63 protein-coding genes (1 of these 63 only partly in view) are annotated in these 53883 nt (G+C 65.3%); 31 read left to right on the top strand and 32 right to left on the bottom strand.

The annotated features are described in order from the left end of the window. Window positions 1–116, top strand: partial view of an enolase C-terminal domain-like protein gene (locus VW23_RS10420; protein ID WP_069909497.1) — the 3' end only. Its footprint begins 1099 nt before the window's first position; 116 of the gene's 1215 nt are visible here — the last part of the coding sequence; its start codon lies off the left edge, out of view; its stop codon occupies window positions 114–116. A 207-nt stretch (window positions 117–323) separates the two neighbouring features. After that, window positions 324–1259 (top strand): S41 family peptidase, encoded by a 936-nt coding sequence (locus VW23_RS10415; RefSeq protein WP_069909496.1) that lies wholly within the window; start codon window positions 324–326, stop codon window positions 1257–1259. Here the strand turns inward: VW23_RS10415 and VW23_RS10410 are convergent. Continuing rightward, window positions 1256–1723, bottom strand: coding sequence for a VOC family protein (locus VW23_RS10410; protein WP_069909495.1), 468 nt, complete (start codon window positions 1721–1723; stop codon window positions 1256–1258). The two genes, VW23_RS10415 and VW23_RS10410, sit on opposite strands and share 4 nt — an antisense overlap. Before the next feature lie 142 nt (window positions 1724–1865). Here VW23_RS10410 and VW23_RS10405 point away from each other — a divergent pair, with 142 nt between their 5' ends. After that, complete coding sequence (locus VW23_RS10405; RefSeq protein WP_069909494.1) at window positions 1866–2636, top strand: SDR family NAD(P)-dependent oxidoreductase; 771 nt, start codon at window positions 1866–1868, stop codon at window positions 2634–2636. Window positions 2637–2680: 44 nt separating this feature from the next. Here the strand turns inward: VW23_RS10405 and VW23_RS10400 are convergent, their stop codons facing one another. The 7 genes from VW23_RS10400 to VW23_RS10370 form a co-directional block, all read right to left on the bottom strand. Then, window positions 2681–3223, bottom strand: coding sequence for a YidB family protein (locus tag VW23_RS10400; RefSeq protein WP_069909493.1), 543 nt, complete (start codon window positions 3221–3223; stop codon window positions 2681–2683). A 36-nt stretch (window positions 3224–3259) separates the two neighbouring features. Further along, window positions 3260–3514 carry a GlsB/YeaQ/YmgE family stress response membrane protein gene (locus VW23_RS10395; RefSeq protein WP_069909492.1) on the bottom strand — a complete coding sequence of 85 codons (255 nt, stop codon included), beginning with the start codon at window positions 3512–3514 and terminating at the stop codon, window positions 3260–3262. 100 nt (window positions 3515–3614) lie between these two features. Further along, window positions 3615–4109 (bottom strand): P-loop NTPase family protein, encoded by a 495-nt coding sequence (locus VW23_RS10390; RefSeq protein WP_069909491.1) that lies wholly within the window; start codon window positions 4107–4109, stop codon window positions 3615–3617. Continuing rightward, on the bottom strand, window positions 4102–4473 hold the full coding sequence (locus VW23_RS10385) for a hypothetical protein (RefSeq protein ID WP_069909490.1): 372 nt from the start codon (window positions 4471–4473) through the stop codon (window positions 4102–4104). The genes VW23_RS10390 and VW23_RS10385 overlap by 8 nt, the downstream gene beginning before the upstream one ends. Before the next feature lie 171 nt (window positions 4474–4644). Then, window positions 4645–5781 (bottom strand): alanine racemase, encoded by a 1137-nt coding sequence (alr, locus tag VW23_RS10380; protein ID WP_069909489.1) that lies wholly within the window; start codon window positions 5779–5781, stop codon window positions 4645–4647. Window positions 5782–5783: 2 nt separating this feature from the next. Then, window positions 5784–7274, bottom strand: coding sequence for a replicative DNA helicase (locus VW23_RS10375; RefSeq protein WP_069909488.1), 1491 nt, complete (start codon window positions 7272–7274; stop codon window positions 5784–5786). Between the two features lie 195 nt (window positions 7275–7469). After that, entirely contained in the window at window positions 7470–7907 is a 438-nt protein-coding gene (locus VW23_RS10370; RefSeq protein ID WP_069909487.1) for a MarR family winged helix-turn-helix transcriptional regulator, read from the bottom strand. 73 nt (window positions 7908–7980) lie between these two features. Here VW23_RS10370 and VW23_RS10365 point away from each other — a divergent pair, with 73 nt between their 5' ends. Next, window positions 7981–8514 carry a cytochrome b gene (locus VW23_RS10365; RefSeq protein WP_069909486.1) on the top strand — a complete coding sequence of 178 codons (534 nt, stop codon included), beginning with the start codon at window positions 7981–7983 and terminating at the stop codon, window positions 8512–8514. Here VW23_RS10365 and VW23_RS10360 read toward each other — a convergent pair. After that, window positions 8511–9293: a TetR/AcrR family transcriptional regulator gene (locus VW23_RS10360; protein ID WP_084645891.1), complete on the bottom strand. Its 783-nt coding sequence runs from the start codon at window positions 9291–9293 to the stop codon at window positions 8511–8513. The two genes, VW23_RS10365 and VW23_RS10360, sit on opposite strands and share 4 nt — an antisense overlap. A 93-nt stretch (window positions 9294–9386) precedes the next feature. Between VW23_RS10360 and VW23_RS10355 the strand changes: the two genes are divergently transcribed. Continuing rightward, window positions 9387–9863, top strand: a complete 477-nt coding sequence (locus VW23_RS10355; protein WP_176730373.1) for an SRPBCC family protein — start codon at window positions 9387–9389, stop codon at window positions 9861–9863. Between the two features lie 54 nt (window positions 9864–9917). On the opposite strand, the gene VW23_RS10350 is transcribed toward VW23_RS10355, so the two are convergent. From VW23_RS10350 to rpsF, 4 genes are all read right to left on the bottom strand, one after another. After that, on the bottom strand, window positions 9918–10613 hold the full coding sequence (locus tag VW23_RS10350; protein WP_069909484.1) for an outer membrane protein: 696 nt from the start codon (window positions 10611–10613) through the stop codon (window positions 9918–9920). A gap of 318 nt (window positions 10614–10931) precedes the next feature. Continuing rightward, window positions 10932–11510, bottom strand: a complete 579-nt coding sequence (gene rplI, locus VW23_RS10345; RefSeq protein WP_069909483.1) for a 50S ribosomal protein L9 — start codon at window positions 11508–11510, stop codon at window positions 10932–10934. Between the two features lie 128 nt (window positions 11511–11638). Further along, a complete protein-coding gene (gene rpsR / locus VW23_RS10340; protein WP_055048535.1) occupies window positions 11639–11893 on the bottom strand; it encodes a 30S ribosomal protein S18 in 255 nt (84 codons plus the stop codon). Window positions 11894–11968: 75 nt separating this feature from the next. Further along, window positions 11969–12382 (bottom strand): 30S ribosomal protein S6, encoded by a 414-nt coding sequence (gene rpsF / locus VW23_RS10335; RefSeq protein WP_069909482.1) that lies wholly within the window; start codon window positions 12380–12382, stop codon window positions 11969–11971. A 293-nt stretch (window positions 12383–12675) separates the two neighbouring features. Here rpsF and VW23_RS10330 point away from each other — a divergent pair, with 293 nt between their 5' ends. Continuing rightward, on the top strand, window positions 12676–12864 hold the full coding sequence (locus VW23_RS10330; protein ID WP_069909481.1) for a hypothetical protein: 189 nt from the start codon (window positions 12676–12678) through the stop codon (window positions 12862–12864). A 5-nt stretch (window positions 12865–12869) separates the two neighbouring features. On the opposite strand, the gene VW23_RS10325 is transcribed toward VW23_RS10330, so the two are convergent. Then, on the bottom strand, window positions 12870–13067 hold the full coding sequence (locus VW23_RS10325) for a hypothetical protein (protein WP_069909480.1): 198 nt from the start codon (window positions 13065–13067) through the stop codon (window positions 12870–12872). Window positions 13068–13148: 81 nt separating this feature from the next. Here VW23_RS10325 and VW23_RS10320 point away from each other — a divergent pair, with 81 nt between their 5' ends. From VW23_RS10320 to VW23_RS10280, 9 genes are all read left to right on the top strand, one after another. Further along, the gene (locus VW23_RS10320) at window positions 13149–14105 is read left to right on the top strand and encodes a threonine/serine dehydratase (RefSeq protein WP_069909479.1); all 957 of its coding nucleotides are present in this window, start codon (window positions 13149–13151) and stop codon (window positions 14103–14105) included. A 114-nt stretch (window positions 14106–14219) separates the two neighbouring features. Beyond that, complete coding sequence (gene fabD / locus VW23_RS10315) at window positions 14220–15170, top strand: ACP S-malonyltransferase (RefSeq protein ID WP_084645889.1); 951 nt, start codon at window positions 14220–14222, stop codon at window positions 15168–15170. Window positions 15171–15196: 26 nt separating this feature from the next. Next, the gene (fabG, locus tag VW23_RS10310; protein ID WP_055879302.1) at window positions 15197–15937 is read left to right on the top strand and encodes a 3-oxoacyl-[acyl-carrier-protein] reductase; all 741 of its coding nucleotides are present in this window, start codon (window positions 15197–15199) and stop codon (window positions 15935–15937) included. 310 nt (window positions 15938–16247) lie between these two features. Continuing rightward, window positions 16248–16484, top strand: coding sequence for an acyl carrier protein (locus VW23_RS10305; RefSeq protein WP_055048542.1), 237 nt, complete (start codon window positions 16248–16250; stop codon window positions 16482–16484). Window positions 16485–16517: 33 nt separating this feature from the next. Next, on the top strand, window positions 16518–17780 hold the full coding sequence (gene fabF / locus VW23_RS10300) for a beta-ketoacyl-ACP synthase II (RefSeq protein WP_069909506.1): 1263 nt from the start codon (window positions 16518–16520) through the stop codon (window positions 17778–17780). A 91-nt stretch (window positions 17781–17871) separates the two neighbouring features. Next, the gene (mltG, locus tag VW23_RS10295) at window positions 17872–19014 is read left to right on the top strand and encodes an endolytic transglycosylase MltG (protein WP_069909478.1); all 1143 of its coding nucleotides are present in this window, start codon (window positions 17872–17874) and stop codon (window positions 19012–19014) included. Further along, complete coding sequence (locus VW23_RS10290; protein WP_342029922.1) at window positions 19014–19907, top strand: YicC/YloC family endoribonuclease; 894 nt, start codon at window positions 19014–19016, stop codon at window positions 19905–19907. Before mltG ends, VW23_RS10290 begins: the two co-directional genes overlap by 1 nt. Window positions 19908–19965: 58 nt before the next feature. Continuing rightward, complete coding sequence (gene gmk / locus VW23_RS10285) at window positions 19966–20604, top strand: guanylate kinase (protein ID WP_055879293.1); 639 nt, start codon at window positions 19966–19968, stop codon at window positions 20602–20604. A gap of 182 nt (window positions 20605–20786) precedes the next feature. Then, window positions 20787–21080, top strand: a complete 294-nt coding sequence (locus tag VW23_RS10280; protein ID WP_069909477.1) for a hypothetical protein — start codon at window positions 20787–20789, stop codon at window positions 21078–21080. Window positions 21081–21223: 143 nt separating this feature from the next. On the opposite strand, the gene VW23_RS10275 is transcribed toward VW23_RS10280, so the two are convergent. Both VW23_RS10275 and rsmA read right to left on the bottom strand, forming a co-directional pair. Next, a complete protein-coding gene (locus tag VW23_RS10275) occupies window positions 21224–21481 on the bottom strand; it encodes a hypothetical protein (RefSeq protein WP_069909476.1) in 258 nt (85 codons plus the stop codon). After that, complete coding sequence (rsmA, locus tag VW23_RS10270; RefSeq protein ID WP_069909475.1) at window positions 21481–22311, bottom strand: 16S rRNA (adenine(1518)-N(6)/adenine(1519)-N(6))-dimethyltransferase RsmA; 831 nt, start codon at window positions 22309–22311, stop codon at window positions 21481–21483. The genes VW23_RS10275 and rsmA overlap by 1 nt, the downstream gene beginning before the upstream one ends. A gap of 131 nt (window positions 22312–22442) precedes the next feature. Between rsmA and copM the strand changes: the two genes are divergently transcribed. Further along, window positions 22443–22874, top strand: coding sequence for a CopM family metallochaperone (gene copM / locus VW23_RS10265; RefSeq protein WP_069909474.1), 432 nt, complete (start codon window positions 22443–22445; stop codon window positions 22872–22874). A 178-nt stretch (window positions 22875–23052) separates the two neighbouring features. Here the strand turns inward: copM and pdxA are convergent, their stop codons facing one another. The 5 genes from pdxA to VW23_RS10240 form a co-directional block, all read right to left on the bottom strand. After that, window positions 23053–24081 carry a 4-hydroxythreonine-4-phosphate dehydrogenase PdxA gene (pdxA, locus tag VW23_RS10260; RefSeq protein ID WP_084645885.1) on the bottom strand — a complete coding sequence of 343 codons (1029 nt, stop codon included), beginning with the start codon at window positions 24079–24081 and terminating at the stop codon, window positions 23053–23055. A 150-nt stretch (window positions 24082–24231) separates the two neighbouring features. Next, complete coding sequence (locus VW23_RS10255; RefSeq protein WP_069909473.1) at window positions 24232–25107, bottom strand: SurA N-terminal domain-containing protein; 876 nt, start codon at window positions 25105–25107, stop codon at window positions 24232–24234. 129 nt (window positions 25108–25236) lie between these two features. Further along, window positions 25237–27546: an LPS-assembly protein LptD gene (locus tag VW23_RS10250; RefSeq protein WP_069909472.1), complete on the bottom strand. Its 2310-nt coding sequence runs from the start codon at window positions 27544–27546 to the stop codon at window positions 25237–25239. A 2-nt stretch (window positions 27547–27548) separates the two neighbouring features. Next, window positions 27549–28613, bottom strand: a complete 1065-nt coding sequence (locus tag VW23_RS10245) for an LptF/LptG family permease (RefSeq protein WP_069909471.1) — start codon at window positions 28611–28613, stop codon at window positions 27549–27551. Continuing rightward, window positions 28610–29719: an LptF/LptG family permease gene (locus tag VW23_RS10240; protein ID WP_069909470.1), complete on the bottom strand. Its 1110-nt coding sequence runs from the start codon at window positions 29717–29719 to the stop codon at window positions 28610–28612. The genes VW23_RS10245 and VW23_RS10240 overlap by 4 nt, the downstream gene beginning before the upstream one ends. A gap of 229 nt (window positions 29720–29948) precedes the next feature. Between VW23_RS10240 and VW23_RS10235 the strand changes: the two genes are divergently transcribed. Genes VW23_RS10235 through VW23_RS10225 form a run of 3 tightly spaced genes read left to right on the top strand, consistent with a single transcriptional unit; the run spans window position 29949 to window position 32448 of the window. Then, a complete protein-coding gene (locus VW23_RS10235; RefSeq protein ID WP_069909469.1) occupies window positions 29949–31445 on the top strand; it encodes a leucyl aminopeptidase in 1497 nt (498 codons plus the stop codon). Beyond that, window positions 31442–32005, top strand: a complete 564-nt coding sequence (locus VW23_RS10230; protein ID WP_069909468.1) for a hypothetical protein — start codon at window positions 31442–31444, stop codon at window positions 32003–32005. Before VW23_RS10235 ends, VW23_RS10230 begins: the two co-directional genes overlap by 4 nt. Beyond that, window positions 32002–32448 carry a DNA polymerase III subunit chi gene (locus VW23_RS10225; protein WP_069909467.1) on the top strand — a complete coding sequence of 149 codons (447 nt, stop codon included), beginning with the start codon at window positions 32002–32004 and terminating at the stop codon, window positions 32446–32448. The genes VW23_RS10230 and VW23_RS10225 overlap by 4 nt, the downstream gene beginning before the upstream one ends. 221 nt (window positions 32449–32669) lie before the next feature. Here the strand turns inward: VW23_RS10225 and VW23_RS10220 are convergent, their stop codons facing one another. Further along, window positions 32670–33089, bottom strand: a complete 420-nt coding sequence (locus VW23_RS10220) for a cupin domain-containing protein (RefSeq protein WP_069909503.1) — start codon at window positions 33087–33089, stop codon at window positions 32670–32672. Between the two features lie 5 nt (window positions 33090–33094). Further along, the gene (locus tag VW23_RS10215) at window positions 33095–34981 is read right to left on the bottom strand and encodes an ABC-F family ATP-binding cassette domain-containing protein (protein WP_069909466.1); all 1887 of its coding nucleotides are present in this window, start codon (window positions 34979–34981) and stop codon (window positions 33095–33097) included. A 96-nt stretch (window positions 34982–35077) separates the two neighbouring features. Here VW23_RS10215 and VW23_RS10210 point away from each other — a divergent pair, with 96 nt between their 5' ends. Continuing rightward, window positions 35078–35326, top strand: coding sequence for a hypothetical protein (locus tag VW23_RS10210; RefSeq protein WP_069909465.1), 249 nt, complete (start codon window positions 35078–35080; stop codon window positions 35324–35326). Continuing rightward, complete coding sequence (locus VW23_RS28935; protein ID WP_176730372.1) at window positions 35314–35478, top strand: hypothetical protein; 165 nt, start codon at window positions 35314–35316, stop codon at window positions 35476–35478. Before VW23_RS10210 ends, VW23_RS28935 begins: the two co-directional genes overlap by 13 nt. 36 nt (window positions 35479–35514) lie before the next feature. Here the strand turns inward: VW23_RS28935 and VW23_RS10205 are convergent, their stop codons facing one another. Continuing rightward, entirely contained in the window at window positions 35515–36417 is a 903-nt protein-coding gene (locus VW23_RS10205; RefSeq protein WP_069909464.1) for a hypothetical protein, read from the bottom strand. Between the two features lie 105 nt (window positions 36418–36522). Beyond that, a complete protein-coding gene (locus tag VW23_RS10200; RefSeq protein WP_069909463.1) occupies window positions 36523–36987 on the bottom strand; it encodes a GNAT family N-acetyltransferase in 465 nt (154 codons plus the stop codon). Between the two features lie 306 nt (window positions 36988–37293). On the opposite strand from VW23_RS10200, the gene VW23_RS10195 reads away from it, so the two are divergent. From VW23_RS10195 to VW23_RS10175, 5 genes are all read left to right on the top strand, one after another. Beyond that, window positions 37294–37617, top strand: coding sequence for a hypothetical protein (locus tag VW23_RS10195; protein WP_069909462.1), 324 nt, complete (start codon window positions 37294–37296; stop codon window positions 37615–37617). Between the two features lie 83 nt (window positions 37618–37700). Then, complete coding sequence (ndk, locus tag VW23_RS10190) at window positions 37701–38123, top strand: nucleoside-diphosphate kinase (RefSeq protein WP_069909461.1); 423 nt, start codon at window positions 37701–37703, stop codon at window positions 38121–38123. 203 nt (window positions 38124–38326) lie between these two features. Then, complete coding sequence (locus VW23_RS10185; RefSeq protein ID WP_069909460.1) at window positions 38327–40342, top strand: DEAD/DEAH box helicase; 2016 nt, start codon at window positions 38327–38329, stop codon at window positions 40340–40342. A 50-nt stretch (window positions 40343–40392) separates the two neighbouring features. Next, window positions 40393–40674: a tautomerase family protein gene (locus VW23_RS29655; protein WP_069909459.1), complete on the top strand. Its 282-nt coding sequence runs from the start codon at window positions 40393–40395 to the stop codon at window positions 40672–40674. 1 nt (window position 40675) lies between these two features. Beyond that, entirely contained in the window at window positions 40676–40861 is a 186-nt protein-coding gene (locus VW23_RS10175; protein WP_069909458.1) for a tautomerase family protein, read from the top strand. A 2-nt stretch (window positions 40862–40863) separates the two neighbouring features. Here VW23_RS10175 and VW23_RS10170 read toward each other — a convergent pair whose 3' ends face one another. The 4 genes from VW23_RS10170 to VW23_RS10155 all read right to left on the bottom strand — a co-directional run bounded on the left by VW23_RS10170 (window position 40864) and on the right by VW23_RS10155 (window position 45083). Then, entirely contained in the window at window positions 40864–41652 is a 789-nt protein-coding gene (locus tag VW23_RS10170; RefSeq protein WP_069909457.1) for an ion channel, read from the bottom strand. 47 nt (window positions 41653–41699) lie between these two features. Further along, window positions 41700–42902: a sugar efflux transporter gene (locus VW23_RS10165; protein WP_069909456.1), complete on the bottom strand. Its 1203-nt coding sequence runs from the start codon at window positions 42900–42902 to the stop codon at window positions 41700–41702. Window positions 42903–42959: 57 nt separating this feature from the next. Further along, window positions 42960–44165 carry an MFS transporter gene (locus VW23_RS10160; RefSeq protein ID WP_084645879.1) on the bottom strand — a complete coding sequence of 402 codons (1206 nt, stop codon included), beginning with the start codon at window positions 44163–44165 and terminating at the stop codon, window positions 42960–42962. A 117-nt stretch (window positions 44166–44282) separates the two neighbouring features. Further along, window positions 44283–45083, bottom strand: coding sequence for a FecR family protein (locus VW23_RS10155; protein ID WP_069909454.1), 801 nt, complete (start codon window positions 45081–45083; stop codon window positions 44283–44285). 302 nt (window positions 45084–45385) lie between these two features. On the opposite strand from VW23_RS10155, the gene sugE reads away from it, so the two are divergent. Further along, window positions 45386–45700 (top strand): quaternary ammonium compound efflux SMR transporter SugE, encoded by a 315-nt coding sequence (sugE, locus tag VW23_RS10150; RefSeq protein WP_069909453.1) that lies wholly within the window; start codon window positions 45386–45388, stop codon window positions 45698–45700. 216 nt (window positions 45701–45916) lie between these two features. Further along, window positions 45917–46072 carry a hypothetical protein gene (locus VW23_RS28930; RefSeq protein ID WP_176730371.1) on the top strand — a complete coding sequence of 52 codons (156 nt, stop codon included), beginning with the start codon at window positions 45917–45919 and terminating at the stop codon, window positions 46070–46072. 56 nt (window positions 46073–46128) lie between these two features. Here VW23_RS28930 and VW23_RS10140 read toward each other — a convergent pair whose 3' ends face one another. Both VW23_RS10140 and VW23_RS10135 read right to left on the bottom strand, forming a co-directional pair. Next, complete coding sequence (locus VW23_RS10140; protein WP_069909451.1) at window positions 46129–46923, bottom strand: calcium-binding protein; 795 nt, start codon at window positions 46921–46923, stop codon at window positions 46129–46131. A gap of 114 nt (window positions 46924–47037) precedes the next feature. After that, a complete protein-coding gene (locus VW23_RS10135) occupies window positions 47038–49173 on the bottom strand; it encodes an FG-GAP-like repeat-containing protein (RefSeq protein WP_069909450.1) in 2136 nt (711 codons plus the stop codon). Between the two features lie 247 nt (window positions 49174–49420). Here VW23_RS10135 and VW23_RS10130 point away from each other — a divergent pair, with 247 nt between their 5' ends. Further along, a complete protein-coding gene (locus VW23_RS10130; RefSeq protein ID WP_069909449.1) occupies window positions 49421–51508 on the top strand; it encodes a molybdopterin-containing oxidoreductase family protein in 2088 nt (695 codons plus the stop codon). A 6-nt stretch (window positions 51509–51514) separates the two neighbouring features. On the opposite strand, the gene VW23_RS10125 is transcribed toward VW23_RS10130, so the two are convergent. After that, window positions 51515–52282, bottom strand: coding sequence for a sulfite exporter TauE/SafE family protein (locus VW23_RS10125; protein WP_069909448.1), 768 nt, complete (start codon window positions 52280–52282; stop codon window positions 51515–51517). 268 nt (window positions 52283–52550) lie between these two features. Between VW23_RS10125 and VW23_RS10120 the strand changes: the two genes are divergently transcribed. Both VW23_RS10120 and VW23_RS10115 read left to right on the top strand, forming a co-directional pair. Beyond that, complete coding sequence (locus VW23_RS10120; protein WP_055879224.1) at window positions 52551–52994, top strand: glyoxalase superfamily protein; 444 nt, start codon at window positions 52551–52553, stop codon at window positions 52992–52994. A gap of 147 nt (window positions 52995–53141) precedes the next feature. Beyond that, on the top strand, window positions 53142–53858 hold the full coding sequence (locus tag VW23_RS10115) for a glutathione S-transferase N-terminal domain-containing protein (RefSeq protein WP_069909447.1): 717 nt from the start codon (window positions 53142–53144) through the stop codon (window positions 53856–53858). Window positions 53859–53883: the final 25 nt, after the last annotated feature.

The raw sequence follows: 53883 nt of genomic DNA, 5'->3' as shown, positions 1-53883 counted from the left end.
TCGGCATCGACATCGACGTGAAGAAGGCCGAAGCGCTGCTCGATCCGGATAAGGCGGCAAAGTCGCATTACATGGCTGAAGACCGCCGCCGCGATGGCGGTATCGTGCGGCCCTAACGGTGGTTGCCGACAGGCGGTTCGTGAGGGAGGCGGATCATCGCAAGGTCCATTGACTGGCAGGCCGACCTCGCTCACCTCGCCGAGGGGATCGTCACGCGGCATCGACAGCCGTTTCATCTGATCTCGCAGGCGACGTTCGAGGCGAAAGTCGCCGAGCTGTCCGCCCGGCTGCCATCGCTCTCCGATGCAGCGGCGATCGTCGCCTTGCGCGGCATCGCGGCCGGCATCGGCGATGGCCACACCTTCGTCGCCGCGCCGCCCCGACCGAGATTCCCGGTCGAGTTCTGCTGGTTCGGCGATGATCTGACGGTGGTGCGCGCCGCGGCCGCAGAGCGCAAGCTGATCGGCGCGCGGCTGCTGGCGATCGGCGAGCAGCCGGTCGCGGTCGTCCAGAGCCGACTGAACTGGTTGATCCCGCAAGGTGAGAACGACGGCTATGTGCTGGCGCGAAGCGTCGAGCTGCTGCGCGAGCCTGAGGTCCTCACGGCTTTGGGCATCGAGCCCGTGTTCCGGTTCCTTGATGCCGCTGAAACTGAGATCGTCGTCACTCTTGGGCCGGGCGAGGAGCCGCTGCTGATCGCCGAGCATGCTCCGCTCTCGATGCACCGGATGGACGAACCGTTCTGGTTTTCGCACGTGGCCGAACACGATGCGGTCTACGTGCAGTTCCGTTCCTATGGCGGGCTCGAGGCCAATGCCATCAGGCTGTTCGAGGCTCTGAGGCAACGGCCGGCGCGTCGGCTCATCATCGACCTTAGGCAGAACGGTGGCGGCAACTTCCTCGCCGGCCGGCAGTGGCTGCTGGTCCCCATCGAGCTGCTGGGGCTGGTCGCCGGCCAGCTGTTCGTGCTGGTCGGTCGTCGCACCTTCTCGGCCAGCATGGTCAACGCCATCGACTTCCGCCGCGAAACCGAAGCGATCCTCGTCGGCGAGCCGATCGGCGCCCGGCCATATGGCTATCAGGAGAATGGCTGGTTCACGCTCCCCGGTTCGGGGTTGCAGGTTTCCGCCGCGACCCGGCTCTACCGTTTCGGCTCGGAGGGCGCGGACAGCTTTCATCCCGACCAGCGCATCGATACCAGCCATGCCGACTTTGTCGCCGGCCGCGATCCGGTGCTCGAGTGGGCGCTGGGCGCCTAAAGCTCCGGCATGCCGCTGAACACTTCGAGGATCACCCCGATATCAGGGGCGCTGTCGAGATAGTGCACTTCGATGCCGGTGAAGCTGCCGCTGAGGGTGGATTGCCCGCCGCGTGCCTGCTGGTCGGCCAGCGTCTGCCGGAAGTCTGGCGTCTGCACCGCGATATGGTGCACGCCGCCGACGCCGCCGCGTTGGGCGAGAAACTTGCCGAACATGTCGTTCTCGTCCTGCGGCTCGATCAGCTCCCACATCACGTCGCCGATCATCGTCATGGCGATGCGCGAACGCCATTCGGCCGGCTTGCCGTCGACCAGCACGTTCTCGGCATTCTCCGGCCCGATCTCCATGAACTCCCATGGCCCGATGCCATACTGCTCCTCATAGGCGCGAACCGCCGCATCGAGGTTGGGCACCACGATGCCGAGCTGCATGGTCTTGGTGAAGGTTGGCTGCTTCTTCGGCATGTCGGGCTCCTCTTAATTCAACAATATTGTTGATCAACATATGTGTTGAATACGAACAGACGCCTTCTGTCAAGCCGGTGGTTGGTCGACCGCGGCACAGCCGCTAGGGTACCCACCCACGTGAACACCCAGGGAGTACGGCATGCGGTTCGAGGGCCAGGCGATTTATGTCACCGGGGCAGGGCATGGCATCGGCCGCGCCACCGCGCTGCGTCTGGCGGCAGAAGGTGGCTCGATTGCCGTCTCGGATATCGATGGGCCTGCTGCGGAGGCGGTCGCCGCCGAAATCGTTGCCAGCGGCGGTCGGGCCTTCGGCACCACTTGTGACGTCACCAGCCGCGACGCCGTTGATGCCTCGATCGCCGATGCGGTCGGCCGTCTGGGCCAGCTCAACGTCCTCGTCAATACCGCGGGCGGTGATTGGAACGAGCCGGCGCTCGGCGAAATCCCGGACGAGCTGTTCGACCGCAAGATCGACGTCAACCTGACCGGTGTGTTCCGCTGCGTCCGCGCCGCGCTGCCGGCGCTGATCGCCGCGGGCCCGGGCAGCAGCGTCGTCACCATTGGCTCGATCAACGGCAACTGGGCTTTTGGCGGCTACGCCTATTCGGCGGCCAAGGCCGGGCTCGAGATCCTCACCAAGAACCTCGCCGCCCGATACGGCAGCCAAGGCGTCCGCTTCAACCTGATCAGCCCCGGCACCATCCGCACCCGCAACTGGACGGTGCGCGAGGACGATGGCGGCAAGCGGGCCAGAAAGTACCCGCTCGGTCGCATCGGCGAGCCCGAAGACATCGCCGCCGCCGTGGCCTTCCTCGCCTCGGCCGATGCCTCATGGATCACTGGCATCAACCTCCCCGTCGAGGGCGGCATCATGACCGGCGGCCTGCATGACCTGATCATGGAGGGCTGATCGGTCGCGGCCGGTGCGGAGGGCGCCTGCCGCGACCGATGACGTTACGCCGTTCCGGTCAATCGGTCCCGGATCTCGGTGTCGGATTGCGGAATGTTGCCACCCGGGGTCAGCCGGTCAACCGACTCTGGAATTGCAGTAGCGAGACGCTTCAACAGATCCTCGCGTGACAGGCCGGTGCGCTGCGACAGCTCGGCCAGGTTCTCGGCGCCCACCGCCTGCTCGACCTGCTCCGGCGACAGCCCCTTGGTGGGAACGCCCACCGTCACCCAGGAATCGGCGGTTTCCGACTGGCCCGAATGGCGGAAGCTATCCATCAGGTCGCCGAGCCCGCCGGTGAGCACGTTGCCGTTGCCGCCACCAGCGGGCCGGCTCGCGTCTGTGCCATTGCCGCCGCCACCGAACAGGTCGCCGAGGCTGCCCAGAATGCTCGAAAGCCCATCCTGGGCCGGAGCGCCGTCGGGGCCGGTGCTCGATCGGTTCTGAAAGCCCTTCAGCGCTTCAGCAATCTTGTCACGGTTCTGGTAGCCCGCCACGGCGAGCAAACCGAGCAGGGCGACCATTGAGGGCATTGCGTTCTTGGCCATGTCATTGGTCCTTTCAAAGGGATGGGGTTCGGGTGGTCAGGTCCGACGGCGCATGAAGGCGCCCCAGGCGAACAGCACGATCACCGCACCGACGACGGCGCCGATCAGTCCGGCGCCTTCGCCGGGCGCGTACAAACCAAGGGCCTGCCCGAGGAAGGAGGCGACGAACGCTCCGACGATGCCGAGCACAGCCGTCATCACGAAGCCTGAGGGTCCGCCGCTGTTTGGCAGGATCAGCTTTGCGACAATGCCAGCGATCAGGCCGATGATAAGGGTCCACAGAATGCCCATAGGCGAAGTCCCCTACGTCCTCGCGCCAAATGCGCGGGTCTCGGACAACGCGGCGCTACCACCAGCGTTCCAGGAGCGGATGCTATCGCCGAAGTGCCCGTCAACGGCGACCGACGTATTGCTCCGCCTCCTCACGGTTTCGCAGCACGCACTTCGTCCCCTCGAAGCCATCCCACAGCCGCTGATGCGCCTGCCGGGAGTTGGCGTTGCTCCTCGTCGGATACTCGGCGACCCAGGCCAGCAGTGCCGCAAAGGACGCTTCGTTGCCGCCGCCCTGGTTGCCGCGTCGGCGCACATTGTCGAGACACGCTTCGACCGGCAGATCGAGGAAGATGAACTCGGTGACGCGGGGCAGGGCGGCCGGCAGCAGCCAGCCATAGACGCCCTCCATTACCCACGAGCCTTCCTTGGCGTGTTCGGCCACCTCGTCGAACACCACCCGCTTGTCACGCTCCTTGCCGCCATAGGCGCCGTCCCAATAGAGGTCGTCGAGGCGTAGCAGCCGCACCGCAAGGCGCTGCGCCAGCCGCTCGCCCAGCCAGGTCTTGCCGGAGCCGCCATTCCCGGTGATCAACAGGCGAACACCCTCAGCCATCGTTTGCTGCCTTGGGAGAGAGCAGCGATCGAGCGCGTTCTGCGCGCTCCGTTGCCATGACGGACATGGCGAACTCCATCGGCAGGCTCCAGAGGAAAGCGCTTAGCGGCTTCATTTCTGTGAGGTCGTATCCGAGATCGCTCAGCCGCACGAGGAACCAGTCGGGTTTCGCCACCGCCGACATGTCGCCGGACTTCTCGGCCAGTTCGATCACCGGGAGCATCGCGGCATACGTATCGAAGCCCAGGGCATAGGCCATCGCCTCGTCGAAATGCCCCGACTTGATCTGTGGGTAGCGGTCGCGAACCGCGTGCTTGATCGACAGCAGTCCTGCCCGCGTGAAGGGCGCAATTCCAAACGGCATGCCAGACCTCATCTCGGGTCGACGTCCGCCGATTACGCATCGACCGGGGATTGAGGTCGGTCGCAAGCTGTCTGGAGTGAGCCCCCTTCAACCCGGCGGCAGGTTTGGCTGGAGCAGCCTTGGCGTGAAACTAGCGCTGGCCTTTCCGCAAAGCAACAAGGCGCACCTGGCTCACGCCGTCGGCGCGGCGCTTTCCATGTAGTTGCGCGAGTAGCGGCCCTTGAGGCTGGTCAGCACTTCGTAGCCGATAGTGTTGGCGATGTCGGCATGGTCATCGATGGTGATCTGCTTGCCGATGATCTCGGCCATCTCGCCGGGCGCCGGGGGCCGCGGCAGGTCAGTGACATCCACCCCGATCATGTCCATCGACACCCGCCCGACCACCGGGCAGGGCTGGCCGTTGATCGCCACATGCGTGCCGCGGTGGTTGTTCGACGAACTCAATGAGCGGAAGAACCCGTCGGCATAGCCGATGGCGACGATGGCGAGGCGGCTGTCGCGCGACATCGTCTGCAGCGCGCCGTAGCCGACGGTTTCACCGGTCTTCACGTCCTTGGTCATCAGCACCGGCGCTTCGAGCGTCACCACCGGCGCCATCGGGTTGCGCCGGCCGGCGACAGCCCGGCCGCCATAGAGCGCGATACCCGGACGCACCATCTGGAAATGGTTGTCGCGGTTGCTCATCAGACCGGCCGAGTTGCTGAGCGACGCCGGAATCCCCGGGAACTGCGCCATCACCGAGGTGAACAGCGCCAGCTGGGTGCGGTTCTTCTCGTGCGCCGGGGTATCGGCGCAGGCGAGGTGGCTCATGATCATCTGCGGCGCATAGCCGATCGAGTCGATCAGCCGCTTGACGATCGAGGTCTCGTTGAGCCGGAAGCCGAGGCGGTTGATGCCGGTGTCGAAATGCAGCGCCGCCGGCAGCGCCTGGTTGGAAGCGGCGCAGGCTTGCAGCCATTCCTCCAGCATCGGGATCGAAGCGAGGCACGGCATCAGCCGCTCGCCGACATAGAGCGGCGCCGAGCCCGGATAGAGCCCGGAGAGAATGAAGATGTGGCTGTCCTCGGGCAGCGCTGCGCGCACCGCGATGCCTTCGTCGGGCGTTGCCGCAAAGAAGAACCGGGCGCCTGCCTCGTAGAAGGCGCGCGACGCCTGGGCGATGCCGGTGCCATAGGCGTCGGCCTTTACCACCGCGCCGGTCAGCGCGCCGCGGCTCACCTTGTCGAGGGCCTGCCAGTTGCGCTTCAAGGCGCCCAGGTCGACCGTCAGCCGCCCGCCGTAACCGGTCGCAATGGCCGGTGCCGCCATCACTACTCCATCCTTTCGGGCAGGTACTCGGAGCGCGCCAGGTTGCCGAAGCGCGTGAACTGCGCCTCAAAGCTCACCTGCACGGTCCCCGTCGGGCCGTGACGCTGCTTGCCGATGATGACTTCAGCCTTGCCGTGCACCTGTTCCATCTCGCCCTGCCACGCCATGTGTTCCGGCGTGCCCTCCTTGGGCTCCTTGTTCTTGAGGTAGTACTCCTCGCGGTAGACGAACAGCACCACGTCGGCGTCCTGCTCGATAGAGCCGGATTCGCGCAGATCCGAAAGCTGCGGATGCTTGTCGTCGCGGTTTTCCACCTGTCGGCTAAGCTGGCTGAGCGCGATGATCGGCACTTCCAGCTCCTTGGCCAGTGCCTTGAGCGTGGTGGTGATTTCGGTCAGTTCCTGCACGCGGTTCTCGCTCGACTTCTTCGACGAGCCACTCAGCAGCTGCAGGTAGTCGACGATCAACAGGTCGAGACCCTTCTGGCGCTTCAGGCGGCGGGCCCGCGCGGCCAGCTGCGCCACCGAGATGCCGCCGGTATCGTCGATATAGAGCGGCACCTGCGCCATCAGGTTCGAGGTGTCGACGAGCTTGGAAAACTGGCTCTCGTGGATATTGCCGCGCCGGATGTCGGACGAGGAGATCTCGGCCTGTTCGGCGAGAATACGCGTCGCCAGCTGCTCGGCGCTCATTTCGAGGCTGAAGAAACCGACATGCCCGCCATCGATGGTCTTCGAATGCCCATCCGCCTGCACTTCGCCGCGAAAGCTCTTGGCCACATGGAAGGCGATGTTGGTGGCGAGCGAGGTCTTGCCCATGGCAGGACGCGCCGCGAGGATGATCAGGTCGGAGCGCTGCAGCCCGCCCATCAGCCGGTCGAGATCGGTGAGTCCGGTCGAGGTGCCGCTGAGCGTGCCGTCGCGGCCATAGGCTTCGCCGGCCATCTTGATGGCTTCGGTCAGCGCCGCCGAAAAACTCTGGAAGCCGCCATCGTAGCGGCCCTTTTCCGCCAGATCGAACAGCGCCTTTTCGGCCTCCTCGATCTGCTTGTTGGCCGTCGCCTCGACATCGGAGTCGTAGGCGATCTGCACCATCTCCTCGCCGATCTGGATCAGGTTGCGGCGGATCGCCAGGTCGTAGATCGATTGGCCGTAATCGGCCGCGTTCAGCACGGTCGTCGCTTCCGCTGCCAGCCGCGCCAGGTATTGCGGCATGGTCATTTCGGCGGTCAGTGCGTCGGCGAGGTAGGTCTTGGCGGTGATCGGCGTCGCCGTCTTGCCGGCGCGGATGATCTTGGCCAGCACCTCATAGATGGTGCGATGGATCGGCTCGTAGAAATGCTCGGGTATGAGGAAGTCGCTGACCCGGTAGAACGCCTCGTTGTTGACGAGGACCGCTCCGAGCAAAGCCTGCTCCGCCTCCACATTGTGGGGCGCAAGGCGGAAGCCCTTTTCGTCTTCCGGACGCAGGCGATGCACGTTGTTGTCGGCCATGGCGACTCGAAGTCTCCTCCCAAAGTGTAAGGATTGGTTTACCAGCGGCGCCAGCCCGAACGACTACAAAATGTGACGCTGCGGTGGCCGAATCGGGTCACTGCGACGACGCCTGTGCGTAGTGTTGAAAGCGGGGGAAACCAAGGCGGCACGTTTACATTCGCTGTGCCCGGCTGATCGCCGATTCGCTCCCCGTCACTGCGCGCCCGCGTCGCGCTCCAATGCCGCGATGATCCGGCGCAGCATGCCGTAGAACTGCTCGCGCTCCTCGGGCTGCAGCGCATCGGTAGCGATGCCGTTGACCTCGATCGCCGAAACGAAGGCGGCCCTGGCGCGCTCCAGCCCGAGCGGGGTCAGCGACACCCGGGCACTGCGCCGGTCATTCGGGTCGGGCGTTCTCTGCACCAGTCCGTCGCGTTCCATCCGGTTGAGGGTGTTCGCCATGGTCGGCTGCTCCACCGCCGCCAGCAGCGCCAGCTCCTTCTGCGTCATCGCCCCACCGTCCTGCAGCGCGAAGAACACCGGCATCGGACCCGAGTTGCCGCCTGCCAGCCGCCGCTCGATGGCGCGCGCAAACAGCCGCGCCGCCCAATTGGTGAGGTAGCCGGCCGAGGTTTCGCGAACATAACTCATGTGCATAGCTTGCTATCTAAATCCATAGTGTGCTATGTAACCGCCATTGGCTACGAACCGCAAGGAGGCTTCGATGTCCGCAACAAGTAGTTCGACCCGCTACGGCAGCGTCGCCATCGCCATCCACTGGCTCACCGTGCTGCTAATTGTTGAGCTGTTCGCCACGGGCCTCTTCGCCGCGGCGCAGGTCGATCCGGCTGCCAAGGTGGCATTGCTGCGCGCGCACATTCCGTTCGGGGCAGGGGTGTTGCTGCTGACGCTGCTGCGCATCGTCTGGTGGCTCGCCATCGATCGGCGCCCCGCGCTCCCTGCCGATCAGCCCGGCTGGCAGAAGCTTACGGCCAAAGCCGTGCACTTCGCCCTCTATGCGGTAGTCTTCGTCACCGCCTCTAGCGGTATTGCCACCATCGTCCTGTCGGGTGCGCTTCCCGCCATCATCGGCTCGGCCACGCTCCCCAACCTCGAGACCGTCTTGCCGCGCGCCGTCCACGGCATCGCCTCGCGCGTTATGCTGGGCCTGCTCGCCCTCCACATCGGCGCCGCTCTCTACCACCAGTTCATCCGTCGCGACCGCCTGCTCGCCCGCATGGGTATTGGGGCCGCCTAGCGCCTGGCGATCAGCGCTTCGACCCCATCGAGCAGCCGCTCGAGCCCGAAGCGGAAGGCCTTCTCGCCCCAGAACTCGCCCTGCCGTGCCGCTGTCGCGGCCTGTCCCACCCGCGCCGTAAGGGGAAAGCGGCGCGGATCGACGAACCGCTCGAGCTGCGGCATGGCCTCGCGCCACCATTCCGGGTCACCCAGTCCCGTTTTCTCCCGTTCCGCCAGCAGCCCCGACTGCAGCGCGGCAGTGTGGGCCGCGTGATTGAGCACCGCCGCCAGCGCCTGGTCCATCTCGAAATCCGTGAGGCCGATGCCATCGAGCACCGCGAGTTCGACCTCGTTCTTCTCGATCTCGTGCGGCCCCATCGGCGAGCGCGCCGGGCGCGCTGCGGCCAGCCACGCATTGGCAAGGAACAGCCGATGATTCGCCTCGGCGACCAGGCTCAATCCCTGCCGCCAATTGCCGCCATGTGGCAGGGCTCCATCCGGGTAGAGGCCGCCATAGGCCCGGTCGACCATCAGCGCCAGCAGCGCCGCTTTGCCTGGCGCGAAGCTGTAGGTTGCCATGGTCCGCACGCCAAGCCGAGCGGCAATGGTGCGCATTGACAGCGCTTCGAGCCCCTCGGCCCGCACCAGTTCGGTGGCCGCCGCGACGAAATCGTTGATGGTGCGACCGCTCCGCCCGACCGGGCGCGCATGGTCGCTCCATAGCAGCGCAATGGTATCGGCAAGGGAGCTGTCGGGTTCGTTGCCGGCCAACGCGGCCTCCGGGATGATGACGTCCATTCCTTAGCACTGCCCCCTCGTTCGACCATAGGTTTGACGATCTGACGATGTATCGATACAGTGTATCGATACATCGTAGCGAAAGGAATGATCATGACCACGGGCGATATGGTTCGCCTCGAGCACACCGAGGCCTGGAGGTTCGCGCAAGAGGGGAGACTCGATCCCTCGGCGCCGGTCGCAGCATCGGGGAGCATTGCCATCGCCCGCGCTCCGGAAGCCGTGTGGCGGTTGCTGCGTGACGTCACCAACTGGCCGGAGATCCGCGCCGATGTTCAGGATGTAATCGCCCTGGATGGCGGCGCCTTCACCTGGTCCGCCGGACCGATCCCGGTCCGCTCGCGCTTCGCCATGGCCGAGCCGGGCCGTATGCTGACCTGGTGCACGCTGGCGGCCGGTCTTGAGGCGGTGCATGTCTATCGCTTTGACGCGATCGGTTCGACCACCCGGCTCACCGCAGCGGAATCGATGCGTGGCCCGCTGGCCGAACAGGCCATCAGCAGCCCGCAACTCGAAACCCAGATCGCCTCCTGGCTCGAAGGCATCAAGGTGCTCGCCGAGCCGCGCTGAAAGCACAAAGGCCGGGATCGCTCCCGGCCTTTGCAGAACTTCGATCGGATCGCCTTAGAAGCCGAAGGTCACGCCAACCTGCACGACGTGCGAGCCGGCATGGGCAACCACGTCTTCGGTACCGTCGCCGCTGATCTCGGCGCTCACGCCTTTCCAGCGGTAGCCAAGATCGAGCGCGATATTGTCGGCGACGTCAACCTTGACGCCCGCGCCGAGCTGGTAGGCGAGGCCAACGCCGTCAGCGTCGAGCGGATCGACCGCCGGCAGCAGGCCCGGCGACTCGGCATGGATGTAACCGACACCCAAACCACCACCGATATAGGGGGTGAAGCCCGAGCCGGTGTCGAAATCGACCCACAGATTGCCGAGCAGCGCGGCAGTGGTGACGCTGCCATCGAGGTCAAGGGAAGCCGGACCTTCCGAAGCGCCGTTCACATCGCGACGAGCGCCGTAGACTTCGACTTCGGCCCGCAGGCTGTCGAACACGTGCGTACCAACGGCGGCGCCGAGCAGCCAGCCCGCATCGGTGCTGATTTCGACGTCAAAGGTATCCGGGTCGACAGCATCGTCCTCACCGGTGACAAAACCATCCCACACGCCGCCGGCGAACACGCTGAAGTACCAGCCCGTGTCGGCCACGGTCACGGGCTGGTCGACCGGAACGTCGACGATCAGGTCCGCTGCGAGGGCAGGGGTGCCGACGATCAGGGCCACGGCAGCAGCGCCGCTGAGCAGTTTGAATAGGTTCATGGATGGAGCCTCCCGCAAAATGAGCTGCCACAATGCTTTGCAGATGACTTGTATTGGCGGAAGTGGGGAAAGCAGCTTTCAGCACATCAATTTCAGCCGTGGCACATAATGGCAACACCAGGCTGAAAGTGAGGCAAGCAACCGCGTCGCGCCGTTGCTGATACGTTCCGGATCGGAAGAAATCTAAGCTGGCCAAAGCTGGGCGCTGGCCGTCCCACCAAGCTCTGGCGGAGGTCGGCGGCCGCCGGCTAGCCGGAGCGGGCAAACGAAAGGGCCGGGATCGCTCCCGGCCCTTTGTCGTATCGATGCGATACGGTCTTACTCTTCGTCGCCAAAGGCCTCGGTAGCGGCGGAGCCGACTTCGGCCTGACCGGCGGCGAACTGTTCAGCCGCTTCGTCGTCGTAGTTGATCGCGGTGAGGTCTTCACCGGAGGCCTGGCGGGCCGCCTCGTCTTCCGAGCGCGCCACGTTGACGGTGATCGACACGGCGACTTCGGCATGCAGGTGCAGCGGCACCGGGTGGACGCCGACGGTCTTGATCGGGTTGGCGAGGTCGACCTGCGAGCGCGAGACGGTGAAGCCGTCCGAGATCAGCGCGTCGGCCACGTCACGCGACGACACCGAGCCGTAGAGCTGGCCGGTTTCGCCGGCCTGGCGGATGATGACGACCGACTTGCCGTTGAGGCCCGACGCGATACCGGCGGCGGCCTCGCGGCGCTCCTGGTTGCGCTGCTCGATGTCGGAGCGATCGCGCTCGAACTTCTTGCGGTTGGCTTCGGTGGCGCGCAGCGCCTTCTGCTGCGGGAGCAGGAAGTTACGGGCGAAACCGTCCTTCACCGACACTTCGTCGCCGATGTGACCGTGCTTGCCGATACGCTCGAGGAGAATGACTTTCATGGTACTTTCCTTGTGCTGTCCCGTTCACGAATGAACGGTTAGGAGCCACCGACCATCGGTCGCCCCAACCAATCCATCGGCGAGTTGGCGCGCTCTATAGCGCCAACCGCCAACTCAAACGCCGGTTCTTACTGAACGGCGTAGGGCATGATGCCGATGAAGCGGGCGCGCTTGATGGCCTTGGCCAGTTCACGCTGCTTCAGGGCGGAGACCGCAGTGATGCGGGAGGGAACGATCTTGCCGCGCTCCGACACGTAGCGCTGCAGCAGGCGAACGTCCTTGTAGTCGATCTTGGGCGCGTTCGGGCCCGAGAACGGGCAGGTCTTGCGGCGGCGCTGGAACGGACGGCGGGCCGTGGTCGTGGTCAGGTCTTTGATGGCCATTTGGCGTATCCTCTTGGGTGGGTCGCATTCCCTCGAAAGTCGCTAGCGACTTTCCTGGAATACTCCCGGGCGTTCTTAGAAGCGGCGCGGGCGACGGTCGCCGCGGTCGAAACCACCACGGTCGCCACGCGGGCCACCCGGACGGTCGCCACGGTCGTCATCGCGATCGCGCTTCTGCATCATGGCCGACGGGCCTTCTTCGAGCTCGTCAACGCGGATGGTCATGAAGCGCAGGATGTCTTCATTGATGCCCATCTGGCGCTCCATCTCGGCCACCGCGGTGTGCGGAGCATCGATGTTGAGCAGGGTGTAGTGCGCCTTGCGGTTCTTCTTGATGCGGTACGAGAGCGACTTCAGGCCCCAGTACTCGTTCTTGGTGACCTTGCCGCCGCCGTTCGAGAGCACTTCGGTCAGGGCCGCAGTCAGCTCTTCCACCTGCGTCGGGGAAACGTCCTGGCGAGCCAGGAAAATGTGTTCGTAAAGGGCCATAAGCGCCTTCCTTCAAGTTGGTTCACAACACTTCCACTCGGCGCGGAGCCCCTTTGAAGCCGGAAAGGCGATCAAAGCAGTCTTCTAAAGAGCGGGAACACGGGAGGACGGGCGAACCCTATTCATGCAAATGCACAAACCCTCCGTTCAGCCCCCGGCCGAACGAATGCGAGGCGGGCTATAGGGGAAAACGTCGGCAATGGCAAGCGGCGCGGGCGGTGACGTCCAGTGCGCGCCGGCCCGGCGGAACGATATCGCCCGGCCGAACCTTTCCCTTACATAAGGAGAAGGTCATGACCAATCGCAAAACTCCGGTGCCGCCGGCTGCCCAGCCCGACGCGATCCCTTCGGACATTCCCGATGCCGAGCAGACCGAAAAGGAACTGCCGGAAGGACAACTGCCGGGACTGCCGGTATGGCGCGATCCGTTGTTGAACCCCGGGCCGACGCCCTCGGAACGGGAGACGCCGCCGCTCGATTGATGCGGTCAGCCCGATGCGGATGCTTCGCCGATGCGCTTCGGGATTTGATACCCCTCGGACACCAGCAGCGAGGTGATTGACGGCGTCAGCGCGCGGCAGCCGCAATGCTGGGCGTGCTCGTAATGCCAGGCGGCGCGCTGCTTCCTCGTCGCATTGGCCGGCATCCTGTGCTCGCGGTGCCACTCAGAGTTGATCTTACCCATTGTCGCAGCCTCTTTCTTCGTCCCGACACTTGCGCTAGGCAGGCCGGGCGGCTCCACTATGTTAACCTTGTCGAGACCGCCATGACCACCACCGAAGCTGTCGCGTCTGCTCCGCCCGATCGCAACGCGATCCGCGCTGCCGAGGCGGTGATCCGTCCGCACGTCAGGCGCACTCCGGTGGTCGAGGTGGCGGCAGCCGATTTCGGGCTCGATGGCGCGCCGTTCTCCTTCAAGCTCGAATTCATGCAGCACTCGGGCACCTTCAAGGCCCGCGGCGCCTTTGCCAACCTCCTGATCCGGCCGGGCGCCGCACGCGGTGTGGTGGCGGCTTCGGGTGGCAACCATGGTGCCGCCGTCGCCTATGCGGCGCATAAGCTCGGTATCAAGGCGCATATCTATGTGCCGCGTATCTCCTCGCAGGCCAAGATCAACCGGATCCTGCAATATGGCGCCGAGATCGTCATCGGCGGTGACAGCTATATCGACGCTTACAATGCCAGCCATGCCTTCGCCGCCGAGCACGGACTGCTCGAGGTCCACGCCTACGACATGTTCGAAACGCTGTGCGGGCAGGGCACCGTGGGGCTCGAATGGCTGGAGCAGGCGCCCGGGCTCGATACGCTGCTGGTGGCGGTCGGTGGTGGCGGGCTGATCGGCGGCATCGCCGCGGCGGCCGCTGGCCGGGTCCGGCTGATCGGCGTCGAACCCGAGAATGCGCCGACGCTGCACAACGCCATCGAGGCGGGGCGTCCGGTCGACGTGCCGGTCAGCGGTGTCGCGGCTGACAGCCTCGGCGCCCGCCGCATCGGCAGCCTCAGCTTTTCGCTGTCCGGCTTCATCGACCGTTCGGTGCTGGTCACCGATGAAGCGATCATCGCGGCGCAGAAGACGATCTGGGACGTACTGCGCGTGGCGGTAGAGCCGGGCGGCGCCGCCGCCCTGGCCGCCGTTCTCTCGGGCCGCTATGTGCCGGCGCCGGGCGAGAAGGTCGGGGTGTTGCTCTGCGGTGCCAATACGACGGCGGTGAAGTTCGACTAGCCCGCCTTGACTTTGCCATCCCCCTCCTGCAAACGCCGCCGCCAACTGGACGCCTGTCCGGGCGGGGCTTAGGCTCGGCCTCAACGACCAAGAACAACGGCGGAGGCCACCACCTTGACCAAGCGCGCATTCACCTTTCCGGGGCAGGGCAGCCAGACTGTCGGCATGGGCAAGGATCTCGCCGACGCTTACCAGGAAGCCCGCAACGTCTTCGCCGAAGTCGACGACGCGCTGGGCCAGAAACTCTCCGCCATCATGTTCGAGGGACCGGATGAGACGCTGCGCCTCACCGAAAACGCCCAGCCGGCGCTGATGGCCGTCTCCGTCGCGGTGACGCGGGTGCTCGAAAGCCGCGGCTTCTCGCTCAAGGATAATGCCGCGTACGTGGCTGGCCACTCGCTCGGCGAATACTCGGCGCTGGCCGCGGCCGGCGCCTTCAGCCTCGCCGATGCGGCGCGGCTGTTGAAAATCCGCGGCCAGGCCATGCAGCAGGCGGTGCCGGTCGGGCAGGGTGCCATGGCGGCCATCCTCGGACTCGATCTCGAAACCGTGCTGCGCGCCGCCAATGACGCCGAGGATGGCGAGATTTGCGGCGTCGCCAATGACAATGCCCCCGGCCAGGTGGTGATCTCCGGCCATGTCGGCGCGGTCAACCGCGCCATCGAGCTGCTGAAGGCGGCCGGCGCCAAACGCGCCCTGCCGCTGCCGGTCAGCGCCCCGTTCCACTGCGCGTTGATGCGCCCCGCCGCCGACGCGATGGAGCACGCGCTCAACCAGGTGGCGGTGAAATCCCCGGTCGTGCCGGTGGTCGCCAACGTGCTGGCCAAGCCCATCACTGATCCCGAAGAGATCAAGAAGCGTCTCGTCGAGCAGGTCACCGGCATGGTCCGCTGGACCGAATGCGTCGGATGGCTGGTGAAAGACGGCGGCGTGACCCAACTGGTCGAGCTCGGTTCGGGCAAGGTGCTCTCGGGCCTCGCCAAGCGTATCGCGCCGGAAACGGCGACGGTGTCGATCGGCGCCCCAGCCGACGTCGATGCCTTCCTCGCCGAACTCGGCGCTTGAATCAGTTTCTCCTGAGGAGTCCGTAAATGTTTGATCTCACGGGCAAACGCGCCCTCGTCACCGGCGCTTCGGGCGGCATCGGGCGCGAAATCGCCAAGGCGCTGGCGGCGTCCGGCGCGCGCGTCGCTTTGAGTGGCACCCGCGTCGGGGCGCTCGAGGAGACCCGCGACCTGCTCGGCGGGGGCGATCACCCGATCCTGCCGACCAACCTGTCGGACCTCGATGCGGTGGATAAGCTGATCCCCTCGGCCGAGGCGGCGCTGGGTGGCATCGATATCCTCGTCAACAATGCCGGCGTCACCCGCGACAACCTCTTCATGCGCATGAAGAACGAGGAGTGGGACGAAGTGCTGGCGGTGAACCTCACTTCGGCCTTCCATCTCACCCGCGCCGTGCTGCGCGGAATGATGAAGCAGCGCTTCGGCCGTATCATCGGCATCACCTCGGTGGTCGGCGTCGTCGGCAACCCGGGGCAGGGCAACTATGCGGCGTCGAAGGCCGGCCTCATCGGCATGAGCAAGGCGCTGGCCTATGAGGTCGCCTCGCGCAACATCACGGTCAACACCGTGGCTCCGGGCTTCATCGGCTCGGCCATGACCGACGAATTGAACGATAAGCAGCGTGAAAGCATTCTGGGTAAGGTGCCGGCTGGCCGGCTCGGTGCCGCCGACGAGGTTGCTGCCGCGGTGGTGTTCCTCGCCAGCAACGAAGCCGGCTACATCACCGGCCACACGTTGAACGTCAATGGCGGCATGGTGATGCTGTAGGTCACTTCCAGCCCTTCCCTCCCGGGGGACGAGGTAGCTCCCCGAAGGGGGAGAGGAGCGGAGACCACGGTATCCGCAAGTGGACTGCAAGCGCGAAGGCTGGGGAAACCGGGCCTTGCGCAATATGGCAATGGCGGGGGAAGTATGTTACCTCCGCCGCTGATTTCGGGTTCGGCCCGTACTTGCGAGGGTACGAAGCCGCGCCTACAGTCTGTCGCGAACGGCGGCAAAGGTCGGTGGGCCCGGGCAATTCCGGTGTCTGGGGCCGCGTACGAACGAACAACCTGTTTGGTAACAAGGGAAGTCAAATATGAGCGATATCGCTGATCGCGTCCGCAAGATCGTGGTCGAACACCTCAACGTCGATGCGGAGAAGGTCGTCGATAAGGCCAGCTTCATTGACGATCTGGGCGCGGACTCGCTCGATCAGGTCGAGCTGGTCATGGCTTTCGAGGAAGAGTTCAACGTCGAGATCCCGGACGATGCCGCGGAATCGATCCAGACCTTCGGTGACGCCGTCGCCTATCTGACCAAGGCCGTCGGCTGATCGCCGACCGCTAACGGCTCTTCTTCGATGGAACTGCGCCGCGTCGTCGTCACCGGGATGGGGATCGTCAGCCCTTTGGGCTGCGGGATCGAACCAACCTGGGCCAACATCCTCGCATCCAAGAGCGGTGCCAAGCGCATCGACGACTTCCAGGTCGACGATATCGCTTGCCAGATCGCACACCGGATCCCGTTGGGCGATTACGCCGACGGCAAGTTCAATCCCGACGAATGGATGGACGTGAAGGATCAACGTAAGGTTGATCCCTTCATCATCTACGCCATGGCGGCGGCCACCCAGGCGATCGAAGATGCCGGGGTGGAACCCAAGACCGAAGAAGAAAAGCACCGCATCGGCACGCTGATCGGCTCGGGCATCGGCGGTATCGGGGGCATCTACGAGACCTCGATCATCCTGCATGAGAAGGGCCCGCGCCGCGTCAGCCCGTTCTTCATCCCGGGCCGCATCATCAACATGGCATCGGGCAACGTCTCGATCCGCTTCGGCCTGAAGGGCCCGAACCACTCGGTGGTGACGGCTTGTTCGACCGGCGCGCATGCCATCGGCGATGCTGCCCGGCTGATCATGCTCGGCGATGCCGACGTGATGGTGGCCGGCGGCGCGGAATCGCCGGTCAACCGGATCTCGATCGCCGGCTTCGCCGCCTGCCGTGCGCTCTCCACCGCCTTCAACGATCGCCCGGAAATGGCCTCGCGTCCCTACGACAAGGATCGCGACGGCTTCGTCATGGGCGAGGGCGCCGGCATCGTCGTGCTCGAGGAATACGAGCGCGCCAAAGCCCGCGGCGCCAAGATCTATGGCGAAGTCATTGGCTACGGCCTGTCGGGCGACGCCTACCACATCACCGCGCCGTCCGAGGATGGTGATGGCGGTTTCCGCTGCATGCAGATGGCGGTCAAGCGCGCCGGCATCGATCCCTCGGAGATCGACTACATCAACGCCCACGGCACCTCGACGCCGCTCGGCGATGAGATCGAACTCGGCTCGGTCACCCGCATGCTGGGTGACGCTGCTCCCAAGGCGGCGATGAGCTCCACCAAGTCGGCGATCGGGCACCTGCTCGGCGCCGCCGGTTCGGTCGAAGCGATCTTCTGCCTGCTCGCTATGCGCGACTCGATCGTGCCGCCGACCATCAACCTCGACAATCCCTCGATCGCCTCGGTGATCGACCTGGTGCCCCATAAGCCCAAGAAGAAGGAGGTCAACATTGCCCTCTCGAACTCCTTCGGCTTCGGCGGCACCAATGCCTCGCTGATCTTCCGCAAGGCGAGCTAGAGCAACCGGACCCGGGCGCCGTCATGGCGCCGGGTTCGTATTGATGTCACTTTTTCAGCGACTATTGCCCGCGTTTGTGGAGGTTCGACCGATGGCCAACGAGCGCAGCGACAAGCGGGCCCGCAAAAGACGGCGGGGCGGCGGCTTGCTCAGCGTGATCAACGCGCTGCTGACCCTCGTCGTCATCGGCATTCTGGTCGCCGTCGGCATTTTCCTCTACGGCGCCAGCCAGTTCTACGCCCCCGGCGCAGTCAAGACCGAGGCCAGCTTCACGGTCGAAAAGGGCTCGTCGGTGATGACCACGGCCCGCCGGCTCGAAGAACAGGGGCTGATCCCGCAGGGCCAGTTGTTGCCGTCCGAATGGTTGTTCTGGGGCGGTGCCCGGGCGTTGAAGAAAGAGGGCGACCTCAAGGCCGGCGTCTATGCGCTGAAGCCGAACTCCTCGATGGCCGACATTCTCACCGAGCTGACCGAGGGCAAGCCGCTCGATTTCTTCGTCAACGTCATTCCGGGCGATACCTCGTTCCAGGTCGCCGAGCGGCTGAACGCCGTGGGTCCGAACCTCACCGGTGAGCCGGTGCCGGTGCCGCCCGAAGGCACGCTGCTCGCCGTGCGCTACGACTTCTTCCCCGGCGATACCCGCATCTCGGTGCTCGAAAAGATGCAGGCCGAGATGAAGAAGACGGTCGACGAGATCTGGGCCGGCCGCGACCCCGCCATCGACTCGGTGATCAAGTCGCCGGCCGAACTGGTGACCATGGCCTCGATCGTCGAGAAGGAAACCGGCGTCGCCTCCGAGCGTCCGCAGGTGGCTGCGGTGTTCATCAACCGGCTGAAAAAGTCGATGCGCCTGCAGACCGACCCGACGGTGCTCTATGGCGTCACCGAGGGTAAGGCGGTGCTGAGCCGCGGCCCGACCTCGTCGGAGCTGAAGGCCAAGACGGCCTACAACACCTACCAGATCGACGGCCTGCCGCCCGGCCCGATCGCCAACCCGGGCGAAGACGCGCTGCGCGCCGTCGCGCATCCGGCGGCGATCAAGGACCTCTACTTCGTCGCCAAGAGCGCCAACCCCGCTGACGGGCACTTGTTCGCCGAGACCTATGCCCAGCATCGCAAGAACGTGTCGCTCTATCGCAAGGCCGCCGCCGAGGCTGACTCGGAAGCCGCCAAGGAAGCGCTGGAGGCCGAGCAGGCCGAAGACGCCGGCGAGACCGTCGAGCCCGCCACCTGATGGCTCTGTCGCTTGCCAGCATGACCGGCTACGCTCGCGCCGGCGGCACGCTGCCGGGTGTCGGCTTCACCATCGAGATCAAGTCGGTCAATGGGCGCGGCCTCGATTTGCGGATGCGCCTCGCCTCCGGCTTCGATGCGCTGGAGACCGAGATCCGCCGGCTGATCGGCAAGTCGATCAGCCGCGGCTCGCTGACCGTATCGCTGAACGTCGACCGCGAGGGCGAGGGCGGCCGCGTCGTCGTCAACCACCAGGCGCTGGAAGCGGTGCTCGAAGGCTTCAAGTGGCTCGAGGGCCGCGTCGAGGCCGGCAGGCCCCGCCTCGATGGCATCCTGGCGCTGCGCGGCGTGCTCGAGCAGCACGAGACGGCGCTGTCGGCCGACGAAGAGGAAGCGCTCAACGCCGCCATCCTCGGCGCCGTCGCTGAGGCCGTGGCCGGTCTGGTCGCGGCACGGCGCGAGGAGGGCGCCCGCATCGCCGCCATCCTCTCCGAGCGCATCGACGAGATTGCTGCCCTCACCAAAGCTGCCGAGATCCACCCCGGCCGCAGCCGCGATGCCATCCTCGCCAGGCTGCGCCAGCAGGTCGCCGAGCTCAGCGAGGCGAGCCCGACGCTCTCCGACGAGCGGCTGGCGCAGGAAGCCATGCTGCTCGCCACCAAGGCCGATATCCGCGAGGAGCTCGACCGGCTCGGGGCGCACATCGCCGCGGCGCGTCAGTTGATCGTGGGTGGCGGCCCGGTCGGTCGGAAGCTCGACTTCCTGTCACAGGAATTTAACCGCGAAGCGAATACGCTTTGTTCGAAATCCAACGACGTGGCCCTGACTGCCATCGGCCTCGACCTGAAGGCCGTGATCGATCAGCTCCGCGAGCAGGTCCAGAATATCGAGTAATCCGGCGAGCCGTGACGCCGCCGAGAACTCTGTGCAGGGGCATAAGGACGAAGCACGAATGGAATTCACCCGACGCGGCGTGATGCTGGTTCTCGCCTCGCCGTCCGGCGCAGGCAAATCCTCGATCTCTCGGGCCCTGTTTGAGGATGATCCGAACATCGCGCTGTCGGTGTCGGTGACCACGCGCGCCCGCCGCACCGACGAGATCGACGGCAAGCACTACCACTTCATCGACGTGCCGACGTTCAAGAAGATGCGCGAGGATGGCGAGCTCTTGGAGAGCGCCGAGGTGCACGGCAATTTCTATGGCACGCCGCGCTCGCGTGTCGAAGAGCGGCTCTCGGCCGGTCGTGACATCCTGTTCGACATCGATTTCCAGGGCACGCTGCAGCTCTACGAGAAGTGCCGCAGCGACATGGTGACCATTTTCATCCTGCCGCCCTCGATCAAGGAACTGCGCAAGCGCCTCGAGCGGCGGGCCCAGGACAGCGCCGGCACCATCGAGAAGCGGCTGAAGAACGCCCGCATCGAGATGGAGCATTACGGCGAGTACGACTATGTGCTCGTCAACGAAGATCTCGAGGATTCCACCTCGCGTGTTCGTACGATCCTCGCCGCCGCCCGGCTCGCTCGGCCCCGCTTTATCCAATTGGATAAGTTCGTCAAAGACTTGCAGGATCAGATCGACTCTCTTTAGCAAGATGGGAGAGGGTCGCGAGCTTCAGAGCGTCATCAAGGCGCAATAAAATCGTTAAGGTAACACCTTAACTCTTCCGACAGCTGCCTGTGGATAAGCCATGGGCATCTGTGGATGGTTCGCTGGCTGCAGTTCCGAAACCTCGGAATTGGGCGGAACCTACCCTCGCGGGGGACTTGAGCATGCCGTTCGAAGTGAAAGCGTGCAGCATCGACGAAATGCAGCGGCATCCGACCTTTGCCGATCGGACCCAGGCAAAGGTGAAGGTGCTGCTGCGCGAGGTCCGCTCGCTCGAAACCTTCGACCACAACCTCACCCTGCGCGTCTGGGCCAACACCAACGACAAGATGAGCCCGTCGGAAATCAAGACCGCACTTCTGGTCAAGGCCGCCGCCATCCTCAAGCGCACCGTCTCGGTCGCCGAGATCGAAATCGGCGGCGACGGCGCTGTGACCCGGCCGACGGTCAGCGGCTGATCGTACCACTGCTCTGCTATCGAGTTCACCACCGGGTCATCCCCGCGAAAGCGGGGACCTCCGTTTGCGGTGGTGCGGATGGAAACAGAGGTTCCCGCTTTCGCGGGAATGACCCGGTGGCGTAACCGCAAGTCCGATCTCGCCTACCGCCGCGACAGCAGCATCACGAACTTTGCAATCACCCCGGCGGCGAAGCCGAACAGCATGAGGCCGAAGGTGAACGGCCCGAGGGTCTGGGTAATGCCGTCGGGTGCGGCGAGGTCGAGGGTGACCCAGCCGAAGAACAGCACTCCGAGCCCCAGCAGGATCGCCAGCGTCCGCCAGCGCTGGGCGAACAGCGGCACGGCGATCGGAATACCGAACGCCAAGAGCGCGGTGACGATGGCGATGACGCCGCCCATCAGCGGCGCGCCTTCGCCAGCTTGAGGAACGTCTCGACCGGCAGCACTTCGGCGCGCTCGTCGCCCCGGAGTTCCGCCGCGGCCAGCAGCGGCTCCATCGGTACGCCGAGCGACTTGAGGCTCTGCCGCACCATCTTGCGGCGCTGTCCGAAGGCAGCGCGGGTCACCGCTTCGAGGTCGCGCACTTCGACGCCGTCATTGGTCACCCTGGGCTTCAGGTGCACCACGCTGGAGGTGACCTTGGGCGGCGGTGTGAACGCCTCGCGCCCCACGTTGAAGGCGATCCGCGCCTCGGTACGCCAGCCGCACAAGACGCCCAGCCGGCCGTAGTGATTGTCTCCGGCCTTGGCGACGATCCGCTCGGCCACCTCGCGCTGGAACATCAGCGTCAGGCTCTCGAAGAAGGGCGGCCAGCGCTCGACGGTGAGCCAGCGCGTCAGCAACTCCGTGCCGATATTGTAGGGCAGGTTGGAGACGATGCGCGTCGGGCCGTCGGCCAGCGCGGCGTAATCGACCTCCAGCGCATCGCCGGCGATCACCTCGAGCCGTCCGGGATAGGCCTCGGCGATCTGAGCAAGCGCAGGTAGAGTGCGCTCGTCGCGCTCGATGGCGATGACTTTCCTCGCGCCCTCGGCGAGCAGTGCCCGCGTCAGCCCGCCCGGACCGGGGCCCACTTCGATCACCGTCGCCGCCTCCAGCGGACCGGCGACGCGGGCGATCCGTGCCGTCAGGTTGAGATCGAGCAGAAAGTTCTGCCCGAGTTCCTTTTTGGCCCTCAGGTCGTGGGTGGCGATGACCTCGCGAAGCGGCGGGAGATTGTCGATCTGCATGGCAGCGGGGATAGCGGATTTATCGGCGAAGGCAAATGGGCACTGCAGGACCCACTTGACCTTGCCATGATGGGAAGGTGCAGGAAGAGGGTACGGCCACTGAATCAGGCCCGATCTGGAAGGAGATAGATATGCATAAGTTCACCCTCGCCGCGGCCCTGCTGCTGGCATCCGCTTTCCCCGCACTGGCGCAGCAGGATCATGGCGGCCACGGCGCCGCGCCGGCCACAACCCTTCCGGCCATCTGCCTCGCCAATGCACCTCAGGCGGCCGCACCCATGGCCATGCCGCACGGGGCAGGGGCCTCCGAGGCCCATACCGAGCTGATGGCGGGCATGGACGCGATGAACGCCGACATGATGGCCGGCGGTACCGCCACCGATATCGACGTCGCCTTCGTCTGCTCGATGATCCCGCACCACCGCGGCGCCATCGATATGGCCAAGGCCGAACTCAAGCACGGCGACGATCCGTGGGCCCGCGAGATGGCTCAGGCAGTGATCACTGCGCAGGAGAAGGAGATCGCCGACATGCTGGCCTGGCTGGAAAAGCAGCCGCAGTAGCAGCCGTACTGAAGCAGACGGCCCCCTCCCGGCCTCCCCCATAAAAGGGGGAGGTGAAGAGTCGAGGCTGTAGCTTCGATCGTGCCCAGTGAACCGGCGGGGCACCTCCCCCTTCAAGGCCATGAGAGCTACGCTCGAATGGCAAAGGAGGGGGCCGTCGCTCGCTGTTGTGGCGCCTCTACTGCGCCGCTGCCCGCTGCGCCGCGCCGCCGGTCAGTTCATCCGCCAGCCGGATCGCATTGAGGAAGCTTGCATCCGACCCATTGCCCGTCCCGGCGAGGTCGAACGCCGTGCCATGGTCGGGTGAGGTGCGGACGATCGGCAGGCCGAGGGTGACGTTCACCGCCTGGTCGAACGCCACGGTCTTGATCGGGATCAGCGCCTGGTCGTGGTACATCGCGATCACCGCGTCATACTTCCGCCAGTGCGGCAGGTGGAACAGCGTGTCCGCCGGCATCGGGCCCTCGGCAAGGATGCCCTCGTGCTGCAGCTGCGCGATCGCCGGGCCGACAGTGTCATAGTCCTCGGTACCGATATTGCCGCCCTCGCTGGCATGCGGGTTGAGCCCGGCAAAACCGATGCGCGGCTCGGCGATACCGAAGCGGGTGCGCAGGCTATGCGCGACGATCCGCCCGGTGCTCACGACCAGCTCGAAGGTGATCAGCGACGGCACGGCGCTGATCGGCACGTGGATTGTCGCCGGGATCACCCGCAGCGCCTCATGCGCCAGCATCATCACCGGCATCGGCGCCGCGCCGCCCTGCGCGCAAAGCGCTGCCAGGTACTCGGTATGCCCGGGATACTTGAAGCCGGCGGCGTAGAGTGCCGCCTTGTGGATCGGTGCAGTCACGATGGCGCGGCAGGCCCCAGTGAGGCTGTCGTCCACTGCGCGGCTGATTGCCTCGATCACCACCTTGCCCGAGAGCGCCGTCGGGTCACCCGGCTTGTCGGGCACGAGGCCGTCGACATGCACCACCGGCAGCGCCTCGGCGAACCGGGCGGCGGCCTCGGGCGGCGTGCACTCGAGCATCGCCACCGGCAGCCGCAACCGGGCGGCGCGGGCCCGCAGGAAATCGATATGGCCATAGACGATGAACGGCGGCAGGCCCAGCTCGACGCGGTTGGCATAGAGCCTGAGGATCAGGTCCGGCCCGATCCCCGCCGGTTCGCCCATGCTTACGGCCAGCGGCGCTTGATTGTCGGCCAAGGTGTCCTCACGTGTCCAAACGCAAACCTGCGCGCTCACCAAAGCGCATTGGCGCAGCCGGTCGCCGCGCCAATACTGCCACTAGCATGGACTCGCTAAGCCAAACGGCCGCGATTGCGGTCGATTTGCCTGAGGGCCGGCAAGAGTCCGTTAGTTGTAGACGATCTTGGCTTTGGTCCGAAGCTCGGTCTTGAACTTCTCGGCTTCCGCCTTCATCTGCTCGCCGCCCTGCTCGCTGCGCAGCTTGTTCTTGAGGAAGGTGGTGTCACGCGCTTCGTTCTTGGCGCAGATCGCCAGCATCGACACGCCCGACTCGGTCACCCGCGGCTTGGTGATACCGCCGACGTTGAGTTTGGCGAGTTCGGCGGCCAGCGGCTCGGGCAGCTGGGTGGCGTGGCGGCGGCCCATGTCGCGCACTGCGGCGTCGGTGAAATTCAGCGATACCTGCACGGCACTGTCGCAGCCCTTGAAGGCCTGGCGGTACTGGTTGGCCTGGCCGGTGCGCGCCGAAGCATTGCCGGTCGAGCTGATGAACAGCACTTCCTTGAGGATGTAGTCATAGCTCGAAGCCTGGTCGAGCTTGGCCTCGGCGGCCTTCTCGAGGTCGAGGTCCGACACCTTGACGCGCGAGGCGACCACCATGCCGCTCACCTGCTGCCAGGCGATCGCGGCGCGGAGGCGGGCCCGCATGGTTTCATTGTTGACGCCGGCCTGCTGCAGGATCTGGCGCAGCTTGTCGCTCGACACCTTGATGTTGCGCGCCACCTGCTGGAACGCGTCATCGACCTGCTGGTCGGAGATGACGATGTTCATCCGCTTGGCTTCCTGGATCTGCAGCTGCTCGTCGATCAGCTGTTCCATCGCCTTCTTGCTGCCGCCGCCGCCTTCCAGCGCCAGCAGCTTGGTGCGCTGCGCGATTTCGATGTCCGAGATCGGCACGCCGTTGACCGTGACCTTGGTCGCGGCGAAAGCCGGCATGACGCTCAGAGTAAGGCCGATCAGCGTTGCAGCGATGAGGCGGAGCATTGTCGTCACCATTTTCAGTTCTTTGGGAAGGCCGCCGGATCGCCCCCGGCTCGGCCATCTCAATGTTGGAAGAATACGGCCAAAATCGGTTGGCCGGGGTCGTTGCATCGGTCGATCGCGCCAACCGGACTAGTAGTTGAGAATATCGAACTGCGCGCCGGGCGCCTTCAGCTTGAACTGCACGCCGAACGTCACCGAGTTCGGCGTTTCGTGCGTCGCGCCATTGGCCTGCGCAAAACCGCCGGCGAGGAAGTAGCCGTCGTCATAAATCAGCTCGCCGCGGGCTTCCAGCCACTCGCTGGCGGCGATGTCCCACGACACGCTGCCGATGGCGCGCCAGTAGTCGAGCGGCAGCGGCGTGCTGCCGCGCAGCGTCACTTCATGTTGATCCGCCAGCACGCCGGTCGCTGCGTCGGCCGGCAGGTAGACGTAGTCGCTGCCCACCGAGTAGGGGCCAAAGGCATAGTTGCCGCCGAGGCCGGCACGCGCCACGCGCGGGCCATCGGGGTCGACCTGCAGCTTGGCGCCCAGCGTCAGCCCGGCATAGGGCGAGCCGCGCGCCCCCAGCACCACGTAGGACGCGGTGTCCTCGAGCCCGCTGCTCACCCCGGTATTGACCGGATCGTCGACGGCGAAGGCGTTGACCCCGGCAAGGTGGAAGCTCTGTCCGCCGACGATCTCCAACCACTGGCCGCCAGAGAAATTAGCGAGATAGCGCGCCCCGACATTGGCGCGGAGCCCGGTTTCCTGCCGGTCGGTGCCGGTGAAGCGGTCGTAGGAGAAGATGTTGGTGTCATCGAGCACGAAGCTGTGCGCGTTGTCGTTGGTGATGCCCACCAGCGAGGTGTCGCTACCGCGATAGACCAGTTGCGCGATCGGCTCGAGCAGGTGCGTATCGAGCCCGTTGGCGGCGAACAGCGGCCAGCGGAAATCGACTGCGGCGATCGGAGTTGCGGCGAACAGGAACTGCTCGGCGGGTTCGGGGTCGCCAACGACCGGGTTGCCGAGGTCGCCGCTGTCATAGTTGGTGATGTCGGCGCGCAGCCCGAGATAGGGCGTCACCACCACGCCGCCCGGCGCGATGATCTGGTTCTGCCAGCTCAGCTCGCCCGAGGCATGGGTCTTGGCGCCTTCGTAGCCGAAGACATAGGGGATGCCGCCATAGAGCGCCGAAGAATTCTCGGCCCGATACACTCCAAGCAGGTTGCCATTGGCCCGCACCTGGCCCCAGTCGCCAAAGTCGAAATAGCCATTCCCCCGCGCATTCGGCAGCGTCGCCGCCTGCTGCGATTGCGCCAGGTCGGCGGCAGCGATCGTGCCGTACTGCCCCAGCTTCAGGAACTCCTGAACCCTCAGATCGGCGTAAAAGTCAGTGCTGAGATGCGTCGCGTAGACCTCGTTAGTCACCCAGTCGGCGGTGCTGAAGTCGTAGTCGTCGAAATACGCGGCATCGGTGAAGGCGCTGTACGACCAGCCGACGGTCCAGTCGGCAATCGGCTGGAACCGGCCGGAACTCTGGATCGCGCCGCGCCATTCGCGGTTGCCGAGCTCGCTGAACGCACCCGGATCGAGCTGGTAGAGGCCCGACGCCTTGACCGTGAACGAGCCGTAGTCGAACTGCTGTTGCCACTCGGCCGCCATCAGAAAACCCTGGCGCGACATCAGCGAGGGCGCGAGCAGGATTTCCGTGTCCTCGCCGATATTGATGAAGTAGGGCGCCGTGATCCGGCCGCCATAGACCTGCTTGTAGTTGACCCGGGGAAGCATGAAGCCGTTGCTCTGCTTCGCGCTCGGATCCGGCAGCGACAGCCACGGCAGCCATGCCACCGGAATGCCGAGCACCTCCAGCGACGGCTGCTCGAAATAGATCGTCCTGGTCTCGGCGTTCTGGATCAGCTTGGCGGCTTTCACCTTCCAGCCGACGCGGTTGCCTTTGGCGTCGATGCACTCCCCGCACGGGGTGTAGGTCGCCTGGTTGAGTACGGTTTCGAGCGTGCTGGAATACCGCACGTCGCTGGCCGTGATCCGCGCGCCGTCGGTGGTGGTGAGGGTGAGCGACTGCAGGAACGCCTGCTTCATCCCGCCGGTGACCTCGATCGTCTCGGCGGTGTATTTGGTGCCCGCCGGGTCGACCAGCTGCACGTTGCCGATGCAGTTGAGGTTGCCGGTCTGCTGCTCATAACGCAGGTCGTCGCAGGCGATCGAATAGCCTTCGTACTGCATCAGCACGCGGCCCTGCGCGCTGATCACGTCGCTGCTCTTGTCGTAGGAGAGGACGTTGGCCTCGACTTTTGCCGGGGCGCCGGGCTCGGGCAGCGTGGCAAAGAAACCTTCGGGCAGGAACTGCGCAGCGGCAGGCGACGCGGCCACCAAGGCGAGCACAAGCGCCACGCCAAACTGGCGCAGGCACATTCCCAGCCCCCGGTCGCGGCGCATCATGCTCACGTCCGCCCGTCTTCCCTGTTGAGCAGCACCGTCACTCCAATGACGATGGCTACTACCGCCGGCCCTGCAACTGCGATGACCGGATGCATCACACCGGCACCCCCGGCGCGTCCAGCCATCTCGGTCACCACATAAACCAAGACGCCAAGGACGATACCATAAAGCACCGCCCCACCATACTTATTGGTCCTTCGATAACCGGCCGTAAACGCGAAGGCAATGACCAGCGAGCCACACAGCGTAAGTGGCAGTGCAAGGAGCCTGAGGAACCGCGTTTCCGTCTCGGCCCGTTCCCGGGAATCGGTGAGCCGGGCCGCCAGCGAACCTGCCAGTTCCCAGACCGTCATATCTTTGATCGACGCGATCCGGGCTCGCATGTCGCCAGCCGTTCGAGCCGTTGGCAGCCGGAAATCGGTCATCGCCTCAGGCATTTCGTTGGAACGATAGCGCGTCGCCTGGGCCATCACCCACTCATTGCCCACAAGCTCGGCGGTTGCCGCTTCGATGCGGTCGCGCGGCGCCTCCATCAGGAAGACGTTGACGCTGCCCAGCGCCGTGCCCGATGGGTTCACGTAGCCGGCTTCGAGGATGTAATGGACATCGCCCTGTTGCTCGTCGAGCCACAGCGTGCCGGAGCGGCCCACTTCGCCACTCGTGGTCGAGCTCGGCGACAGCGTGCGGTTGAACTGGATCACCGCCGTGTCGACCAGCAGCGTCACCAGCACCCCGCCGGCGAGGGTAACCGCCAGCGGCACGATCATCACCCGCCAGACCGACCGGCCCGAGGCCTTGATCACCGTCATCTCGCGCGTTGCCTGCAGGTTCAGCAGCCCCGCGACGGTGCCGACGAGGAAGGTCAGCGGCAGCGTATCGATGATCCAGCGTGCCGCGGCCAGCGCCACGGCGGTCAGCGCCAGCGGCGCGCCGCCGGTTGCCGACAGGGCGGCAAAGCGGGTCGTATTGAGCGACTCGACCAGCAGCACGATGCCGAACAGCACCACCAGCGTCAGTCCGACATTGCTGGCCAGCCGCCGAACGATGATCCAGTCGATCCGGTTCATCGGCCAAGCGCCTCCCGGGGCAGGCTATGCGCCTCTCGGGGCAGCGGCGCGAACACCCGCAACCGGTAGACGAGGATGGCCACAGCGATGACGATCAGCACGATGACCCCGCTGGTCTCGCGCGCCCAGCCGGCAACCGGTGCGTATGAGGTGACCGCGCGTTCGAACAGCACCGCGCCAAGCACGGTGATCTCCACCGGCAGCGCCGGCTCCTTGCGCCGACCCGAGGGGAAAACGCTGATCGCGGCGACGAACAGGCAGAGCGCCAGCACCCGGAAGCCGTCAGACGTGCGCTCGGCGATGCGGCGCAGCGACTCGGCCGGCCACTCCCCTTCGGTCAGCCCGCGCATGATCATGCCGTAGGTGCTCTGGTCGCCGCGGCGCTCGCCGGTATCTTCATCGCCAGTCAGGCGCTCCAGCGCGATGTCGTAGCGCTCGAACGAGATCTCCGAGAACTGCCCATCGGCGGTGCGGTACTGGATCGTCCCGTCCTCGAGCTGCAGCACGTAACCGAGTTCGTCGGCCGTGATCAGGGCAGAGTCGGCGATGTAGGTGCGCCGGGTATCCGCGTCGCGCCGGTCGTCGGCGAAAAACGAGGTGATCTCGCCATCCGCCCCGCGACCACCGACGGTGATTGTCACGCCATCACCCAGTTCGGCGAAACGGTTGGGCACCAGCGAGCGCCCGACCAGGTCCGCCGCCGCCTGGGCTTTGATCTGGTTGTTCTCGCGGCTCGCCAGTGGCTCGATTACGTGCGCCAGCAGCAGGACCATCAGTGTGCCGATCGCGGCGTAGCCGAGGATCGTCCCGATCAGTGCCGGCAGGCGCTGCGAGACATGGATGATGTGCAGCTCCCGTGACGCCTGCATGGCGCGCAGCGCCCGTGCCAGCCCGATGGCGAGGCACACATAGAGGAAGGCGATGGAGAGTGGCGGCAGGCCGAGGATGGTCTGCCAGAACAGCGTGCCCAGCCCGCGATCGCGGACCGCCCCGACCTCGACGATTCTGAGCAGTTGCACGAGGTACAGAATCGTCAGCGCGACCCCGAAAAGCGCAGCGGCCTCGGCGGCAAAAAGCCTGAAAAGATAAGTGCCTAGCCGAGTCATATAGACAATCTGGTTCCGACGCGCGCTCACCTCCGGTCTGCCCCCGGCAGGTGAACCGGGCGGACATTGCCCGCCCCCGACATGGCTTGGCAAGCCAATCGGGCAGGGGCATGGCGGTCGGTCTCCGAGGTGTTGCGGGATTGACGCGACGGGCGTAGCCACTATCAGTCGTGAGCCTGCCGTTTCCCGGACCACGCGTCCGTCCCATTGCCATAAGGTATTTTCGCCCATGCCGAACCGGATCGAGATCAAGACCGCTGCCCTGCCGCTGAAGGCGACTGGAACGCTGGTCGTCTACGTCGCCGAAGGCGCTGCGCCCACCGGGGGCGCCGCCGAGGTCTGGAAGGCCACCGGGCTCGACTGGCAGAAGGTCTCCGCCGCCGCCGGCTTCAAGGGCAAGCAGGGGCAGGTGATCGACCTGCTGGCGCCGGCCGGTGTCGCGGCCGACCGTTTGCTGCTGCTCGGCAGCGGCAAGGCGGGGCAGGGCGACAGCCTGTCGGCCTGGACCGACCGCGGCGGGTCGCTCGCCGGCAAGCTGGCGGCGGTCAAGGCAACCAAGGTTGCCGTGCTGCTGGACGATCCTGAAGCGACCCCCGAGCGCATCGGCGAACTCGCTGCCGGCCTCCGCCTCCGCCACTACAAGTTCGACCGCTACAAGCCGGCGAAGTCGGACGACAACGGCGACAGCACGCTCACCGTCACGCTGCATGTCGACGGCCGGTCCGCCGTCGACAAGGCCATCGCCGACCGCCAGGCCACCGCCGAAGGCACGCTCCTCGCCCGCGACCTGATCCACCTGCCGCCCAACGTCCTCGGCACGCTCGAGTTCGCCGCCGAGGCCGCCAAGCTTGCCGAGCTCGGCGTCGAGATCGAACAGCTCGACGAGAAGGCCATGCGCAAACTCGGCATGAACGCCCTGCTCGGCGTGGCGCAGGGTTCCGTTCGCCCGCCACGTCTTGTCATCATGCGCTGGAACGGTGGCAAGGCGAAGGAGCAGCCGATCGCCTTCATCGGCAAGGGCGTGGTGTTCGATTCCGGCGGCATCTCGCTGAAGCCTGGTCTCGGCATGGAGGATATGAAGGGCGACATGGGCGGGGCGGCCGCCGTCACCGGCCTGATGCAGGCGCTCGCCAGCCGCAAGGCCAAGGTCAACGCCATCGGCGTCATCGGGCTGGTCGAGAACATGCCCTCGGGCACGGCTTATCGCCCGGGTGATATCCTCACTGCCATGAGCGGCACCACCATCGAGATCGTCAACACCGACGCCGAGGGCCGCCTGGTTCTCGCCGATGCGCTCTGGTACACGCAGGACCGCTTCAAGCCGAAGTTCATGATCAACCTCGCGACCCTCACCGGCGCCATCGGAGTAGCGCTCGGCAGCGATCACGCCGGGCTGTTCTCCAACAACGACGATCTCTCGGCCAAGCTGCTGGCTGCCGGCCTCGCCACCGGCGAAAAGCTCTGGCGCCTGCCGATGGGGGCTGCTTACGACAAGCAGATCGACAGCCGCTTCGCCGACATCAAGAACTCGGGCGGCCGCCCGGCCGGCTCGATCACCGCCGCGCAGTTCCTCGCCCGCTTCGTCAACGACGTGCCGTGGGCGCATCTCGATATCGCCGCCGTGGCCTTGGCGTCTCCCTCGAGCGAAACCAACACCGCCTGGGCTTCGGGCTTCGGCGTAGCGCTGCTTGATCGGCTGGTGCGCGACAACTACGAGGCCAAATGACCGGCGTGTTGCCTGATCTGCCGCTCGTCGCCAATCCGTCGCGCCTGTGGCTGTCGCCGATCGCGGCGATCGCGCTGTTCGCCGGACTGGTGGCGCTGCTGCCGACCCTCCTGCTGCTGGCGAGCCTCGTTGGCCTGCTCGGCATGCACCCGAGCGTCGAATTGACGCTGCTGGCACTGCCGACACTGGCGGTCGGGGTGTTCTTCCTCGCTGTCGGCAGCGTGGTGATCGGTGACCTGCGCCTCAGGCGACCGGTGCTGACCATCGACGAGCACGGCGTCTTCGACCGCCGCGTCACCGATGCGCCGATCGCTTGGACTGACGTCGTGGAAGTCGCCCCAGCCCCTGGGGGCGGCGGCATCCTCCTGGCGCTGAAGACCCCGCTCGAAACCCGCCTCAGCCCCTATCGCGCCGGCACTGCCGGGTTTCGCCAGCCGGCCGCCGGCCTCGCCAACATCCCGGTACGGGGCATGGACCGCCCGGCCAAGCTGCTTGCCGAGACACTGACGGTACTGGCGCTGCGCAATGGCGCCGTGCCGCCGGCGGAGGAGGCCGCGTGACCGAGATCCTGTTCTATCACCTTGAAAGCCAGCCGCTCGAACGGGTGCTGCCGGTGCTGCTGGTAAAGTCGCTGGAGCGCGGCTGGAGCGCCGTTGTCGAGACCAGCAGCGACGAGCGGGCGCAGGAACTCGACTACATACTCTGGACCTACCGTGACGACAGCTTTTTGCCGCACTCGCTCGCCGGCGGCGATGCCGACCACCTGCAGCCGGTGCTGATCACCACCCGCCCGCACAACCCCAACAAGGCCGAAGTGCGCTTCTTCGTCGACCGCGCCGTGCCGCAGTCCGGCGAAGGCTACCAGCGCATCGTCTTCATGTTCTCCGGCCACGACCCGGATGCGGTGACCGAAGCCCGCGCCGCATGGAAGGCGCTGCGCGACGGCAATGAGGTGACCTACTGGCAGCAGGACGGCAACGGCAAGTGGGCGAAGAAGGGGTAGGGCGCAATCGCTCGTCGCTTCGCTCCGATCGCGCAACCTGCGGTTGCGATACCCCTCATCCGCCCTTCGGGCACCTTCTCCCTCAAGGGGAGAAGGCACCAGACTGAGATGCCTGAGGTTGGCGTCCTTCTCCCCATGAGGGAGAAGGTGGCCGCAGGCCGGATGAGGGGTATGCGATGCGTAGCATCGCCGATCTGAGCGTCAGCGAGGAGCGACGGGCCTCAGCCCGGCTCCCAGCCCGGCTCCGCCTGCTCGAACTTCGAGAACTGAAACCCCGGCGCTACGGTGCAGCCGACCAGCGTCCAGTCGCCGAGGCACGCCGCGCGCTGCCAGGCATTGCCGGGGATCACCAGTTGCGGCCGTTCGCCGGCGGCGAGGTCATTGCCCAGCGCATGCTCGGTGACGCTCTTGCCATCGCGCGAGATGTCGAGCCGCATCGGCGCGCCGGCATACCAGTGCCACACCTCGGCCGAATCCACCCGGTGCCAGGCGCCGGTCTGGTGGTTGCTCAGCAGGTAGTAGATCAGCGTCGAGTGCGGCCGGCCGGTGCCGTTGAGCGTGTCGGCGAAGGTCTGCCGGTAGAAGCCGCCCTCCGGGTGCGGCTCGAGGCCGAGCAGCGCCACCACGTCGCTTGCGGTCATCTGCGTCATCCCATCGCCCTCTCGGCCTGCTCCAGCTCTTCGCTGAGCGTCAGCCAGCTTTCTTCGATCCGGGCGATCTCGCCTTCGAACCGCGCCTTGTCCTTGCCGAGCAGGATGACCCGCTCGGGCGCCCCGTCATAGGTCTTGGGATCGGCGAGGAAGCCATCCACCCGCGCCAGTTCGGTCTTGAGCCGCCCGAGCTTCTGCTCGAGGTCCTTGATCGATTTGCGCAGCGGCGCCACTTCGGCGCGCTTGGCCGCGGCGTCCTGGCGGGCCGCCTTGCGGTCCTCGACCACTGGCGCCGTCGCTTCTTTCTTGCCCTTGCCGCTGCTGTTGGAGGTCAACAGGCGCTGGTAAGTATCGAGATCCTCGTCGAATTCCTCGATCGTGCCATTCTGCGCGATCCACAGCTTGTCGACCGTGGCGTCGATCAGGTGGCGATCATGGCTGATGATCAGCACGGCGCCCGAATAGTCGTTGAGCGCCGCCACCAGCGCGTCGCGGCTATCGATATCGAGGTGGTTGGTCGGCTCGTCGAGGATCAGCATCCCTGGCCCGCCAAAGGTGATGAGCCCGAGCAACAGGCGGGCGCGCTCGCCACCCGAGAGGTTCTTCACCTTGGTGTCCATGCGCGAGGTGGTGAGCCCCATCTGCGCCACGCGCGAGCGGCGCTTGGCCTCGCTGTCATACGGCATCAGGTCGATGACATGCTCGAACGGCGTCTGCTCCGGCTTCAGCTTGTCCAGCTGATGCTGGGCGAAATAGGCGATCTCCAGCCCCTTGCCCTTGCGCATCTCGCCGCCCATCGGCTTCAGGTCGCCAGACAGCAGTTTGGCGAAGGTCGACTTGCCGTTGCCGTTGACGCCGATCAGCGCGATCCGGTGGTCCGGGTCGATCCGGTTGGTGATGTGACGCAGGATCACCTTGTCGCCATAGCCCACCGACACGTTGTCGAAGGTCATCATCGGCGAGGCCGGGACCTTCTTGGGGTCGGGGAAATTGAACGGCGACGAGCTCTCGTCGAACATCGCCGCCGGCGGCTTCAGCTTGGCGATCATTTTGACACGCGCTTGCGCCTGTTTGGCCTTAGTGGCCTTGGCCTTGAAGCGGTCGACGAATTTCTGCAGGTGCGCGATCTGGTCGAGCGTCTTCTCGCGGCTCTTGTTGTTGAGCTCCATCTGCATCCGGCGCGTCTCTTCGAACGTGTCGTAGTTGCCCTTGTAGAAGGTCAGCTTCCGATGCTCGAGATGCGCGATCGAGTTCACCGCCTTGTTCAACAGGTCACGGTCGTGGCTGATCATGAACACGGTATAGGGGTAGGTCGCGAGGTACTTCTCGAGCCACAGCGTGCCTTCGAGATCGAGATAGTTGGTCGGCTCGTCCAGCAGCAACAGGTCGGGCTGCGAAAACAGCACGCCGGCCAGCGACACGCGCATCCGCCAGCCGCCCGACAGCTCCGAGGTCGGCCCCAATTGCCGGTCCTTCTCGAACCCCAGACCCTTCAAGATGGTCGAGGCGCGCGCTTCGGCGGTATGTGCGTCGATCTCGGCCAGCCGCGTATGGATATCGCCGATGCGGTGCGGGTCGGTTGCCGTTTCGGCCTCCGCCAGCAGCGCCGTGCGCTCCTTGTCGGCCGACAGCACCACGTCGAGCACGCTGATCGAGCTCGCCACCGCTTCCTGCGCCACCGCGCCGATGCGGGCCTTCTTATTGACCTCGATCGTCCCGCCCTCGGGCGCGATCTGCCCCAGGATCAGGTGGAACAGCGTCGTCTTGCCCGTGCCGTTCTTGCCCACGAAACCGGTTTTTGAACCGTCGGGGAGAACCAGCGAGGCATTTTCGAACAGGGGACGGCCCTGGATGCGATAACTGAGATCGGTAATGGTCAACATGGCGCGGCCGATGCATCCGCGGCGCGCGGAATGCGTTACGAGAGGGATAGGGTCAGATCGAAGCGACCCAATAGACCGAGAACCCGGAGAAGTCCAATGCGCCTCGTCCCCCTTACCTTTGCCCTGTGCCTCGTCTCCGGCGTGGCCCTCGCCCAGGAGTTGGCCCCGCTCAATGATCTCAAGGCCTGCCGCCTCGATGCCGAACTGGTGTCGCTGAGCTTCAGCTATGACGGCGGCGCCTGCGAAGAGACCGGCAATGGCAGCGTCGACCTGGTCGAATCCGGCACGGCGACGGTGACCATCCCGATCGTCTCCACTGCGGAGTCTGCACCATGCAGGTGGTGAAGGTGACCCACGCCAGCGCCATCAACGCCGTCGATGACGTCACTGCCCTTGAAGTGCAGCTGGTCAGTCCCGGCGGCGAAGTGCAGGCCAAGGGCAAGGTCGAGATCGCGCCGCACACCCCTGACTGCGTGCCGCCGGTGCCGACAGAGTAGGGCACTCAAGCCAGGCATGCCGGCTCGCGGGCCCCGTCATTTCGGTCGATCGCGGTGCGCGAACTTGAGCGACACAGCCGCGAGGACAATCAGAACAATCAGCAGCAGAGCTCGGGTCAGCGTCATCACCACGCCGTGCTCAAACGCCGCCTGGTTGGTCCGCAGATAGCGTTGCAACAGATCGTCGATCTCGTCTGACAATGACGATGTCGACGCGTTCCTCAGCTCGAGGAGGCGCTTGAGGTGAGCGACTTCGCCACTCACCACGGCCTCTAGCCACCGCAACCCATTCCTCGCGTCATCGGTACTGATATGGGAGTAGATCGAAGACAGTTGCCGGCTCTCGTCGGCAGTAAGCGTCACGGTGGCGATCGGGTAGCGAACAATGCCGCTTTCGTCCCTTGGCACGGTGAACAGGCAGAAGAACAGGTCCAGCGCGACCAGCTTGCTGCCATCGGCCATCGTATCGATGTCGCGTCTGGAGCTCCAGACCGGGGTCGACCACGGATAGCCGGCGGTACAGGATTGCTCGAGGTCGAGCACCTTCCGCAGGTCGAGGAATGCCTCGATCATCGGGCCGGCTCCCGCGCTTTCTGCGGGGTTCTCCAGCAGCCTCGCGATGGTCGCGAGGTATGGCGCATCGACTTTGCTGCGCTCCTCCATCAGGAAGATGTCGCGTGAGTAGGTATTGTAGTCGCGGAACTTCGACTTGAGGCCGCCGAACACCTCGCTCGTCGATGCCGATGAGTTGGTCTCGCTGCTCCCGAAGAAATGTGACCAGGCGTAGCCGAACCCGGCATAGTCAGTCAGGGCGATCGCCAGGGCGCTCACCACGATCAGCGAGCCGACCAGAAGCCGCCCGTCGGTCCATATCCGGCTGCCACGCCGGGTGGTCGTGATGTCGCCATGCGGCGTATGCGCAGACCCCACAGAAGACATTTGTCCCCTCCGGCTGAGCCCGACTGCCGTCATCCTACTCCCGTTTGACCGTGGTGTCAGAGAGCATGAGTGATCGCCGGATTGCGCGCCGCCGGCGCTGCAGGACTAGCGTTCCCTGAGGTTCATGCGCATCACCGGTGCCGTGCCGAACTGAGTTTCGGTGATGCCTGTCTGGGTGAAGCCGACTGACCGGTAAAAGGCGAGGGCGTCATCAGCGGCGACGACATGCAACGTCGATGCACCCATGCCCCGTGCCAACTCCTTGGTCCGTTCGACCAGCCGGCGCCCGAGGCCGAGGCGCTGCATCTCCGGATCGACGAACAGCCCGTCGAGTTCCGCGTTGCCGTCTGCCTTCGGCAGCACAACGGCGAAGCCAACGGGGCTTCCATCGGCATCGGCCACGCAGGCAGTTGCCGCTGTCAGCTGTTCGACCGGAACCTGAACGGCTTCCGGATGCGCCAGCAACGCCTCGCGATCACGCTCGCTGGCCATCACGGTCTTCCAGACGATTGCCAGCAGCGCCGGTTGATCGTCGGACTGCGCGGGCCGAATGGTGTATCTCGCGGCCATAGATCTCCGACGTCCCGCAGAGGTAGTTGTGGCGACGGAGCGGAAGTTGCTCCGAACGGAGGCTAACCAAGTCGGAGACAGCGTAGTTTCGCAAGAACGCGCATAGAGTTATCATTCTGGCCGGGCCACCCTGCGAAAGATTGAAACCTGTCTGGGAAACACTGGCTGCTGCGAGATCGGACGGTTGTAAGGCCCGGTCGGCTTGTCGCCGTCGCCTCGGTTGCCGGGCCGCTGATCTCATCGCTGCTGACGGCGGGGCCGTTCTTTTTCGGCAGCTTGCCGGCAACGGCACTGGAGCCGCTCCACTTGGCGGTCAACATCCTTTTGTTCGCCATTGCGAGCTACTGTTTCGGCCTGGTTCCCGCGCTGTTGGCCTCGGTGGTGCTGGTGCTGCGGCGCAACACAACCGTGCTCGAGGCTGTGGTTGTCGCGCTGGGGGTGAGCTTTGCCGTGGGCACGTCCTACGGCATGCTTGGGGCTTCCAGCGTTCCTTTATTCGCAGGCCTGTCGTTGACCGTGGTGGCGGTCCCCGCGACCATCGGCGTCGGCCTGCTCGCCACGTGGTGGGGCGCATTCGGAACGCCTTCCCCAACAGTGCGACCGCCTGTCCCACGCGATACTGCCTCCTGACGTTGCTGCAGCCGTCTTGCGCCCGTCACGCCTTCCCGTTAGAAGGCCGCACCCAATTCAGACCCACTCCAAGGACCAGACACATGGCCATTGAGCGCACCTTCTCCATCATCAAGCCCGACGCGGTCCGCCGCAACCTGATCGGCAACATCCTTGCCGTGTTCGAAAAGAACGGCCTGCGTCCGGTCGCGCTGAAGAAGATCAAGATGACTCGCGCCCAGGCCGAGGGCTTCTATGCGGTGCACAAGGAACGCCCGTTCTACGGCGAGCTGGTCGAGTCCATGATGTCGGGTCCGGTGGTCGTCCAGGTGCTGGAAGGCGAGAACGCCATCCTGAAGAACCGCGAAGTGATGGGCGCCACCAACCCGGCCAACGCCGCCGAGGGCACCATCCGTAAGCTCTACGCCGTTTCGGTCGGCGAGAACTCAGTGCACGGCTCGGACGCTCCCGAGACCGCCAAAGAAGAGATCAAGTTCTTCTTCACCGACGACGAGATCGTCGGCTGATCGCCGCTCGATAGCGATTTCCGAGGGCCGCCTCCGGGCGGCCCTTTTGTTTTGCTAGCGGCACGCACACCCACCAGAGCTATCTCCGCGCGAGCCGCGGACCGACGCCTGGAGATCGTGCCTAGGCAAGAACCGATATTTCCCGCGTTAGCGGTAATGACCCGGCGGGTGTATGGATACCCGCGCATAGCGAAAGCCGCCCCGTGAACCTTCCCGAGACCATCCATCCCGCGCTTGCCACCGCCCTGACGGCCCGCGGCTACGACACGCTGACGCCGGTGCAGTTGAGCGTGCTCGCGCCCGAAGCTGCCGAGCGGGACCTCCTGGTGTCGGCGCAGACTGGTTCGGGCAAGACCGTGGCGTTCGGCATGGCCATCGCCCCGACGCTGTTGGGCGAAGCCGAGAAGTTCGAGCGCGCCGCCACCCCGCTGGCGCTGCTGATCGCCCCGACCCGCGAGCTGGCCATGCAGGTGCAGCGCGAGCTCGAGTGGCTTTATGCCGAAACCGGCGCCCAGATTGCCGCCGGGGTAGGGGGCATGGACATCCGCACCGAGCGCCGGGCCTTCGAGCGCGGCGCTCATATCGTCGTCGGTACGCCGGGCCGGCTGCGCGACCACATCTCGAAGGGAGCACTCGATCTGAGCCACGTCCGCGCCGTCGTGCTGGACGAAGCCGATGAGATGCTCGATCTGGGATTCCGCGAGGACCTCGAATTCATCCTCGATGCCGCGCCGGAAAGCCGCCGCACCCTGATGTTCTCGGCCACGGTGCCGCGCGCCATCGCCGATCTCGCCAAGACCTTTCAGCGCGACGCGGTCCGCCTCGTCGCCACCAGCGCCGGCGAGCAGCACGCCGATATCGGGTACCAGCAGATCGTGGTGCGTAACGACGAGCGCGAGCACGCCGTCATCAACATGCTTCTGCTGCACGACAGCTCCAACACCATCGTCTTCTGCCACACCCGCGAGTCGGTGAAACACCTCACTGCCCGCCTTGCCAACCGCGGCTTCCCGGTGGTGGCGCTGTCGGGCGAACTGACCCAGGCCGAGCGCTCCAACGCGCTGCAGGCGATGCGCGACGGCCGCGCCCGCGTCTGCGTCGCCACCGACGTCGCCGCCCGCGGCATCGACCTGCCCAACCTCGACCTGGTCATCCATGCCGACGTTCCGTCCAACCCCGAGACGCTGCTGCACCGCTCCGGCCGCACCGGCCGCGCCGGCCGCAAGGGCATTTGCGCGCTGATCGTGCCGCTGCACCGTCGCAGCGCCGCTGCCCGAGTGCTGCGCGCCGCCAACCTCGAGGCCACCAGCCGCGGCGCTCCGAGCATTGCGGAAATCGATGCCCGCAACCGCGAGCAGATCATCGCCACGGCGGTGGCCGTCACCGCGCCGAACGAGGTCGAGGCGCCGTTCGTCACCGAACTGCTCGCCCGTCTGACGCCCGAGCAGCTCGCCGCCGCTTACATCCGCCGCGAACTGGCTGCCCGCCCGGCGCCCGAGGAAGTGTCCGAGCAGGCGATCCCGGCCTTCAACGAGAAGCCGCCGCGCCGCGACAAGCGCTTCGTCGATGAAGAGGGCGCGCCGCGCGGCAAGCCCGAGCCGATGCAGAACGGCCGCTGGTTCACCTTGTCGATCGGCCGCAACCGCCGCGCCGATCCCAAGTGGCTGTTGCCAATGATCTGCAAGGCCGGCGACGTCACCAAGCGCGACGTTGGCTCGATCAAGATTCTCGACAATGAAACTCGCTTCGAGATCGCCGCCGACAAGGCCGATGCCTTCGCGGCGGCCATCGGCCGCGTCGGCGGGCAGATCGAAAACAACACCACCATTGCCGCCTCCGGCCCGCCCTCGGCGCCGGCCAAAAAGAGCTACAACCGGGACAGCGCTCCGCGTTTCACCAAGCGCGACGACGCCCCGCGCTACGACAAGCCGATGCGCGATGACGGTCCCCGCTACAAGGTGCGCTCCGATAAGGGCGCCAAGCTCGCCACCAAGCCGGCGCGCGAGATCACCCCGCCGCTGCAGCACGATGGTCCGCCGGTGGCCCGTGAGCCGGTGTTGTTCAACAGGAAGCCCACCGAGAAGCCGAAGGTGAACCCCAAGGACAAGGGCAAGCCGAAATACAAGAACCGCGAGAAACGCGACCCGCCGACCGAGGCCGCTGCCGTTGGAGCCGCCCCGCGCAAAAAGCCGAAAAAGGGCTACGACCCGCTCGGTTGACGAGCGTACCTCGACTGCCGCATCCTCTCCTCCGCTTTGGGGAGGAAACCATGCCTTACGTCCGTATCGAAATCACCGACGGCGCGACTTACGAACAGAAGCTGCAGATCTACAAAGAGACCACCGAGATGCTGGTCCGGATCCTGAACAAGAAGCCCGAGTATACGTTCGTTGTTATCGAAGAGGTCGACAACAAGAACTGGGGCCACATGGGCACGTCCGTCGCCAAGATCCGTGAGGCCGAGGCCAAGGCGGCCGCCAAGGCGCCCAAGGTCACCAAGGCCAAGGATAAGCCGAAGGCCAAGGCGAAGCCTAAGACCGTGAAGGCCTGAGGTGCCCGAGGTTCTCGTTCACATCGTCGAAGGCCGCTCGAAGGAGAGCAAGAAGGCGTTGATGAAGGACATCACCGACGCGGTGGTGAAGAACTTCAACGTACCGGCCGAGCGCGTCGTCGTGCAGATCGTCGAGAGTCCGAGGGATAGCAAGTCGAGGGGCGGCGTGCCCTTCGACGAGATGTAACGCTAGTTCCCCGGATCGGGAATGTTCAGCACGTGCCCGCAGGCCTTGCAGTGCACCGCGTCCGGCTCGTGGCGTTGCAGGCCGCATTGCGGGCAGGGGAAGAACACCTTGTTGGGGCGGAAGATCGACTGTGCCAGCCGGACGAACAGCGTGATGCCAACAATCATCACCGCGATCGAGGTGAGCCTGCCGGCCGTCCCCGGCAGGGTCACGTCGCCATAGCCGGTGGTCGTTACCGAGGTGACGGTGAAGTAGAGCGCGTCGACATAGCCCTCGATGCCAGTCTCGGGGCTGCCAAAGAAGGTCAGCACGAACCCCGAGACGAGGAACAGGAACGTCACGATGTTGACGATCGCCTCGCCCTGTTCGCGGTACTGCGTCAGCTTGAACTTCTTCAGCGGCCGCCACAGCACGCCGCTTTTTGACAGCGTCCAGAGCCGAAGGATGCGCAGGAAGCCGAAATTGGCGAGCCATGCCGGCAGCAGCAGGGTGATGAGGATGAAGATGTCGACGATCGTCGTTGGCTGCCTCAGCCAACGCAGCGGATCGGTCGAGGCAAGGGCACGCGCCACGAGATCCGCGATCAACAGCACGGCCACCGCGATGTCGATCCAGATGAAACTGGGCCGGTCGCGCAGCAGCGGCGTCGCGATAAAGAAGGCGATGATCGCCAGATCGACCAGCAGCACGGAGAACTGGAAGCGCAACGCCATGGTCGAGCTGCCGTGGTAGAGCAGCCGCAAGGTTGAGCGAAGCCGCGTCAGGCCGTGCTCGGGACTTGGCTCATCCATCCGCGTTGTCTCCTCATCCGGGGACCTTGCCCGGAGCGGGCCTGCTGTCAATGCTGCGCGGCCGGTTGTCGTTGCAGCACATTATTCGCCAGCACCAGCACCAGTGCGCCGCAGGTTGCCAGCCCGGCCGCCACCCAGAACAGCTCGAGATAGCGGCCCGGCGCCGCCACCAGCCCGAAAATCCCGGCCGACAGCATGCCCGAAGCAACGATCGTCACGTCGAGCAGCGAGGTCGAGAGGCCCACCCGACCGCGGATCGCTTCCTGCATGTAGCTGATCGGCACGCTCATCAGCACCGCGATCGCAACAGCCCGCGGGATCTGCAGCCAGAACACTTCGGTGACCCCCGTCGCCTGGGTCAGCATCACCTGGTAGAGCGCGTAGATCAGGGCCCCGGCGGCGATCAGCGTGTGCTTCCTGAACCGGCGGCCGAGAAACCCCCAGGCCAGCATCAGCGGAATCTCGAGAAATGCCCCGATCCCCGCGGCGATTCCGACATCGCCGATATTGCCACCGAAATGGCTGACCATCGCCAGCGGCGTCGCCGTGCCGCTGACCTTGATCGCCACGTTGATCAGCAGCACGCCGCAGATACCGACCAGCATCGGCAACGCGATGCCGCCTTTGCCGTCGGTGCTTGGCTTGGGCGGGGCGGAGACGACGCGGGTGGCAGGGTCGGCCAGCATCACCAGCGAGATGGCGCCACAGACGAGATAGGCCACGGCCGCCAGGAGGTAGACGTCGAACACCTGGTGGACCGCGGCGATCCAGCCGGCGAGCGGCGGCACCATGACCCATGAGGCGGCATAGATCGAACGCAGCACGGTGATGCGGAACTCGGCATCTTTGGGCTGCGTCTGGTCGTAATAGACCCGGGCATAGGCAAAGGTCTGGCTGAACGCCGAATTGCCGAATGGCAGGATCACGCAATAGGCGATGACGAAGGCCATCGGGCTGCGCAGCCAGTACATCAGCCCCATGCCGACCGCGCCGAGCAGCGCCGTCACCAGCATCAGCAGCCGGCGATCGCCGATCCGGTCCGACAGCCAGCCGAGCGCCACTGAAGCCACGACGCCGACGATCGAGGCCAGCGTCAGGATCAGCGCAAAATCGCCGTGGCCGATCTTCAAGGCGTCGATGGCGATGATCGCGTCATAGGGTGCGGTCGAGGCGTAGCCGACGCCGATCGACAACAGGCTGGCGGAAATAAGCGCCGCCATCGGCAGGCGTGGCTGGGCAGTCTCGGTCATCTCAGGCAGTTCTCCGGCGCGATCCCTAGTCCAGAATCGTGAGGGCAGGCCAGTGCTTTAGTTGGCCGGGGCGACGCGTGGGCCGATGACCCGATGGGCGAGGAACAACACCACGGCGCCAAGCGTCGACAGCACCCCGGCGATCCAGAACATCGGCACATAGCCGGTACTGCTGGCCATGAGCCCGAAGATCCCGGCCGAGAGCAGCCCCGCGAGCACGAACACAACGTCCAGCAGCGAAGTCGAAAGCCCGACCCGGCCGTGAATCGCTTCCTGCAGATAGCTGATCGGAAGGCTCATCAGCCCGGCGACGGCGATGGCGTTGATGAGCTGCAGCCACAGCACATCGCTCACGCTATGCGCCTGGGTGAACAGGAACATGTAGAGGGCGTAGATCAGGCCGCACCAGACGATCAGCGTGTGCTTGCGCCAGCGCAGCGCCGCGAACCCCCAGGCGAGCGTGAACGGGATCTCCAGCAGCGCTGCGAGGCCCGAATAGAGGCCGACATCGGCAAGTGTACCGCCGATATCGCCGATAATCGCGAGCGGCGCCGCCGTACCGCTGAGCCGGAGCGCTACGCTGATCAGCACGATGCCGACGATCCCCATCAGCATGGCCGGCGCGATCCCGTCAGCCGCGGCCTCACCGCTGGCTTTGGTCTCGGCCGTGCCGATCCGCGCCATCGGCTCCCGCAGCAGGATGAGGAAGATCAATGCACTGCCCAGATACGCCGCCGCGGCGAGGCCATAGACGTCGAACACCTTGTAGGTCGCGGCCACCCAGCCGGCGATCGGTGGCATCAGCACCCACGATGCCGAGAACACCATCCGCAGCACCGTGATCATGAACTCGGCCCGCTCCGGCTGGCGCGCGTTGTAGTAGGCGCGCGCATAGCCAAAACTCTGGCCGAACAGCGCCCCGCCGAACGGCACGATGACGCAATAGGCAATGATGTAGCTGAGCGAACTGGGCGCCACATAGATGAGGCCGAAGCCGAGCGCGCCCATCAGGGCGGCGAACAGCACCAGCACCCTGCGGTCGCCGACGCGGTCCGACAAGAACCCAAGCCCGACGGAGGCAACGAGGCCAACCAGGGCGCTGATCGACAACAGCAGCGCATAGTCGCCGCTGGAGAACCCCAGCCCGTCGATCGCGGCGATCCCGGCATAGGGCAGGGTGGCGGCGTAGCTGGTGCCGTTGAAGAACAGGTTCGCCGCAAGCAGCGTCGTCATCGGCAGACGTGGTCTTGGCGGCGCGTTCATCGCGGGTCCCCCCACGACGATCCCTAGGCGGGATCGTCGTGGCCGGCCAATGAATTGCCGTGACCCGGGTATCAGCCGGCCTGATGGGACAGATCGCCGTAGTCGAAAGCGGCGGCGCTAGCAATTGTCGTTGCAGCAGTCGTCGCAGGGCTCTTCGTCTTGCTCTTCCTGCTCGTCGCCCTCGTCCTTCACGAGGCTCTCGCTCTGCGCATTGGCGACGAACCCCTTCTGGAAGCACTCCTTGGCCTCCTCGACGCGGAACGCCCCGAGCAGTGGCGCCTGCGACTGGGCGTATTTGAAGTTCGCCTTCAGGTCATCGCGGTCGGCGCCCTTGAAGTCATCGGTATGGCCGAGGATCTCGGACTTGCCGAGGTCGTAGGCCCCCAGCTCACAGGTGTCGTCGAGCGTCACGCAGGTATTGCTGAGATTACAGAGCACCACCTGGCCGTGATACAGCAGCACCTTGGTTTCCTGGGTGCTCGAGTTGAAATCGAACGACGTGCCGCGCACCCCGATGGTACCGGTCGGCGTCTCGATGATGTAGCGGTCCTTGGGCGCCCGGCCGGTGGTGAAGCGGAAGGTGCCCGACAGTGCGTTGATGGCGAACTTGCCCGCCGACTCGTCGTTGCGCAGCAGATAGTCCTCGATCAGCAGCGCTGAGTTCGGGCCGACCACCAGTTCGGTCTGGTCGCTGAACTTGATTTGAACCTGGCCCTTGGCACCGGTGACCACCCGGTCGCCGATAAAGATCTCGGCCCCGACCGTCAGCGTCTTACTGTCGGTTTTGGTCTCGACCGCAGCAGCCGGGTCGACGCCCAGCGCCTTGCCGCTGGCGGCGAGGGTGGGGAATGAAAAGGCAATAGATCCGAGCGCAGCAAGCGCGCAGGCGAGGGGGGCTCGCCATATCAGGGGGTGCATATGCGTCCTCAGCTATGCAGTGACATGAACATCGCCCGGCCCCCCGGCGGGTGCGATTGGCGGTCTCCTACACAAGGCAAAACCACGCTTCCAGACCCAAAAACCGGATTCCATCGCGCTTGTGATCAGCCCTGTTCAGGGATCGTTCAGTTTGGCGGGATCGTGCCCAGCCCCGGACCAGCAGATCTGCATCCCGGGCACTTCTCAACGGCGCGTCCCGGGCCTATATCGCTCCCCGTTGGGGACGACCCCGACACTTCCCCATCGTCAGCGGGACGGCCCGCGTTCAAGGAGCTCCTCCCATGGCGTGGGTTTACCTCACTATTGCCGGCCTGCTGGAAATCGTCTGGGCCATCGGCCTCAAATACACCGAAGGCTTCACCCGGCTCGGCCCGACGGCCATTACCGTGGCGGCGATGGTCGCCAGCGTCGTGCTGCTTGGCATCGCCCTGCGCGACCTGCCGGTCGGCACGGGCTATGCCATCTGGACCGGCATCGGCACCATTGGTACAGCTGTCCTCGGCATCATGCTGTTCCACGAGCCGGCCACCGCGCTGCGGCTTGCCAGTATCGGGCTGATCGTCGCGGGTATTGTCGGCCTCAAGCTGGTCAGTTAGCCGACCTTCGGCGCTGCCGCTGTGGCTTCCGCGCCAGCCTCTTTGACGAAAATGCGGGATAACGCAAAAGTTGATGGAACCTTTTGCGCTTTTCCGTAACGTGATTTGCGGGGGCTCCGTCAGGCGGAGCTAATCCGCGCCGAGCGTCAGCGCATCTCGAAAAGAAAGTAAAGGGGAGCCATGCTGTTCCGCTCTGCTGAGGTCGTGTCTGTCCTCATGCTCGTTGTTGCCTTGATCATCGCCAAGCACCTGCCGATTGCCGCCGGCCTGCCGCTGTCGCAGATCACCGGCATCGTCTGCTTCATGTTCGCCATCTATCTCAGCCTGCGCATCTACAATGCCGAGCTGAAAAAAATCCGCGCCGAAGAATAGCCCTTTGTCCTCCCGGCATCGGGAGGGGCGTGCACCAGTGACCGGGTAACCCCGGGCTAGAGGATGAAGTCGGCTGCGTACATTGGCAGCCGGCCATTCAACTCGAGTTGAAAATCCGCCACGCCGTCACCGTCTGTGTCGCCTTCGACCAGCGTTACGGCGGAAAGATCGGCGCGCTGGTCATAGACCCAGCGCAATTCGCCGGCCTTGCCGGTGAACTCGGCAAAGCCCAGCAGCTGAAACGCCTGGTTGCCGGCGAACTGCTCGTTGGCGTCGATCGACCCCAGGTTGATCTTGTCCGCCGTCGGCTTGAAGTCCCAGATCACATCACGCGTCGTCTCGCCGGCACCGATCTCCTCGACGCTGCGAAAGTCGAAGCGATCCCGGCCCTGTCCGCCGAGCATGAACTCCGTGCCGAGCCCGCCGATCAACAGGTCATTGCCGGCCCCGGCGTTGAGATAGTCATCACCATCGCGCCCGTCGAGCCGGTTGCTGCCGCCCCAGTCGATCAGCTCGTTGTCCGACGCGTTGCCCAGCAATGAGCGGCCGGAATAGTCGATGGCCATGGTGAGGTTCTCGATCTCGGGATAATCCTCGAGATCGATCGCCACCGTCGCGCGGATGGTGTCCACCCCACCGATATCGATGATGGTGTCGGAGCGATCGTCGATAAGCTGGTAGATGTCGTCGCCTAGCCCGCCCTCGAGCAGGTCGGCGCCGCCATGCCCGAACAACTGGTCGCTGCCGCCTAGGCCGATGATGTGATCGTCCCCGGCAAACCCGAGGATTGCGTCGTTGGCGTCGCTGCCGGTGAGTGTCTCGGGCGCGTCGGTGCCCATGATGTAGGCCATGGAACTCTCCCTCAGAGCGCTTTCAGGAAAAGTTGCAGACTTTTCCGGTTCGAAAGCGCGACCAAATCAAGGATCTAGATCCTTTCGCCGTTTCACTTGAAACGGTGAGAAGATCTAGAGAATGAAGTCGCCCGCCGTCAGCACATGCTGGCCGCGCAGTTCGAGGCCGAAATCGGCCTCCCCATCGCCATCCGTGTCGGCTTCGATGATGGTCACCACTTCACCGTTGGTGAAGGTGAAGTAGTCGTAGCGCAACTGGCCCCACTTGCCGGTGAACTCGCCGTCGCCGATGAACGTGAAGGCCTGGTTGCCTTTGCGCCAGACGTTGGAGTCGACGCCGGCAAGGTTGATGAGGTCTCCCGCTTCGAAGTCGACGATCACGTCGCGACCCACGGTCGGCTCGCTCTGGTAGCTGGCGAAGTCGAAGCGGTCCGAGCCGGCGCCGCCGATCAGCACATCGCGGCCAAAGCCACCGATCAGGATGTCGTCGCCACCGCCACCCTCGAGCCGGTCATCGCCATTGCCGCCGGAGAGCACGTTGTCGCCAAAGCCGCCGACCAGCCGGTTGTTGAGGGCGTTGCCGTTCACGTGCCAATCGCCCGCATCGGCGAGCACCAGGTTCTCGATCTCGGGATTGCCGGCAAGGTCCCAGTGCGTCGTCGCACGGATCGTGTCGATGCCGCCGCTATCGATGATGCTGTCGGTGCGGTCGGCGAACACGAAATACTCGTCGTTGCCGAGCCCGCCTTCGAGAATGTCGGCGCCCGCGACGCTACGCAGTGAATCATTGCCCGCATCGCCGATCAGGTGGTCGTCGCCGCCATGGCTGATCAGCACGTCATTGCCGAGCCCGCCCCGCATCGTCTGGTCGCCGGCCGCGTCGATCCGGGTCACCGCTTCGGTGGGCTTCAGCCCGTACACCACCGCGGTGGTTCCGGAGAGATAGAGGCCGCCCGGGCTGGCTTGGCTGTTGCCGAAGGCGAGGTCGGCGAAGCCGTCGCCATTGAAGTCGCCGAGCCCGGCAATGTCCTCAAACCCGGAATAGGGGTCGGCGCTGTCGATTTCGAAGCCGTTGCGGCCGTCGAGATCGTCGACGTCGAAGCCCGGCGTGTGGAAACTCGCCCGGCCGAACACCACGTGCGCGCTGCCATAGCCGGTCTGCACCAGCACATCATCGAAACCATCGCCGTTCACGTCTCCGGCCCCGGCCACCTCCACCCCCAGCCGCGACAGGGTGGGCCCGCGGATGACGAAGCCGTCACTGCCGTCGAGCGCCGCGAGATCGAGCGCAGCATCAAACCCGCCTGCCTTGCCGAACACCACATAGGCCTCGCCGCCATCGATGTGGCCGTGTGGCCGGGCGTTGGGGTTGCCGACGATGAAGTCGTCGATGCCGTCGCCGTTCACGTCACCGGCCGCCGCGACCGAGCGGTTGACATCGGGGTCGAGCCGGAAGCCGTTGCTGCCGTCGAGCTGGTCGACGGTGAGGCCGGCGGGAAATCCGTCGGCACCGCCGAAGATCACCGCTTCGCCGATCGCCACATCACCGAACCCGTCGCCGTTGATGTCGCCGATGCCGGACGGCGGCGCGTAGCCCCACTGGCTCGAGTTGAAGATCGAGGCGGTCGCATCGGTGACGATCGCGTCCGCAGCAAAACCGTCGGCCTTGCCGAGCAGCAGCCGGGCCTCGTACTGGGTGGTGATCAGCACATCGTCGAAGCCGTCGCCATTGGTGTCGCCGGCCGAGGCGATGGTGTAGTTGGCGGTCGATCGGGGCGGTCCGTTGAGCGTAAAACCGTTCTCGCCGTCGAGCTGCTCGAGCCAGACATATGGTTCGAACCCGTCCGCCTTACCGAAGACGACGTGGATGTCCTCGTAGCCATACTGGTCGGCATCGTTGGTGGTGCCGACCATCAGGTCGTCATAGCCATCGCCATTGATGTCGCCGGCGCCCTGGACGTACCAGGCCTTGTCCACCGTATCGATCGCGAAACCGTTGCTGCCGTCGAGTTCGGTGATGTTGAAATCGGCTGCAAACGGCTCGGCCGAGCCGAAGACAACGTAGTTGTAGACGGCGTTGCCCATCCGGTCGCGGCCGCTGACGATGATGTCGTCAAAGCCATCGCCGTTGACGTCGCCGGCGTTCTCGACGCTGGTCCCCAGCCGGTCGTCGGTGGTGGCGCCGCTGATGTTGAAGCCGTCGCTGCCATCGAGCGCGTCCGGATCGATGCGAGGTGGATAATAGGCCATGCTGAAAATCCTCCCGAATATAGCTCAAGGCTCCGCTTCGCCTCTCGATCCGGGAACGCAGCGACCTGCATGGGTGCGGTGCAGGGTTTGCATGGATCAGCCCGGTTTCGCGCTGGAACACCTGGAACCGCCAGCGGTCACTGCCCATTGCTTGTGCAATTGGCTCCTGGCGGGGGCAAGGGGGGCCGTCGCATGGGCAATGGTTCGCCCTGTTGCCGCCCGAACCTGCGTGATAAATCTCGGCGCCATGAACGCCATCACCACGCCCCGCACCGCCCGTTCGGTCTGCCCGCACGATTGCCCGTCGACCTGCGCGCTCGATGTCGAATTGATCGACCAGCGGACCATTGGCCGGGTCCGCGGCGCCAAGGACGATCCCTACACCGCCGGCGTCATCTGCGAGAAGGTGGCGCGCTATGCTGAGCGGATTCATCACCCGAACCGTTTGACCCATCCCCTTCGCCGCGTTGGCAAAAAGGGTTCTGGTGAATTCCAGCAGATCAGCTGGGATGAAGCCTTCGACGAGATCGTCGCGCGCTGGCTGGAGATTGAGCGCACCGACGGGCCCGAGGCGATCTGGCCCTATTTCTACGCCGGCACCATGGGCCATGTGCACCGCGACGGCATCGAGCGGCTGCGCCACGCCCGCGGCTATTCGCTGCAGTACGACACCATCTGCACCGGCACCGCCTGGCCTGGCTTCATCGCCGGCACCGGCGTGCTGGCCGGCCCCAACCCCGAGTCGATGGCCGACAGCGATTGCGTCGTCATCTGGGGTACCAACGCCGTCGCCACCCAGGTCAACGTGATGACCCACGCCATCCGCGCCCGCAAGGAGCGTGGCGCGAAGATCGTCGCTATCGATATCTATCGCAACGGCACCATGGAGCAGGCCGACATGGCGCTCGTCGTGCGCCCCGGCACCGATGGGGCGCTGGCCGTGGCGGTGATGCATATCCTGCTGCGCGACGGCCTGGCTGACCGCGCCTACATGGCCGACTACACCGACTTCTCGCCCGAGTTCGAGGCCCACCTCCAGAGCCGCACGCCCGAGTGGGCCGCGGCCATCACCGGCCTTGCCGTCACTGAGATCGAGGCCTTTGCCCGGCTTGTCGGCACCACGCCAAAAACCTACTTCCGCCTCGGCTACGGCTTCACCCGCCAGCGCAACGGCTCGACCTCGATGCATGCGGCGCTGTCGGTCGCGGCGATGACCGGCTCCTGGCAGCACCATGGCGGCGGCGCCTTCCACTCCAACTCGGGTTCATGGAAGCTCGACAAGTCGATCATCACTGGCGCCGAGATGGGGCCGGGCGGCCGCGAGCTCGACATGTGCGAGATCGGCAAGGTGCTGACCGGCGACAGTACCGCGCTGAAGGGCGGCGGCCCGGTCAAGGCGCTGTTCATCCAGAACACCAACCCGGTCAATGTCAGCCCGGAGCAGGGGCTCACCCGCGCCGGCTTTGCACGCGACGACCTATTCACCGTGGTGCACGAGCAGTTCATGACCGATACGGCCAAGCTGGCCGATATCGTGCTGCCGGCCACCATGTTCCTCGAGCACAACGACTATTACCGGCGCGGCGGCCATACGCGGCTGCTCTACGGCCCGAAGCTGGTCGACGCTCCCGGCGAGTGCCGCTCCAATTTCGAGGTGGTCAACGAACTGCTGCGCCGCCTCGGCACCGACCACGCCTCGATGCACCTCACCGATCGTGAGATGGTGGCCGAAACCTTCCGCCGCTCCGGCTTTGGTGAACTCGATGAGATCGAGAGGACCGGCTTCATCGACGGCGCCTGGCCGGACGAGAAAGCCCGCTTCGCCGATGGTTTCGCTTGGCCGGATAAGCGCTATCGTTTCGAGCCGGACTGGGACGCGGTGGCGCGGCTCAAGGGCTACAACTGGGTCTGCGATCCCTCGGAGATGCCGCGCTTCGCCGACCATTGGGATGTCACCGAGCGCGTCGACGCCGAAACCCCGTTCCGCCTCGCCACCAGCCCGTCGCGCAGCTTTCTCAACTCGAGTTTCGCCGAAACCGCCGGCAGCCAGAAGCGCCAGCCCGAGCCGACCGTGTTCGTTCATCCCGACGATGCAGCCGAACTGTGCATCGCCGATGGCGACCCGGTGACGCTTGGCAATCGCCGCGGCGAGGTGGCGCTGAAGGCTGTGTTCTTTGCCGGCATGCAGCGCGGCGTGCTGATCGCCGAGGGCATCCACCCGAACTCGGCACATCGCAACGGCGTTGGGATCAACACCCTGATCGGCTCCGACCCGGTCCGCCCGTTCGGCGGCGCCGCCTTCCACGACACCTCGGTGTGGGTGCGCAAGGGTTAGGCGGACCTACGCGCCGTAAGCCTGCCAGAAGAACCAGACCGTCAGGCCGCTCGCATAGATGATGACCAGCGCCCGCAGCCATTTGGTCGGCACCCGGTGCGACAGCCGCGCCGCCACATAGCCGCCGATCGTCGCCCCGACCAGCGCGAACGAGCCGTGATACCAGTCGATCGAGCCCGAGAGCGCAAAGCGCACCACGGCGATCAGCGCCACTGCGCTCGAGATCCAGCTCTTCAGTCCGTTCATCGCGTGGATGTCGGGCAATCCGGCCAGCGCCAGGAACGCCAGCAGCAGGATGCCGAGCCCGGCATTGAAGAACCCGCCATAGACGCACAGCGCCGCCAGCAGCGCATAGATTGCCACGGTGCCGGCGATCTTCATGCCGCGCGCCTGGCCGGCGCGCCGGGCGATGAACGCATTGATCTGTCCGCCGAAGGCGAACAGCAGCACGGCAAACAGCATCAGCCAGGGCACGATCTTGCCGAATGCTTCGTTCGACACGTGCAGCAGCAGTTCCGCCCCGACGAAACCGAAGATCAGCGCGATGGCGGTGTAGGGCAGCAGCTTGTCGCGATGCTTGACGATATCCTTCCAGAACCCCGCGGCGCCGCTCATGTAGCCCGGCAGCGAGGCATAGGTGTTCGACGCATTGGCGATCACCGGCGGCACGCCGGCCGCCATCAGCGCCGGAAACAGCACGAACGAGCCGCCGCCGGCCAGCGAGTTGAGCGTCCCGGCGATGAGCCCGGCAACGAGCAGAAGGATCTCGGTCATTGCAGTTCACTAGCTGGTCGCGGCGCCGCACTCCAACGAGAAACCGTGATCTTCGCCATCAGCTGCACGAATGGGGTCGAGTTGACAAAGCCCGCCCGATCCACCACATGTCGCGCCGTGCTGCTGGCGCCTGCCGCTCGCCGGGGAAACCCGATGGTCAAGTCCAGCCGCGGATCATCCGTGACGCATCACATGATCGCTCCCTTCGAGGCGGTTCATGGCAAGGCGAGCCCCATGAAGAAATCCGCCTCTGTTGAAGAGGACCGACATGACTTTCTCTCTCGATACCCCCAGTGCCGCCACGCTCAAGGCCGAGGCCAAGGCGCTGCGCGCCGAACGCGCTTTGGCGGGCAACCCGCTGGGGCAGGGTGCCGCGCTCGAAGAAATCGCCCACCGCCACGGCTACCGCGACTGGAACACCGCCTCAGCTGCGATGCCGGAACGCGCGGTCAGCCCGGTGCAGGTTGGCCAGCGCGTCAAGGGCACCTACCTCAGCCAGCCGTTCATCGGCATGGTCATCGGGGTACAACTGCTCGCCGACATGAACCACTACGAGGTGACCGTGAAGTTCGATCGCCCCGTCAACGTGTCGAAATCCGAGCTGATGGGCCCGATCTATCGCCAGCGCGTGCGGGCGACGGTGGACCTGCGCGGCATCTCGGCGGCACGCACCAGCGATGGTGAACCGCATATGCGCATCCAGCGCGCATAACAGAATGGATTTTCAACGGCGGGGCTCGCTCCGCCGTTGTCATTCCCGTGTGCGGGTTGTCTTCCATCGTCAGGTGCCGATATATGGAGCCCTCGTCCTCCGGTGGCGTTCCGTCACCACTTCAGCAGCAGACTCGGGACTCCACCAATGACCACCCAGACCTTGCCGATCGATCTCTATTACGCCGCCACGCCGAACGGCCGGAAGATCACCATCATCCTCGAAGAGTTGGCGCTGCCTTACGCCATCTACCCGATCAACATCGGTCGCGGCGACCAGTTCAAGCCCGATTTCCTCGCCATCTCGCCCAACAACAAGATCCCGGCGATCGTCGATCCCGAGGGTCCGGAGGGCAAGCCCGTCTCGATCTTCGAGTCCGGCGCGATCCTCAAATACCTCGCCGAGAAGTTCGGCAAGTTCTACGGCACCAGCTGGTCCGAGCGGATCAAGATTGACGAGTGGCTGTTCTGGCAGGTCGGCGGTTTCGGCCCGATGCTGGGGCAGAACAACCACTTCTCGCGCTACGCCCCCGAAAAAATCCCCTACGCCATCAAGCGCTACCAGGATGAGAGCCACCGGCTCTACCGGGTGCTCGATACCCAGCTTCGGAAGCAAGCCGAGCTCGGCAAGGGCTATGTGGCGGGCGATTACTCGATCGCCGACATCGCCATCTTCGATTGGTCGCGCGGTTCGGACAATCACGGCATCGACATCGCCGAGTTTCCGAGCTTCGCCGCCTGGCGCCAGCGCGTCACCGACCGGCCGACCGTGCAGCGCGCCCTCGGCATCACGCTCGAGCAGAGCCAGCAGATCAGCGCCGCCACCGACAAGGAAGCGCAGAAGATCCTGTTCAACCAGCGCTGAGCGTCTGCTCCCCTCCCCCTTGAGG

The sequence above is a fragment of the Devosia insulae DS-56 genome (assembly GCF_000970465.2).
Taxonomy (GTDB): Bacteria; Pseudomonadota; Alphaproteobacteria; order Rhizobiales; family Devosiaceae; genus Devosia_A; species Devosia_A insulae.
The sequence above is the reverse complement of the archived record's forward strand: the minus strand, read 5'-3'. Positions and strand labels throughout refer to the sequence as shown.

Bases quoted from the DNA above. Each gene is read 5' to 3' on its own strand.
- mltG (WP_069909478.1), top strand. From the start codon at position 17,872: ATGGCCAACGAGCGCAGCGACAAGCGGGCCCGCAAAAGACGGCGGGGC.
- VW23_RS10250 (WP_069909472.1), bottom strand. From the start codon at position 27,546: ATGATGCGCCGCGACCGGGGGCTGGGAATGTGCCTGCGCCAGTTTGGC.
- VW23_RS10230 (WP_069909468.1), top strand. From the start codon at position 31,442: ATGACCGGCGTGTTGCCTGATCTGCCGCTCGTCGCCAATCCGTCGCGC.
- VW23_RS10240 (WP_069909470.1), bottom strand. From the start codon at position 29,719: ATGACTCGGCTAGGCACTTATCTTTTCAGGCTTTTTGCCGCCGAGGCC.
- VW23_RS10385 (WP_069909490.1), bottom strand. From the start codon at position 4,473: ATGCCGTTTGGAATTGCGCCCTTCACGCGGGCAGGACTGCTGTCGATC.
- VW23_RS10325 (WP_069909480.1), bottom strand. From the start codon at position 13,067: ATGGGTAAGATCAACTCTGAGTGGCACCGCGAGCACAGGATGCCGGCC.
- VW23_RS10160 (WP_084645879.1), bottom strand. From the start codon at position 44,165: ATGAACGCGCCGCCAAGACCACGTCTGCCGATGACGACGCTGCTTGCG.
- VW23_RS10330 (WP_069909481.1), top strand. From the start codon at position 12,676: ATGACCAATCGCAAAACTCCGGTGCCGCCGGCTGCCCAGCCCGACGCG.
- VW23_RS10140 (WP_069909451.1), bottom strand. From the start codon at position 46,923: ATGGCCTACATCATGGGCACCGACGCGCCCGAGACACTCACCGGCAGC.
- VW23_RS10215 (WP_069909466.1), bottom strand. From the start codon at position 34,981: ATGTTGACCATTACCGATCTCAGTTATCGCATCCAGGGCCGTCCCCTG.
- gmk (WP_055879293.1), top strand. From the start codon at position 19,966: ATGGAATTCACCCGACGCGGCGTGATGCTGGTTCTCGCCTCGCCGTCC.
- rplI (WP_069909483.1), bottom strand. From the start codon at position 11,510: ATGAAAGTCATTCTCCTCGAGCGTATCGGCAAGCACGGTCACATCGGC.
- VW23_RS10370 (WP_069909487.1), bottom strand. From the start codon at position 7,907: ATGAGTTATGTTCGCGAAACCTCGGCCGGCTACCTCACCAATTGGGCG.
- VW23_RS10115 (WP_069909447.1), top strand. From the start codon at position 53,142: ATGACCACCCAGACCTTGCCGATCGATCTCTATTACGCCGCCACGCCG.
- rpsR (WP_055048535.1), bottom strand. From the start codon at position 11,893: ATGGCCATCAAAGACCTGACCACGACCACGGCCCGCCGTCCGTTCCAG.
- VW23_RS28930 (WP_176730371.1), top strand. From the start codon at position 45,917: ATGCTCGTTGTTGCCTTGATCATCGCCAAGCACCTGCCGATTGCCGCC.
- VW23_RS10130 (WP_069909449.1), top strand. From the start codon at position 49,421: ATGAACGCCATCACCACGCCCCGCACCGCCCGTTCGGTCTGCCCGCAC.
- VW23_RS10120 (WP_055879224.1), top strand. From the start codon at position 52,551: ATGACTTTCTCTCTCGATACCCCCAGTGCCGCCACGCTCAAGGCCGAG.
- VW23_RS28935 (WP_176730372.1), top strand. From the start codon at position 35,314: ATGCAGGTGGTGAAGGTGACCCACGCCAGCGCCATCAACGCCGTCGAT.
- fabG (WP_055879302.1), top strand. From the start codon at position 15,197: ATGTTTGATCTCACGGGCAAACGCGCCCTCGTCACCGGCGCTTCGGGC.
- alr (WP_069909489.1), bottom strand. From the start codon at position 5,781: ATGGCGGCACCGGCCATTGCGACCGGTTACGGCGGGCGGCTGACGGTC.
- VW23_RS10405 (WP_069909494.1), top strand. From the start codon at position 1,866: ATGCGGTTCGAGGGCCAGGCGATTTATGTCACCGGGGCAGGGCATGGC.
- VW23_RS10220 (WP_069909503.1), bottom strand. From the start codon at position 33,089: ATGACCGCAAGCGACGTGGTGGCGCTGCTCGGCCTCGAGCCGCACCCG.
- VW23_RS10200 (WP_069909463.1), bottom strand. From the start codon at position 36,987: ATGGCCGCGAGATACACCATTCGGCCCGCGCAGTCCGACGATCAACCG.
- VW23_RS10400 (WP_069909493.1), bottom strand. From the start codon at position 3,223: ATGGCCAAGAACGCAATGCCCTCAATGGTCGCCCTGCTCGGTTTGCTC.
- VW23_RS10410 (WP_069909495.1), bottom strand. From the start codon at position 1,723: ATGCCGAAGAAGCAGCCAACCTTCACCAAGACCATGCAGCTCGGCATC.
- VW23_RS10155 (WP_069909454.1), bottom strand. From the start codon at position 45,083: ATGCACCCCCTGATATGGCGAGCCCCCCTCGCCTGCGCGCTTGCTGCG.
- VW23_RS10165 (WP_069909456.1), bottom strand. From the start codon at position 42,902: ATGACCGAGACTGCCCAGCCACGCCTGCCGATGGCGGCGCTTATTTCC.
- rsmA (WP_069909475.1), bottom strand. From the start codon at position 22,311: ATGCAGATCGACAATCTCCCGCCGCTTCGCGAGGTCATCGCCACCCAC.
- VW23_RS10235 (WP_069909469.1), top strand. From the start codon at position 29,949: ATGCCGAACCGGATCGAGATCAAGACCGCTGCCCTGCCGCTGAAGGCG.
- VW23_RS10135 (WP_069909450.1), bottom strand. From the start codon at position 49,173: ATGGCCTATTATCCACCTCGCATCGATCCGGACGCGCTCGATGGCAGC.
- VW23_RS10280 (WP_069909477.1), top strand. From the start codon at position 20,787: ATGCCGTTCGAAGTGAAAGCGTGCAGCATCGACGAAATGCAGCGGCAT.
- VW23_RS10210 (WP_069909465.1), top strand. From the start codon at position 35,078: ATGCGCCTCGTCCCCCTTACCTTTGCCCTGTGCCTCGTCTCCGGCGTG.
- VW23_RS10170 (WP_069909457.1), bottom strand. From the start codon at position 41,652: ATGGATGAGCCAAGTCCCGAGCACGGCCTGACGCGGCTTCGCTCAACC.
- VW23_RS10395 (WP_069909492.1), bottom strand. From the start codon at position 3,514: ATGGGCATTCTGTGGACCCTTATCATCGGCCTGATCGCTGGCATTGTC.
- VW23_RS10205 (WP_069909464.1), bottom strand. From the start codon at position 36,417: ATGTCTTCTGTGGGGTCTGCGCATACGCCGCATGGCGACATCACGACC.
- VW23_RS10255 (WP_069909473.1), bottom strand. From the start codon at position 25,107: ATGCTCCGCCTCATCGCTGCAACGCTGATCGGCCTTACTCTGAGCGTC.
- VW23_RS10390 (WP_069909491.1), bottom strand. From the start codon at position 4,109: ATGGCTGAGGGTGTTCGCCTGTTGATCACCGGGAATGGCGGCTCCGGC.
- VW23_RS10320 (WP_069909479.1), top strand. From the start codon at position 13,149: ATGACCACCACCGAAGCTGTCGCGTCTGCTCCGCCCGATCGCAACGCG.
- sugE (WP_069909453.1), top strand. From the start codon at position 45,386: ATGGCGTGGGTTTACCTCACTATTGCCGGCCTGCTGGAAATCGTCTGG.
- VW23_RS29655 (WP_069909459.1), top strand. From the start codon at position 40,393: ATGCCTTACGTCCGTATCGAAATCACCGACGGCGCGACTTACGAACAG.
- VW23_RS10365 (WP_069909486.1), top strand. From the start codon at position 7,981: ATGTCCGCAACAAGTAGTTCGACCCGCTACGGCAGCGTCGCCATCGCC.
- VW23_RS10245 (WP_069909471.1), bottom strand. From the start codon at position 28,613: ATGAACCGGATCGACTGGATCATCGTTCGGCGGCTGGCCAGCAATGTC.
- VW23_RS10350 (WP_069909484.1), bottom strand. From the start codon at position 10,613: ATGAACCTATTCAAACTGCTCAGCGGCGCTGCTGCCGTGGCCCTGATC.
- VW23_RS10125 (WP_069909448.1), bottom strand. From the start codon at position 52,282: ATGACCGAGATCCTTCTGCTCGTTGCCGGGCTCATCGCCGGGACGCTC.
- ndk (WP_069909461.1), top strand. From the start codon at position 37,701: ATGGCCATTGAGCGCACCTTCTCCATCATCAAGCCCGACGCGGTCCGC.
- VW23_RS10360 (WP_084645891.1), bottom strand. From the start codon at position 9,293: ATGGACGTCATCATCCCGGAGGCCGCGTTGGCCGGCAACGAACCCGAC.
- VW23_RS10290 (WP_342029922.1), top strand. From the start codon at position 19,014: ATGGCTCTGTCGCTTGCCAGCATGACCGGCTACGCTCGCGCCGGCGGC.
- copM (WP_069909474.1), top strand. From the start codon at position 22,443: ATGCATAAGTTCACCCTCGCCGCGGCCCTGCTGCTGGCATCCGCTTTC.
- VW23_RS10355 (WP_176730373.1), top strand. From the start codon at position 9,387: ATGACCACGGGCGATATGGTTCGCCTCGAGCACACCGAGGCCTGGAGG.
- VW23_RS10375 (WP_069909488.1), bottom strand. From the start codon at position 7,274: ATGGCCGACAACAACGTGCATCGCCTGCGTCCGGAAGACGAAAAGGGC.
- VW23_RS10305 (WP_055048542.1), top strand. From the start codon at position 16,248: ATGAGCGATATCGCTGATCGCGTCCGCAAGATCGTGGTCGAACACCTC.
- VW23_RS10275 (WP_069909476.1), bottom strand. From the start codon at position 21,481: ATGGGCGGCGTCATCGCCATCGTCACCGCGCTCTTGGCGTTCGGTATT.
- rpsF (WP_069909482.1), bottom strand. From the start codon at position 12,382: ATGGCCCTTTACGAACACATTTTCCTGGCTCGCCAGGACGTTTCCCCG.